This is a genomic window from Candidatus Omnitrophota bacterium (genome assembly GCA_018894435.1).
Lineage (GTDB): Bacteria > Omnitrophota > Gorgyraeia > JAHIPI01 > JAHIPI01 > JAHIPI01.
The window spans coordinates 1-43,306 of sequence record JAHIPI010000002.1 but is presented as its reverse complement, the minus strand read 5'-3'; the positions used below and the strand labels follow the sequence as shown (position 1 = coordinate 43,306).

The 43,306-nt window shown below is 45.2% G+C and carries 43 protein-coding genes; 1 reads left to right on the top strand and 42 read right to left on the bottom strand.

Going from position 1 to position 43,306, the window contains the following annotated elements:
* The 24 genes from KKI13_00255 to KKI13_00140 form a co-directional block, all read right to left on the bottom strand.
* A partial coding sequence (locus KKI13_00255; GenBank protein ID MBU4487487.1) for a glycosyltransferase occupies positions 1 to 589 on the bottom strand: 589 nt, incomplete at its 3' end.
* Between the two features lie 16 nt (positions 590 to 605).
* Positions 606 to 1,724 (bottom strand): glycosyltransferase, encoded by a 1,119-nt coding sequence (locus tag KKI13_00250; protein ID MBU4487486.1) that lies wholly within the window; start codon positions 1,722 to 1,724, stop codon positions 606 to 608.
* A 1-nt stretch (position 1,725) separates the two neighbouring features.
* A complete protein-coding gene (locus KKI13_00245; protein MBU4487485.1) occupies positions 1,726 to 2,907 on the bottom strand; it encodes a glycosyltransferase family 4 protein in 1,182 nt (393 codons plus the stop codon).
* Between the two features lie 14 nt (positions 2,908 to 2,921).
* The gene (locus KKI13_00240; protein MBU4487484.1) at positions 2,922 to 4,028 is read right to left on the bottom strand and encodes a hypothetical protein; all 1,107 of its coding nucleotides are present in this window, start codon (positions 4,026 to 4,028) and stop codon (positions 2,922 to 2,924) included.
* A gap of 1 nt (position 4,029) precedes the next feature.
* Positions 4,030 to 5,247 carry a glycosyltransferase family 4 protein gene (locus KKI13_00235; GenBank protein MBU4487483.1) on the bottom strand — a complete coding sequence of 406 codons (1,218 nt, stop codon included), beginning with the start codon at positions 5,245 to 5,247 and terminating at the stop codon, positions 4,030 to 4,032.
* 1 nt (position 5,248) lies between these two features.
* Positions 5,249 to 6,232, bottom strand: coding sequence for an FkbM family methyltransferase (locus tag KKI13_00230; GenBank protein MBU4487482.1), 984 nt, complete (start codon positions 6,230 to 6,232; stop codon positions 5,249 to 5,251).
* Positions 6,225 to 7,064: an FkbM family methyltransferase gene (locus KKI13_00225; GenBank protein MBU4487481.1), complete on the bottom strand. Its 840-nt coding sequence runs from the start codon at positions 7,062 to 7,064 to the stop codon at positions 6,225 to 6,227. The genes KKI13_00230 and KKI13_00225 overlap by 8 nt, the downstream gene beginning before the upstream one ends.
* The gene (locus KKI13_00220) at positions 7,064 to 8,110 is read right to left on the bottom strand and encodes a radical SAM protein (GenBank protein MBU4487480.1); all 1,047 of its coding nucleotides are present in this window, start codon (positions 8,108 to 8,110) and stop codon (positions 7,064 to 7,066) included. Before KKI13_00220 ends, KKI13_00225 begins: the two co-directional genes overlap by 1 nt.
* Positions 8,085 to 9,824: a hypothetical protein gene (locus KKI13_00215; GenBank protein ID MBU4487479.1), complete on the bottom strand. Its 1,740-nt coding sequence runs from the start codon at positions 9,822 to 9,824 to the stop codon at positions 8,085 to 8,087. Before KKI13_00215 ends, KKI13_00220 begins: the two co-directional genes overlap by 26 nt.
* A 72-nt stretch (positions 9,825 to 9,896) precedes the next feature.
* Positions 9,897 to 11,003, bottom strand: a complete 1,107-nt coding sequence (locus KKI13_00210; protein ID MBU4487478.1) for a DegT/DnrJ/EryC1/StrS family aminotransferase — start codon at positions 11,001 to 11,003, stop codon at positions 9,897 to 9,899.
* A gap of 19 nt (positions 11,004 to 11,022) precedes the next feature.
* Complete coding sequence (locus KKI13_00205) at positions 11,023 to 11,244, bottom strand: hypothetical protein (protein MBU4487477.1); 222 nt, start codon at positions 11,242 to 11,244, stop codon at positions 11,023 to 11,025.
* Positions 11,245 to 11,959: 715 nt separating this feature from the next.
* Positions 11,960 to 12,748: a glycosyltransferase gene (locus KKI13_00200; GenBank protein MBU4487476.1), complete on the bottom strand. Its 789-nt coding sequence runs from the start codon at positions 12,746 to 12,748 to the stop codon at positions 11,960 to 11,962.
* Positions 12,749 to 12,756: 8 nt separating this feature from the next.
* On the bottom strand, positions 12,757 to 13,383 hold the full coding sequence (locus KKI13_00195) for a class I SAM-dependent methyltransferase (GenBank protein ID MBU4487475.1): 627 nt from the start codon (positions 13,381 to 13,383) through the stop codon (positions 12,757 to 12,759).
* A gap of 9 nt (positions 13,384 to 13,392) precedes the next feature.
* Complete coding sequence (locus KKI13_00190) at positions 13,393 to 14,331, bottom strand: SDR family oxidoreductase (GenBank protein ID MBU4487474.1); 939 nt, start codon at positions 14,329 to 14,331, stop codon at positions 13,393 to 13,395.
* A complete protein-coding gene (locus tag KKI13_00185) occupies positions 14,328 to 15,275 on the bottom strand; it encodes an SDR family oxidoreductase (protein ID MBU4487473.1) in 948 nt (315 codons plus the stop codon). Before KKI13_00185 ends, KKI13_00190 begins: the two co-directional genes overlap by 4 nt.
* Before the next feature lie 7 nt (positions 15,276 to 15,282).
* A complete protein-coding gene (locus KKI13_00180) occupies positions 15,283 to 16,590 on the bottom strand; it encodes a nucleotide sugar dehydrogenase (GenBank protein ID MBU4487472.1) in 1,308 nt (435 codons plus the stop codon).
* Positions 16,568 to 17,512: a dTDP-4-dehydrorhamnose reductase gene (gene rfbD / locus KKI13_00175; protein MBU4487471.1), complete on the bottom strand. Its 945-nt coding sequence runs from the start codon at positions 17,510 to 17,512 to the stop codon at positions 16,568 to 16,570. Before rfbD ends, KKI13_00180 begins: the two co-directional genes overlap by 23 nt.
* A 61-nt stretch (positions 17,513 to 17,573) precedes the next feature.
* Complete coding sequence (gene rfbB / locus KKI13_00170; GenBank protein ID MBU4487470.1) at positions 17,574 to 18,557, bottom strand: dTDP-glucose 4,6-dehydratase; 984 nt, start codon at positions 18,555 to 18,557, stop codon at positions 17,574 to 17,576.
* Positions 18,558 to 18,559: 2 nt separating this feature from the next.
* Entirely contained in the window at positions 18,560 to 19,291 is a 732-nt protein-coding gene (locus KKI13_00165; GenBank protein ID MBU4487469.1) for an NTP transferase domain-containing protein, read from the bottom strand.
* Positions 19,292 to 19,738, bottom strand: a complete 447-nt coding sequence (locus KKI13_00160; protein ID MBU4487468.1) for a dTDP-4-dehydrorhamnose 3,5-epimerase family protein — start codon at positions 19,736 to 19,738, stop codon at positions 19,292 to 19,294.
* Positions 19,738 to 21,030, bottom strand: a complete 1,293-nt coding sequence (locus KKI13_00155; protein MBU4487467.1) for a UDP-glucose/GDP-mannose dehydrogenase family protein — start codon at positions 21,028 to 21,030, stop codon at positions 19,738 to 19,740. Before KKI13_00155 ends, KKI13_00160 begins: the two co-directional genes overlap by 1 nt.
* A gap of 28 nt (positions 21,031 to 21,058) precedes the next feature.
* On the bottom strand, positions 21,059 to 22,078 hold the full coding sequence (locus tag KKI13_00150) for a glycosyltransferase family 2 protein (protein MBU4487466.1): 1,020 nt from the start codon (positions 22,076 to 22,078) through the stop codon (positions 21,059 to 21,061).
* Between the two features lie 2 nt (positions 22,079 to 22,080).
* The gene (locus KKI13_00145; protein ID MBU4487465.1) at positions 22,081 to 23,172 is read right to left on the bottom strand and encodes a DegT/DnrJ/EryC1/StrS family aminotransferase; all 1,092 of its coding nucleotides are present in this window, start codon (positions 23,170 to 23,172) and stop codon (positions 22,081 to 22,083) included.
* Positions 23,169 to 23,930, bottom strand: a complete 762-nt coding sequence (locus tag KKI13_00140) for a glycosyltransferase family 2 protein (GenBank protein MBU4487464.1) — start codon at positions 23,928 to 23,930, stop codon at positions 23,169 to 23,171. The genes KKI13_00145 and KKI13_00140 overlap by 4 nt, the downstream gene beginning before the upstream one ends.
* A gap of 76 nt (positions 23,931 to 24,006) precedes the next feature.
* Here KKI13_00140 and KKI13_00135 point away from each other — a divergent pair, with 76 nt between their 5' ends.
* Positions 24,007 to 25,170, top strand: coding sequence for a glycosyltransferase family 39 protein (locus tag KKI13_00135; protein ID MBU4487463.1), 1,164 nt, complete (start codon positions 24,007 to 24,009; stop codon positions 25,168 to 25,170).
* Positions 25,171 to 25,183: 13 nt separating this feature from the next.
* Here the strand turns inward: KKI13_00135 and lptD are convergent, their stop codons facing one another.
* The 18 genes from lptD to KKI13_00045 form a co-directional block, all read right to left on the bottom strand.
* Positions 25,184 to 27,418 (bottom strand): LPS assembly protein LptD, encoded by a 2,235-nt coding sequence (lptD, locus tag KKI13_00130; GenBank protein ID MBU4487462.1) that lies wholly within the window; start codon positions 27,416 to 27,418, stop codon positions 25,184 to 25,186.
* 4 nt (positions 27,419 to 27,422) lie between these two features.
* Positions 27,423 to 28,382: an ROK family protein gene (locus KKI13_00125; GenBank protein ID MBU4487461.1), complete on the bottom strand. Its 960-nt coding sequence runs from the start codon at positions 28,380 to 28,382 to the stop codon at positions 27,423 to 27,425.
* A 21-nt stretch (positions 28,383 to 28,403) separates the two neighbouring features.
* Positions 28,404 to 29,507: a sn-glycerol-3-phosphate ABC transporter ATP-binding protein UgpC gene (gene ugpC / locus KKI13_00120; protein MBU4487460.1), complete on the bottom strand. Its 1,104-nt coding sequence runs from the start codon at positions 29,505 to 29,507 to the stop codon at positions 28,404 to 28,406.
* A 103-nt stretch (positions 29,508 to 29,610) separates the two neighbouring features.
* Positions 29,611 to 30,456 (bottom strand): acetyl-CoA carboxylase, carboxyltransferase subunit beta, encoded by an 846-nt coding sequence (gene accD / locus KKI13_00115; GenBank protein ID MBU4487459.1) that lies wholly within the window; start codon positions 30,454 to 30,456, stop codon positions 29,611 to 29,613.
* 17 nt (positions 30,457 to 30,473) lie between these two features.
* Entirely contained in the window at positions 30,474 to 31,118 is a 645-nt protein-coding gene (locus tag KKI13_00110) for a corrinoid protein (GenBank protein MBU4487458.1), read from the bottom strand.
* Positions 31,119 to 31,206: 88 nt separating this feature from the next.
* Complete coding sequence (locus KKI13_00105) at positions 31,207 to 32,499, bottom strand: DUF1015 domain-containing protein (protein ID MBU4487457.1); 1,293 nt, start codon at positions 32,497 to 32,499, stop codon at positions 31,207 to 31,209.
* A complete protein-coding gene (locus tag KKI13_00100; GenBank protein MBU4487456.1) occupies positions 32,492 to 32,890 on the bottom strand; it encodes a VanZ family protein in 399 nt (132 codons plus the stop codon). Before KKI13_00100 ends, KKI13_00105 begins: the two co-directional genes overlap by 8 nt.
* A complete protein-coding gene (locus KKI13_00095) occupies positions 32,890 to 33,165 on the bottom strand; it encodes a zinc ribbon domain-containing protein (GenBank protein MBU4487455.1) in 276 nt (91 codons plus the stop codon). The genes KKI13_00100 and KKI13_00095 overlap by 1 nt, the downstream gene beginning before the upstream one ends.
* 1 nt (position 33,166) lies before the next feature.
* A complete protein-coding gene (dnaJ, locus tag KKI13_00090) occupies positions 33,167 to 34,276 on the bottom strand; it encodes a molecular chaperone DnaJ (protein ID MBU4487454.1) in 1,110 nt (369 codons plus the stop codon).
* A 40-nt stretch (positions 34,277 to 34,316) separates the two neighbouring features.
* The gene (dnaK, locus tag KKI13_00085) at positions 34,317 to 36,227 is read right to left on the bottom strand and encodes a molecular chaperone DnaK (protein MBU4487453.1); all 1,911 of its coding nucleotides are present in this window, start codon (positions 36,225 to 36,227) and stop codon (positions 34,317 to 34,319) included.
* Between the two features lie 4 nt (positions 36,228 to 36,231).
* The gene (locus KKI13_00080; protein MBU4487452.1) at positions 36,232 to 36,750 is read right to left on the bottom strand and encodes a nucleotide exchange factor GrpE; all 519 of its coding nucleotides are present in this window, start codon (positions 36,748 to 36,750) and stop codon (positions 36,232 to 36,234) included.
* 12 nt (positions 36,751 to 36,762) lie between these two features.
* Complete coding sequence (locus KKI13_00075; protein ID MBU4487451.1) at positions 36,763 to 37,506, bottom strand: hypothetical protein; 744 nt, start codon at positions 37,504 to 37,506, stop codon at positions 36,763 to 36,765.
* A 78-nt stretch (positions 37,507 to 37,584) separates the two neighbouring features.
* A complete protein-coding gene (gene hflX, locus KKI13_00070) occupies positions 37,585 to 38,841 on the bottom strand; it encodes a GTPase HflX (GenBank protein ID MBU4487450.1) in 1,257 nt (418 codons plus the stop codon).
* Positions 38,826 to 39,695 carry a tRNA (adenosine(37)-N6)-dimethylallyltransferase MiaA gene (gene miaA, locus KKI13_00065; protein MBU4487449.1) on the bottom strand — a complete coding sequence of 290 codons (870 nt, stop codon included), beginning with the start codon at positions 39,693 to 39,695 and terminating at the stop codon, positions 38,826 to 38,828. The genes hflX and miaA overlap by 16 nt, the downstream gene beginning before the upstream one ends.
* Positions 39,696 to 39,761: 66 nt before the next feature.
* Entirely contained in the window at positions 39,762 to 40,907 is a 1,146-nt protein-coding gene (locus KKI13_00060; GenBank protein MBU4487448.1) for an MFS transporter, read from the bottom strand.
* Positions 40,907 to 41,716, bottom strand: a complete 810-nt coding sequence (locus KKI13_00055) for an SPOR domain-containing protein (GenBank protein ID MBU4487447.1) — start codon at positions 41,714 to 41,716, stop codon at positions 40,907 to 40,909. Before KKI13_00055 ends, KKI13_00060 begins: the two co-directional genes overlap by 1 nt.
* 69 nt (positions 41,717 to 41,785) lie before the next feature.
* Positions 41,786 to 42,976: a tRNA (N6-isopentenyl adenosine(37)-C2)-methylthiotransferase MiaB gene (gene miaB / locus KKI13_00050; protein MBU4487446.1), complete on the bottom strand. Its 1,191-nt coding sequence runs from the start codon at positions 42,974 to 42,976 to the stop codon at positions 41,786 to 41,788.
* The gene (locus KKI13_00045) at positions 42,898 to 43,287 is read right to left on the bottom strand and encodes a hypothetical protein (protein ID MBU4487445.1); all 390 of its coding nucleotides are present in this window, start codon (positions 43,285 to 43,287) and stop codon (positions 42,898 to 42,900) included. The genes miaB and KKI13_00045 overlap by 79 nt, the downstream gene beginning before the upstream one ends.
* Between the last annotated feature and the right edge of the window lie 19 nt (positions 43,288 to 43,306).

The window sequence follows — 43,306 nt, the reverse complement described above, 5'->3', positions numbered from 1 at the left end:
GTGCTGTGCAATCTTTATCGGTTATGAATTTGTCCAGATCAAATCCCAAAGGAATAAGTGCGATTTTACCATCATCACTGATAGATAAATAGTCCTTTATCTCCTTTTTCTGCCTTTCGCTTACAGTTATTATCTTATCGGTAAAACGTGCCAATATCTTTTCTATGCCTATAAAAAACCTTGTCTTTTGCTCGCTGAAGTAGCTGTGAAATACATGGCCGTGGAAAGTATGTATTATTACGGGCGCTCCGGCCGCCTTTGCCGCAATCCTGCCCACGGTCCCGGCCTTTGCCATATGCGTATGGACAATATGCGGCTTTTCCTTTTTTATGATACTATAGATCCTGCAGAAGCTTACCAGGTCATTCCAGATGCTCAGCTCCCTCCCTATTGCCGGTATCATGACCGGTTTGACGCTGCTTTCGGCGGCGATATAGCTCATATCGCCTTCCGCTTCGGATAACGACCCTGTAATAAGAACGCAATCAAAGTTCTCTTTGGCCAGTTCCGAGTTAAGGAGTACTGCCTGCCTTGCCGGCCCGCCTATATTCAATCTTGTTATTATTCTCAATACTTTTATTTTTGCCACGTTATCTCATTTTCTGTCATTGCGAGCGGAGCGAAGCAATCTCTTTATAAAGCTTCTCAGTTTCAGCTACAGTTCTTTTTATATCAAAGTTTTCTTTAATGTAACTTTTAGCGTTTTCACCCAGCCGCTTCCGTAATACCTCATTTTTCATTATCCGCTCTATCGCCTCCGCCAAGGCCTTTCCGTCTTTAGGTTCTACTAAAATACCATTTTTATTATCGCACACTACTTCCGGTATCCCGCCAACTCTAGTCGCTATTACTGGCAACCCCGCTGCCATAGCTTCGAGAAGCGCGTTCGGCATTCCCTCCCACAAAGATGCCATCACGAAAGCATCTGCCATACTTAAAAAATTCGATACGTCTTCCCTTTCGCCGGCGAACATCACTTTACCGGAAACGCCCTTATGCGTGATTTCTGCCTCCAGCGCTTTTTTATAATCTCCTCCGCCGACGATAACCAGTTTCACATCCTTGCCCTTTTCCTGCAATACCTTAACCGCATCAAAAATAAACGAATACCCTTTTACGGGCCTGAGATTACCGACTGACAGGATTAGAAATTCTCCGGGGGCTATGCCCTCTTTGCCTCTAAGTTCATCTTTCCTGCCGCTCTTATTACTATTATCAAGTTCAAGTCCGTTATATATGATTCTTACCTTAGCTTCTTTTGTCGTCCGTTTGTTTATATGTTCCTGCGCCACTTTTTTAGATACTGCCGTAACGGCATCCACAAGGCCGTCAGTAGTCCTTAGCAATATCTCGCGGAAGCCGCTTCCTACGTCAACGCTTCTCAAAGAAGAGACTATGGCCGGCACCCCGGATATCCTGCCGCATATCCGACCGGCAAGATCAGCATGAAAGAGATAATTATGCAAAATAGCCGGTTTTTCCTTTTTGAGAATGGCACATAGCTTTATAAGGCCTAAAGGGAAGTTGTACCATTTTACATCAAGATTTATAACCCACACCCCGATATCTTCTATCCCTTTTGCCACTTTGCCTTTTGACTTAAGTGAAATGACAAAATGGTCATATAGCTTTCTATCAGAATTGCGCAGGACCTTAAGAAGCATAAGCTCCGCTCCGCCTATATCAAGATCCGTTATTAAGTGTGCGATTTTTATTCTTTTCATATCAGTTAGCAAGTGTTTTATATAATTCAGTATAACGGCCTACTACCAAATTCCAGTCATATCCCTTTGACGCTGAAAGCGCATTTTCCGAAAGCTTCTTTTTGAGCGTCTCATCGGAAACCACTTTCATGATCGATTCGGCTATGCCCGCGGCATCTTTTGCTTTGCTTTTCAAGCCGTTTATGCCGTGGTCTATCATTTCGTTGACTCCCGGAGCATCCGTAGTCACGATCGCAAGACCTGCCGCCATGGCTTCTATCAAGACCTTGGCGAATAATTCTATGTATGTCGGAAAAACGAATATATCGGCCGCTTTGTAATAACCAACCAATTCCTCGCTCGGTATCTCAAGTCCACCTGTCGGCGAAATCTTTGCCTTGACTTCTTTAACAATAAAATAGCCGCCTAAACCTTCCTTCTGGGCTTCTTCTTTTATTTCGCTGCAGTTTTTACCGATCAAAAGCCATTTAAAATTCGCATATCTTTGGCTCAGTATCAGGGCTACCGGCAAAATTTGATCAAAACCTTTTTTAGGATGATTGCGGCCCACGGTCAAAAGCAATTTCTGTCCATCGCCTATACCTAATGCCTTCCTGACTTCGTCTCTCGTTCTGGTGTTCTGAAACTGCGCGCAATCTACGCCGTTAGGTATGACGTTTATCTTCTCTGCGGGCACCCCTAACGACAAAAAGTCCTCTTTCATGGATCTGCTTGCGGCTATTAGGGCGCTGAATTCTTTGTATTTCTCCCTCACAACTTTATCCACACCCCTTCTTAATCTGTAGCCATATCTAAGTGATGGATAGACCTGTATGTCTTCGCCAACGCAGCGCAAGATGCATGGGATCTTATTTCTATTGAAAAAATCGACCGCCGCAGCACCAAGCGGGTACCCTATAGTCACCTGCCAGAGGTCAAAACCGTATTTCTTCTGAAGGCTGGATAGCTTTCTTTCGACATATAGTTTCCCGAGTGAAAAATTAGCCAATAAGAACCTCGTGAGCATCGGATTTAATCTTTCAACCCTATATTTAAAAAGGTTATCGAATTTTTTGCCGCGCGATGGCGTAATGATCGCCACGTAATGGCCCTGTTTCGTAAGCTCCGTAGCCATGTTGTGCGTAAAGGCCTCAGCGCCGCCTATTTTGGGTAGATAACTTGATATTAAATATCCTATCTTCATAAAATCTCTTGTGTCTATTTCAGAATGTCCATCACTTTATCACAAAACTCCAACCTGCCGTCGCCGTATAGATAATATTCGTAAGTCCGCTGGGACTCTTTGCTTATCCTTATTATCCTATCCTCGTCTTTCAGAAGTGTTCTCAATTTATACTCAAAATCCGAAAGGTCCCAGGCAAAACTCACGTATGTCTTCTCGTCCTTATATAAAGGCGGCCATGTCTCAAGATGCGACATGTCCTGTTTATAAAGTAGCGCGCCGTTTATGATGACCTCAAAGTCGCGGCAGCTTATCTCGCCAAGTCCGAAAGGGCTAACGCCTATCTTAGAATTTTTTATTTCCCTAAGATATTCCTTCCTTGATATTTTTGCCGTATTTGTTTTGAAGTTTTTATCCAGTGCCTTTGTTATTAGCTCTCGCTGATACCGAACGGTATCCCGCTTATGCGCCAATCCGATCCTGCCAAGAACATCGTTGCTGCGCCTCTTATCCGGTTTGACAAATTTGACGCGATAAGGCATTTCAAATGGCAAATGGCATTTGATCTTTGCGAGTAAGCCGCCATATGTATAATTATAGCTGCCCCATTCATTCATGGCGCTGCTCCACGAAAGGTACAGCTTGGCTGCATATTCCTTTTTGAGTGTTGTGGCTGTTGCCTCCGTCAGATCTGCCTGCCCTCCGGCCGCTCGATCATCTTCTATCCCAAATCTTTCATGGTAATAGTCAGTAAAAATTCTGTGCCCGTAAAAAGCTTTTTCGTATAATGATCTATTCCGCAAAAGCTGTCCTTTGTAATATCTGTCTACGAACGGCATAATATTAAACTGCGTAGTCCCGGTGCTATCGGTCGTGTCAAACCAGATTACTCTACCGATATTCTTTTTAAATAAAGACATCGTATCGTATAGCTCGTTCTGCTGGCGGGGGTACCATTCCCTGAAAAACTTGCTATTTATAAAAAGGCAGTCGCAGCTATAAATCTTCTTGCTGACCGTTTCATAAAAAGAGAACTCTATGCCGTGCGAGCTGAAGAAACGTCTGTTAGCCAAAAAGGGATACAGAAAAGCAATAGAATTGGGCGACGCATAAGTAGTCAATATGTGAACTTTTCGTTTCATGTTATCCGGCTAACTCCTTTAATAAACTGAAATAGTGTTCGTCTAAGACTCGTGCCGAGCATTGGGACAGAATCTCTTGGCGCTTTTTGCTCAATATGCCGGGAGTTATAGCAAGTGCCCTTTGTATCTTTTCGGCAAATTCCCCGGCATTTAAGCTGGAAATATACCCGTTCTTGCCGTCTTCTATCCAGGAATCCGTCACGCCCTTTATACGGTTAGCCACTACTGGCAGGCCGCATGCCATCGCTTCCAGCATGGGGGTCCCGAGCGCTTCGGTGGTGGTGGGAAAAAGATATATATCGGACATCTTTAAATATTTATCCACATTTTCTATAAACTCGGACTTTAATTCCACTCTGGATTCAAGGCCGTATTTTCTTATCTTTTCTTTTATTTTTCCGAGACAATTCTTGTCCCGTTCAAAAAGCGGCCCGCTGTCAACCACCGGACCAGCCAACACAAGTTTAAACTTCTCGGGCAATTCTCTCAGGACATCCAGAAGTAAGATCTGGTTTTTGCTCGGCCTGAATTTTGCCACGTAAACCAAAAGTATATCATCCGGCCCGAAATGCGTATATTTCTTGCGGAAAGCAGCCTTATTTTTTTCATCTACGAAGAATCTTGATTCATCTACCGGATTGGGCCTGCACCATATGCTATCTTTATAGCCGTAGCTTTCGCACATATTTTTCAGCATATCCGATATGCAGACGATGGGCGTTTTTCCCGGAAACCTGCCGCCCAATATGGCGCGCAAAAAGAATGGCTCGTAGTGGTGCGGGGTATCCACCTCATTACAAAGTTCTACTATAAACGGCTTTTTGAATGCCTTCGCAAACGTTACCGTAGCCGCCGTTACCCAATTCTTCCCGAATATATGAATAAGGTCGAATCTTTTACTATTAGACGCAAGGTATTTCCATGTAAGCACGGCTTCTGAAAGATAATCACACCCGAGTTTCAGCTTATTCGTAAAAGTAATTGCCCCCCTCTTCTCATCCGTAGCCAGTGGGAAAGGCTTTCGGGCTATCCTGGTCACCCGGACGCCGTCTATATCATATATGGCGGACTTATTATAAGTGACTGAGCTTGTCAGCACCTCAAAGGCTATCGGAAACTTTTCCGCTAGCCTCTTATAGGTAGTACGCGCCCTTATGCCTGAACCTGCATATTCAGGCGGATACTTACTACTGACAACAAGGACATTTATAGGTTTCATCTCAATCCTTCTTCAGGAGGACTGCCCTGACGCCGCCGGTATTGCATATAAAATTGACCGCATCATCCGGAGAAATCTTCTCGTAGATGCCTCGGTTCACCCTATCGGTATCGATTACTAGCTTCGGTTTATATCCTCTTTCTTTGATTTCTTTAACATTAGGCGCGCTTTCGTCGGTCGAGGTTATGGCTGCCGGAATATATCCGAGGCCAAACAACGCCTTCAACCTGCTTTCAATATCATGGCCACTTGGGTCGTATTTCGCAAAATGGGTCTCGAATAAGATATCGGGATAGATTTTAAAATCCCGCACTGCACGCAAGATGCCCTCGAGTACCTCGACTTCGTGGCCTTCTATATCCATCCTTATGAACTTCACATCTCTGTTTTGATTAAGTACGGCGTATACGTCCACGGTTCTGACATCTATAAACTTTTCTTCAGCAGATCTCTTGGCGCCTCCCTTGTAATGAACGGGATTAAGCGTATGAAGATTGGACTTCGATGATAAATAGAAACGGCTCGTCCCCGACCTATTCGAAAGAGCGGCATTGTTGACTTCGACTTTATCGGTCAGGCCATTGGCCGCGATGTTTCTGTTTAATAAAAGACAATTATCGCTTGATGGTTCATAAGCGATTATCCTGCCGGAAGGTCCGATAATACCTGCCTCCAGAAGAACATAATAACCTATGTTAGCGCCTATATCTAGAACCGTTGAACCCCTTTTTATATTATCTTTGACAAGATGCATCTGGTCTTTCTCGCGGCTGCCGTAGACAAAAAGTGCCTTGGATATGCCTTTATCTTTGAGGTCGACATACATAGGATAGCCGTTTACCACAAGCTTTTTGTATCTTTTTGTCCATCCAAACATGATCCCGTATAAGTACCATACAAGCGTCCTCGCATATATCCTGAAAGTACGAATTAGGCCGTAATGTTTAGCTAAATCCAGATTTTTACGTAAAATGCCCCTAGCCATTGTCAATACTCCCTGTTTTCTTAGATAATATATATTCGCCAAAATCGAGTTCCGATACTTTTTCGCCGTTGCAATTATGGGCAGTATATTGCAGGCTATTTATCAACTCTAAAACTTCAGCGGCAGAAGAGCCGAATAGGCCAAGCTGCTTAGGATGGACGCTTAAAAATATCACGGGCGAATACCTTTTTATTGCTTCATAAGCTCCTTTTAATACACAGTATTCCGCACCTTCAACGTCTATCTTAATGACCTGCGGTTCAATATTATTCCAGCGAACAAAATCGTCCAGCGTCACCTGCTCTCTGTACACTCTTTTGTATAACCAGACATTCTTTTTGGGATGGAGCGAATTCATGGGGTCCGTCTTCTTATTCTCGTAAAACAGCTGCTCTTTTTTACTCTCTTCACCTACCAAATACGGAGCTATAATCGCATTACTAACATTGTTATACTTGAAGTGGCGCATGAGATACTTTCTGTTCGCGGCTCCCGGCTCAAAGGCATAGACCCGGCCGTCCTGCCGGATGGCTTTTGCCGCAGGTATCGTGTAAAGGCCTATATGCGCGCCCACATCGAATACAATCTTTTTGTCTCTGCAGCAGTCGATCCACTTTCTAAATCCCGCATTATGCTTATCGCCGAAACCATCGTAGCCGCGTAACGCAAAAATATAGTCCAATCTATACTTACCTGCCCCGCCTATATTCACATCGACGCCTTTCCTTGTAAAGGGGAATATAAAAATCTGATAAACCCCTCTTACTAAGGACTTCAGCAAAAAATTTCTTCTTATAAAATCGGCCAGTTTTGAATTTGCTAAAGGTCCCATTAATGCCCCCTCCTTATGCACTTTGCCAAAGACCATATCGCAATCCTAGACTTTTTGAGGAAATTACTAAGAGGCGCGTAGTTGGAGCAATTTCTGCAAATGGCCGGCATGTTGCCCTTCTTCCAGTTCTCTCTCAATTTCCTTAATTTATCGCCTTGCCAGAGGCCTATTAAGTCATTATCGCTTATATTCCCTATCACCATTTCGTAGTCAAAGTCCCTGCAGACGCAGAAATTGACATCGCCATTGGCAAGCACGTTTATCCTGCGGTATAATTCGGCGCATGGCTCAGACCTATCCTTTTTACTTTCCCGAAACTTTGTATCCTTCGGCAGGTCTTTTTCTTCTATGACGCCGCCCCAATTATCGTAGCCCCGGTCATTCGGCAATTTGGTTATCTTCTTTTTGTCGATCATTTTTGAGACCTTATTATAATCGGCAGAATTATATAAGTCGAAATTTTTATCGAATCTCAGAGCCAGGATTATATTAACAGGATTCGCGAGCTTCTTATTCGTCTCTAGTAATTTCATAAGGTTCTTAAACACGATGTCGTATTTGTCGGCCCCGAAAAGCCTGGCATACATTTCCTTGGAACCTATAGCAGTGGATACTGATATGCGGCTAATTCCGGAAAGCAGTAATTCCGTTATATCAAATTGGTCAAGATTAATAAGATTAGTATAAAAGAATATATTTCCTATGTTAGGGTAGTTCCGCGCTATTTTGACCTTCTCTATTATCGTCTTATCCATGAGCGGCTCGCCTATCGTCGGGGTAAGGGCCATCCCGCCGCCGCCTAAAAAGCTGTATTCCTCCACCGCCTTTTTATAAAGCTCGAGAGGCATGACCTTCTTCGCCGTTTTCGAAAACCTGTACGCGCAGAAAGGGCATGCGGCATTGCACAGATTCGTCGGCTCCACTCCGAAATTTAAGAATCTCTTTTCTAGAACTGATTCCAAAAAACGAAGTTCTTTCTTCGTGACCGGTATCAGCTTATCAGCCGTCTTTAGGACCGCTTTATTGATTTTTCGCGCAAACGACATATGCCATGTCCTTTTTACTGCTATTTTTTATAAAAGTATCTATTGTGACCAGAGTCAATATGAGATCAGAATGGTCGGCCTTGCCTGCAAGGTGTCTCCCCAGATAGCGCTTTATCGCATCCATGTCGAAGAATCCTAACGTATTGAGTGCTTCTGAGTCTGTCAGCGCCCTTACTATCGCCATTATCTTTCCACTTTGTTTTATTATATCCGCTTTAACGGGCCATGACCTATCGGCCTGACTCGGCGGCAAGGATGCCGATAAGCCTAATTGCCTTAATATCTTATTGGCGGAAAGTTTGGCCGTTAGCATAAGATCAGAATCATAAATATTAAAGTTCGTATTCGCGCTCTTTATCCTGTAGAAATCTTCGCTCAATAACTTTATCGCGTCGGTAAATATCTTCTTATTAAGGCGGCTTTCCGGAGGAAGTGATAGATAAAAATCGAATAATTCGTTGTCAAAGGCAGCCGTCCTTTCTTCGACAGCGGTTCGCATACTGCACAGATTAAGAAATGTGTAATGTCTGGAGAGATTATGCATGACGAGATATTCCCACAGATCATGCGGATCGTTAGCGCAGTCGTTCCCCCCTTCGACGACCTTTGCCGCTGATGCCACAAGTGAGCCACGCATCCTCTCTTTTTCTTTATGAGTCACAAGCGATAGGGGATCTACCGACTTAAGGCGATAACTTATTTTAGAAAGGAATTTGCTCGTTACGTCCTTCTCAATGGGTATCCTCTTTTTTAAATATGTCTTCTTGTTTAAGATCTTAACGGTCTCGTAAGGTAAATACTTACCCTGAAACATATAATCAAATCCGTGGCCATGAAAAAGTACATCGGCCTTGGCCCTAAATTCTTCATCAAAATCCAAAAAGTGGGCGTGTATATACATATTCATCCCGCCACCCAGAAATACAGCTTCTTCCAATATACTTGCGTAATGACCCTCTTTTCTTTTTATAAACGAGTGGGGATATTTCTTTGCGTCTGCCAACGCCTTTGCCACAAGATATTCGTTATTCTTATACGGCCCCAGCGTAATGCACTCCACTCTCTTGTCTAAAGCTGCCAAGACCAGTCTTGAATCAAGGCCGCCGCTCAATAGTAAACCGTACCGCTTGCCGTCGCTGGTCCTTCTTAAAATGGCCTTGCGAGTCAAATCGGCCAGCATCCGGCTAGTCTCAGTAGGCGTTCCCTTGCGTTTCTGGAAATCCGGCCGCCAGTATCTGACGACATCCAAACTGCCGGTTTGCATGCTAAAAGTTAGGATGGAAGCCGAATTCAAATATTTTGTTCTGGAGTCATAAGTTTTATCCCCAAGAAGTCTTTGTAAATATATAAACTCGTAAAAGGCTTCCTGATTTATTGCAAAGTCGCGCTTTTTGCATAACTCGCGCCAGATATCCGCATAATTTACGGAAGCGACAAATTCTGTTTCATCAAAAAAGTAATAAACGGGTATTGACGCAAATCTGTCGCTTGCTATACTAAAGATACCCGTCGCTCTGTCATATAATATAAAAAGGAAAGAACCATCGATTTCGGAGACAAAAGACCTGTCCATGCCCCGTTTTAATATTTCGCCGGCGATTATGCCGCTATCCATCCTCTCGCGATATATGGGTGAGCCGAGTATTATGAGCGTCTTACTCTCTGCCTCGCACATAAAAGGCTTCGGATGGAGATTTTCCTCTTCGACAGCCAATCTCCACTCTCCCGTATTTCGATCTTTTGAAAGCCTAATTTTAAATCTATATATACTCATGTTTTACCTGAATTAAGGCCTGATAAATGCCCTGATCTTCTCTATGATATAGTCCTGGTCTTTTTCGCGCAGTTCCGGGAAAAGCGGCAGCGCTAGCGTCTCAAGTCCGGCCTTTTCTGCCTCGGGAAAATCGCCGTTTTTGCATCCAAGGCCTTTATAGCATTCCTGTAGATGGAGCGGAAGGCCGTAGTAGACTCGTGCCTCTACGCCGTTTTTATTCAGGAACTCGACAAGGCCGTCCCTTCTTCTTGCTTCAACTCCTATTACATATAAATGATAAACGTGCTTTCCGTCTTTTTGGATGCGAGGAACGGCAACCAGATCTTTCAGTGCCTTATCATACTTTTCCGCCACCCTCCTGCGCTTCTCGTTCCATTCATCAAGTTTAGTAAGCTTAATGGAAAGAATGGCGGCCTGAAGATTGTCGAGTCTGCTGTTAAAGCCGATTATCGAATGGCGATATTTGGCTACTGTGCCGTGGACCCTTAATATCCGTATCTTATCCGCAATATCCTGGCTATTGGTAGTGACCATGCCGCCGTCTCCGAAAGCGCCCAAGTTTTTGCCGGGGAAAAAGCTCAAGCATCCGGCATCGCCGAAGCTCGCTACTCTACGGCCTTTATAAATTGCGCCTATCGCCTGCGCGGTATCTTCTATCACTTTTAGCTTATATCTGCCGGCTACTTTTGATATAGAATCCATATCGCAAGGATTGCCAAAAAGATGTACAGGAACGAGCGCCTTTGTATTTTTGGTAACGGCTTTTTCTATCTTTGCAGGATCTATATTGCAAGTCAACGGCTCTATATCAACGAATACCGGTCTTGCGCCGACACGTGATATCGCCTCCGCTGTAGCAACAAATGTAAAAGGCGTAGTTATAACTTCGTCGCCTTCTTTTATGCCGAGCGCGGTGAGAGCGAGAATAAGGGCGTCTGTTCCTGAATTTACTCCTACAGCGTATTTCGTCTGGCAATATGCGGCTATTTCCTTTTCAAATTCTTCCGTTTCTTTGCCGAGTATAAAACTGCTCGTTTCGGCAATTCTGCGCATAACGCGGTCTATATCGGTCTTGAGCTCCTCATATTGAAGGCTCAAATTCATAATTGGTATCTTCATGCTTGTCCTCTCTATTAAATTATTTACCGTTTAGCATTATACTTCTGTGCTTATTTAGCTTGCGGCGGATATAACCTTTCTTCTCCAGAGAAGAAAGCCTGTCAAGCGCGACTTTGTAAGAAGTTATGCCGCAGGCTTCCTGTATTTCGCGGACATAAGGGCTCATATTATGCTTGCCATAATAGTCCCTTATGTAGTTATATACCGTAGACTGTCTCTCGGTAAGCGCGTATTGTTTCATATTTTGCCACCCTCCATTACTATGATTATAGTATTATATTGTCAATGACGTTCTTGCTGTGGGGTATACATAAGTAGGTAGACAAGTATTGGAAATATTACCATATTTGAGCGGGAAAGGCAAGGAAATATGTATTATATGGAATATTGACATTTCCACTGGACGAATAAAAGGAATCCGGTATTTTTCTCCGCTCGGGGTCGATTTCTTTACGGCGAAGGTCTTTCGTAACTCGGTGGCTCAGAACTCGCCCCGATGGGCTCTCCATCGGGGCTCAGACAGCTTCGCCATTCCGACATTGTCCCCCTCTCGGGGGACGTCGGGATTCCCTCGTTACTCAAGCTGCTTCGCCTAAAATCGACACTCGCTCCGAAAAACACCGGCTTCCTTTTCTAAAGCAGCGTTAGTGCCATAATAATGGTGATACCTCTCCGAGCGAATAAAATTTTAGCCTCGAGCCAGACAAAAATCGGTTTATAAAAGGGCGCTTGCTGTTCGCCGAAGGCGATTTCGCCGACCTGGCAATGATACGTAGGAGGCGAAATGAGGCGGCACGGCAGTGCCAGCCGAGTTCAAGCGCCCCCGATTTTTGGCGCCAGCGAGAGGCGTTAAGAAATTTTACCTGAGCTCGGAGAGTATCACTATTATTATGAAGACAACCACAAAGTTGAGCAGCACTTGAGAGGGAACTCGGAAAATGTCAAAATGGCGGGTTTTACAGCACCAGGGCGTGGCGGCGAACGTCGCAGGGGAGCATCCCTTTCCACTTCTTCTGGAATATGGCGCTATTTTTGTTATATAACTTGAGGTCGTTCGGGACAAGGTTTTTATAGAAATCGGAGCGCCGCGTGGTTCCGCCGTTCCCTACGTGAAACGCCAGAACATTAACGGCGACATTTCTGTATCCTGCCTTTATGCTGGCAAGCGAAAAGTCCATGTCATAGAAATGCATCATGCCGTATACTTCGTCCAACACTCCCGTCTTTTCGATCAGGCTTTTTGTAAAGACGAAACATAGCCCGTCTATTACGGCAACGTCGGCCACGGTCTCCTTCATCGGTGGGTTGAGCCCTATGCTTAAGAGATTATGCTTAAGTGTATCTTCGTCGCAGCCAGCGTCTTTGCGTATATACTGACGCCCGGCCAGGCAGACTATGCCTATTTTGGGATCCTTTTCCATTATAGATATTATCTTTCCGAGCCAACCGGGCTCAAATATTACCGCATCATTATGCATCTGGCATATGTATTCGTATTTGGCGGCCCGAATTCCCTGGTTTATTGCCAGTATTGGCCCGAGATTGGTGTCGTTCGGAATATATTTCAGGTCAATCTCATTTGCAAGTTCTGCGCAATACTCCTTTGTCCCGTCGGTAGATCCGTTGTCCACTATGACCAATTCATAAGGCGTATCGGTATTTTTGCGTATATAATCAACCGAGATCCGCGTAAAACCTAAAAGATTACAAACCGGTATGACTATGCTGGTTCCTTTTTCTGTCATATAAATCCTCAGGCCTTTCCTGTTATTATATATTGTTCCGTCAATAAGTGTATGGCGCGCTTTCCGAAGATCTTTCCAAGAAATTTCTTAACGCGCGACGCCCTTATATATCTCTTCTCATCCGAAATCGCATATCCCGCGTCAGAAAACATCTTCCTCATCCCTTCAATGGTAAAGAACCTCAGATGCGTCCTGTCCAGTATGCCCGAATCCTTATAATCCCACCTGTCATTAAGAAGCCCTTGTACAACGCTGTAATGCGAGATATTGGGCATGCTCGCTATGCACAGTCCGTCTTTTTTTAGATATCTCTTATGCTCTTTTAACACCTTCCACGGGTCCTTAAGGTGTTCCAGTATTTCGCCGTAAACAATGCAATCGAAATGACCGTCTTTAAACGGAAGTTTAACGCTCTCGACATCACCCGCTATAAGCACGTCCAGATTCTTTCGCGCCATTTCTAGAGCAGCCTCTTCGGCCTCAAATCCCACTACTTCGACAGGGCCCCTTATTTCCTTAATGCGCTTGCCCATGAGCCCGAAACCGCAGCCCACGTCAAGTATACGCTTTGCCTCCATAGGTATCAGCGCGATAATATCTTCTCTCTCACTTCCGTAGTAACCGTCGTTATCCATATCTTTTTGCTACATATAAGTCGCTTTAAACCACTCTATGGTCTTCGCAAGCCCTTCTTCCAATTTTATGGTCGGGTTCCAACTTAAAAGCATCCTTGCCAGTGTTATTTCCGGCTGGCGGGTCTTGGGGTCATCTATGGGAAGAGATTCAAATATTATTTTGCTTTTTGACTTCGTTAAATCTATTATGACATCCGCGAGCTTCAGTATTGTCATCTCCTCGGGACTTCCAATGTTTACCGGAGTATTGACGCTTGAATTCATAAGCCGGTATACCCCTTCTACAAGATCAGAGATATAGCAGAAGCTGCGGGTCTGTTTTCCGTCGCCGAATACAGTTATAGGCTTATTATTCAGTGCTTCTTCTATAAATGCCGGTATGGCGCGGCCGTCCACTTTCCTCATCCTCGGCCCGTAGGTATTAAATATCCGGACTATCTTAGTGTCTAGGCGGTGTGTTCTGTGATATGCCATGGTTATGGCTTCGGCAAAGCGCTTACTTTCGTCATATACTCCGCGCGGGCCGACATTGTTGACATTGCCCCAATAGCTTTCGGGTTGGGGATGCACTGCCGGGTCGCCGTAGATTTCGCTTGTCGATGCAAGGAGAAATTTTGCCCCCTTCTCTTTTGCGACGCCCAGCGCATTATGCGTGCCCAAAGAACCCACTTTTAACGTTTGAATAGGAAGTTTCAGATAATCCACGGGGCTTGCGGGAGAAGCAAAATGCAATACGTAATCGATATTGCCTTTTATATCTATATATTTTGTGACATCGTGCTCTATAAATTCAAAATGTTTATTCTTAGAAAGATGCGATATGTTTCCCATAACGCCTGTTATGAGATTATCCATACAAATTATTTCAAAATCGCGCTCCAGCAAAAAAGTTGAAAGGTGCGATCCTATGAATCCTGCTCCACCCGTTAAAAGCACTCTCTTTTTCATCGCTTTTTCCCCGTATCCTCTCTGAACCAATTCAGCGTCCTTTTAAGCCCCTCTTCAAACTGGACTTTAGGCGTAAGCTTCAAAATACGTTTCATCTTTGTAATGTCGGCTATCGTCTTTCTGACGTCGCCCATCCGCGCCTTTACATATTCCGGCTTGGTCTTTTTCCCCAAAAACTTATCAAGGTATTTTATGATATCTAAAACTGAATACGATTTATTGCACGCCACATTAAATATTTCACCCGCCGCATTTTTTGCCTTGCAAGCGGCCAAATTGGCAAGAACGACATTTTCAACGTAAGTAAAATCTCTCGATTGCTTGCCGCTGCCTTCAATTATGGGCGCTTTATTGGAAAGCATATGCGATATAAAAGCGGGGATTACAGCCGAATATTTGGACTCGGGGTTCTGCCGGGGCCCAAACACATTAAAGTATCTTAGCGAAACAACTTCAAGGTTGAATGTCTTTGTAAATGTGTAGCCGTAATATTCGCCTGTCAGCTTTGAAACCGCATAAGGTGAAATAGGCCGTGGAATAAAATTTTCCTTTTCAGGGAAAATTTTACAATCGCCGTAAACGGAACTACTGGAGGCATAAACGACCCTCTTTACGCCGGCTTCTTTCGCTGCTATAAAGATATTTAAGGTGCCGTTTACGTTTATGTCATTAGTAAGGACGGGGTTATCGACGGATTTTGGCACGCTCCTGAGGGCTGCCTGGTGCAGCACATAATCGATGCCCTTAACAGACTTTCTGACGGCATTTATATCCCTTATATCGCCTTCTATAAGTTCTATGTTCTTTAAAAATGGCGCAAGATTCTCTCTCTTGCCCGTTATAAAATTATCCAGAACCCTGACCTTGTGATTTCTTTTCGCCAATTCTTCTACTATATTTGAACCTATGAATCCGGCGCCGCCGGTTACAAGATATTTTTCCATTTTACCCCTAAAGTACCAATATATTTTTTTCCTTTATGCCTCTTGCCGCAAAGGCATTTCTTGTGTCAAATACAAGTTTTGCGTTATGCTGTATCTTTTTGTAATCAAAGCTTGTGTGGTCTGTAGCGAGTACGACACAATCTTGTTTTCTAATAAATCCGCCTTGTAGTGGCGCTGACTTAAACGGTTTTGAATCCAGCATGATACGCGAGGCGTGCGGATCCGAATACGTGACGATAGCGCCTTTTTCCAAAAAGATCTTCATTATTTCGAGAGACGGCGATTCCCTCAAATCATCCACATCTTTTTTGTAGGCAACGCCCAAAACCAGCACTTTACTCCCCATGACCGCTTTTCCTCGATCGTTAAGCGCGTTCATAACGCACTGCACGACATACCGTGGCATATCTGAGTTCACATGATCCGCCAGCTCTATAAACTTAGCGTCAAAACCGTAAAGCTTTGCCTTCCACGAAAGATAGAGGGGATCAATATTAATACAATGGCCGCCGATACCGGGCCCGGGATAAAAAGGCATAAAGCCGAAAGGTTTTGTCTTTGCCGCATTTATAACCTCCCACACATTTATATGCATCCTTTCGCACATCCGGGCGAGTTCGTTGACCAGGCCTATGTTAACGCTTCTGAATGTATTCTCAAGAAGTTTTGTCATCTCCGCTACTTTGCTGGAAGAGACAGGTATCACCTCGTCCACTATCTGATTATAAAGGAGCTTTGCGGCTTGAGTTGAATCCCTTGTCACGCCGCCGACTACTTTAGGGATATTGTTTGTGGTGTATATTCGATTGCTGGGATCTACTCTTTCCGGAGAAAACGCCAAAAGAAAATCGCGGTCAATTTTATAATTTTTCTCTTTAAATTTAGGCAGCAATATTTCCTCGGTCGTCCCGGGATAAGTTGTGCTCTCCAATATGTAAAGTTGATTTTTGCGCCTATTTTTGATTATCCCCGCGATAGCCGAGACTATAAACGATACGTCGGGTTCTCTGGTCTTTCCGAGAGGTGTGGGCACGCATATCACTACGGCGTCCAGCTTTTTTACCACCTTATAATCGTCGGTAGCATTTAAAAGCCCGCTCGACACAAGCCTCTCAACCTTTTCCGAGGGCACGTCTATTATATAAGACTCTCCTTTTTTTATAGAACTCACCTTCTTTGGGCCGGTGTCTATCCCGAAGACCTCGAATCCTTCTTCGGCAAAGGCCACCGCGAGAGGCAGCCCGACATAACCCAATCCCACAATACCTATTTTTGCCGTCTTATTTTCTATTTTATTTTTTAAAATTTTGTACATGGTCTTTTGCCTCTTTCTTTAAATCTACCAAAAGATACTCTTCTAAAGCGGCCTCCCAGCTTCTGGGGGTCTTGCCTGCAAACGCGGCATATTTATCTATGTCCAATATCGACACCTTGGGCCTTGTTGCGGGCCTGTCAAGCTCTAACGAGGTGATCGGCGTTATCTTTGCATCTTGCTTTCTTCCGAGCCGTAAAATCTCCTCGGCATATTTATACCACGAGCAGCTGCCGCTATTTGAAAAATGGTACACTCCTCCGGCAGTATGGCCTTCGGTAGGCACAGCCATCAACTTAATAAGGGCATTGCATAGATCCAGCGTATAAGTGGGCGAGCCAAATTGGTCCACGACGATTTTGAGTTCTTCCTTTCTCTCTGCTTTGTCCAGTACAATATCTACAAAATTTTTCCCGTATTTTCCGAAAAGCCAGCTGGTCCTCACTATAAAGTACTTATCAAGCTCTTTTCTTATAAAGGTCTCGCCTTTTAACTTGGATAATCCGTAGGTATTTACGGGGTGCGGCATATCGTCTTCCTTGTAGGGGCTCGTCTTATCTCCGTCAAAAACAAAATCGCTGCTTATATAAATAAGGATACTGTTTACTTCTTTTGCGCCCAGTGCCACATTGTGAGTACCCTCGGCATTTATCTTCATCGTCTTTTCCTGGTCAAGCTCGCAGCCGTCGACATCGGTCCAGGCCGCTGTGTGGATTATAACCTCCGGCTTCGCCTCTTTTATCATACGGATAGTAGTGGGCCCGTCGGTTATATCGCATTTTGAAAATCTCTTTCCGTCATGCCGAAAATTTTTCTTCTCTTCAAGATCAGTGCGGTAGACATCGTAGAGATCACCTATGAAAGAGACCATATCCATGCCCAACATTCCGTTAGAACCCGTAACAAGAACTCTTTTTTTGTCCATAATCATGGTCAATGTATTGTCATTGCTTCGGCACTTCGTGCCTCGCAATGACGGTTATAACTCACGACCCGCACTTGACTTCAGCGCGTTTCTTCTTAAGCGGCTCCCACCATTTCCTGTTATCCGTATACCAGTCTATGGTGCTCTTTAACGCGTCTTCAAAATCATGTTTAGGCTGCCACCCAAGGCCCTTTATTTTGGCGCTTTCGAGCGAATATCTCCTGTCGTGGCCGGGGCGGTCTTCCACAAATTCTATCAAGTCGTGCGGTTTTTTAAGATAATCCAGTATCTTATGCGTCAGGTCTATGTTGCATATTTCGGCGCTGCCCGAGACGTTATAAACCTCCCCTACTGTGCCCTTATGAAGCACTACATCGATCGCCTCGCAGTTATCCATTACGTACAACCAGTCTCTCACATTCATGCCGTCGCCGTAAACAGGAAGTTTTTTGTTGTCCAACGCGTTGGTTATAAAAAGCGGTATTATCTTTTCCGGATATTGATACGGCCCGAAATTATTGGAACTTCGGGTTACCACTACGGGAAGTACGTATGTAGAATAAAACGAAAGCGCCAGGAGATCCGCCCCTGCCTTGCTTGCCGAATATGGGCTTCGAGGGTTGAGGTTGCTGTGCTCGGTAAAACTGCCTCGCTCTATGCTGCCGTATACTTCGTCGGTACCTATCTGGACAAATTTGGAGACGCCCAGTTCTCTCGCGCATTTTAAAAGTGTCAAAGTGCCGTGGACATTAGTCTTCACGAAGCGGTTAGGGTCTTTAATAGACCGGTCCACGTGGCTTTCTGCGGCAAAGTTTACTACTGCATCGCACTCTTTTATGGCTTCGTTCACTGTCCCCGCGTCGGCGATATCGCCTTTTATCGATTTATAACGCGGGTTATCCTTTATATCGGCTAAATTCTCAATATTCCCGCAATAAGTAAGCTTATCAAGGTTTGTGATATGGTAATCCGGATATTTCTTCAGCATATGCCTTATAAAATTGGAGCCGATAAAACCGGCGCCGCCGGTAACAAGGATCTTCATACTCAATTACCCCTTCTCTTCTCTTTTTTCGCAACAAGATCATTTGCTTTAAGCAGCGAGTCAAACGTGCCGGAATCGGTCCACCAGCCGTCTAATATATCGTAATGAAGCTCGCCCAGTTTGAGGTACGCGTTATTCACATCAGTGATCTCAAGCTCATTCCTCTTTGACGGCTTAAGGTGTTTTGTTATCTCGAAGACCTTGGAATCGTACATATATATCCCCGCCACTACATACTTTGACTTTGGATTTTTCGGCTTTTCTTTAATGGATACTATCTTTTTATCCTTTATTTGGGCCACGCCGAACCGCCACGGGTCATCCACTTTCTTGATAAGTATCCTGGCGCCGTATTCCTGCTTTGCGAAATTGTCCACGTATTTCTTTATGGACTTCTCTACTATATTATCTCCGAGTATGACCACAATTTTCTCGCCGTCGGCAAAATGTTCCGCCAGTTTAAGGGCATCGGCGATTCCGCCTTCCCCTTCCTGGTAAGTGTAATTTATATGCTTTAACCCGAAATGATGGCCGTTGCCCAAAAGCCTTAAAAATTCCCCGGCGTGATTTCCTCCGGTCACAAGCAGTATATCCTTTATGCCGGCCTCCACAAGAGTCTCTATGGGATAATAGATCATCGGTTTTGAGTATATGGGAAGAAGGTGCTTATTTGTTATCTTAGTAAGGGGCTTGAGACGCGTCCCCAATCCACCTGCCAATATCACGCCTTTCATTTATTTCCTCCAATCGTACGGAATATCATTATCGTACGCATCCGTCCTGTATTCATCCGGATCCTTGTGATTATACGGCTCTGTCACCATATTTATAACCAACGCTTCTCCGCTGCCTACGCATTTAAAACCATGATACACCGAAGGCGGGATCTGGACCAACATGGGGTCATCAAGGCTTATTACGAATTCATTCACTTCCTTGTAAGTCTTCGAATCGGGCCTCGCGTCGTAGAGCGCAAGCTTCATTTTCCCGTTTACACAGGTAAAATTGTCCGTCTGAATTTTATGGTGATGCCACGCCTTTACTACGCCGGGATAGGCCGTCGTTATATAAACCTGGCCGAACTTCTGAAAGATGTCCTCGTCGGCCCTCAATATTTCCATAAGCCGGCCTCTATCATCCACATTCACCTTAAGTTTTTTTACCTTTACGCCGTCTATCATCATAATCGCCCCACTCCTACATATTTGAAGCCCAATCTTTTAACCATATCGGGATTGTATATGTTCCTGCCGTCTATTATAACCGGTTTATTCATCAGCTTCTTGACTTTCGCAAGGTCCATCTCTTTAAACTCATTCCAATCTGTAATTATGACGAGCGCGTCAGCGCCTTTTACGGTACTGTAGGCGTCATTGCAAAAGATTACGCCATTGATAAGCTTTTTGGCATTCTCCATTGCCTTGGGGTCAAATGCCCTTATCTTCGCCCCGTCTTTCTTCAGCATATTTATTATATCAATGGAAGGCGCGCACCTCATATCGTCTGTGTCGGGCTTAAAAGAGAGGCCCAGTATGCTGATGGTTTTAGCCTTCAGGGTACCTAATGCGCGTTTTATCTTTTTCGCGAAAAGTATCTTTTGCTCTTCATTGACTCTTTTTACCTCTCGCAATATACCAAAATCATATCCCAGTTTTTCGGATATACTGATAAACGCGTCGAGGTCCTTTGGAAAGCAGGAACCGCCGAAACCGGCGCCGGCATTAAGAAATTTCTCGCCTATACGTTTGTCCATGCCCATGCCGCGCGCAACATCCAATATGTTGGCTCCGCTCTTCTCGCATATATTACTGCACGAATTTATAAAGGATATTTTAGTCGCTAAAAATGAATTGGAGGCGTGCTTTATCAGCTCGGCGCTCTCTATATCCGTCACAACCATCGGCGCTTTAAGTGCTGAGTATAAATCGGTAAGCGTGCGTTTTGCCTTTTCGGTCCTGACGCCAAGGACAATTCTATCGGGATGCATAAAATCATCTATTGCCTGGCCTTCCCTTAAAAATTCAGGGTTTGAGGCGACATCAAATTTTATCTTTTTCTTATTGTTGGCTGTAATGATCTCTTCTATTCTCTTTCCTGTATGGACGGGAACGGTGCTCTTTTCCACAATAAGCCTGTAAGCGCTCATGCAAGCGGCGATTTTCCGCGAAACGTCTTCTATGTGCGAGAGGTCCGCGTCGCCGTTTTCTTTAGGCGGAGTGCCTACGGCTATAAATATTATCTCTGTCTTTTTTACAAGCGCGGCTATATCTGTAGTAAAAGTAAGCCGGCCTTCCCTCAGGCCGTCTTTTACAATGCCTTCCAATTTCGGTTCGTAAATGGGTATAATGCCCTTCTTTAAGGATTTTATCTTTTCTTCGCTTATATCCATGCATACGACGTCGTTGCCTAAATCGGCGAAGCAAGCCGCCGTAACAAGTCCTACATATCCCGCGCCTACCACTCCTATCTTCATATCACCTTTCCGTACTTGCCCCGCAGCATTACAATGCGGGGTAAACTACTTCTGCCCCATGCAGATTCTTAAGCGATCTCAATGTCTCAGCAATTGGGAGGGAGTCGCTATATATAGCGTCGAACTTCTTCTTTCTCTTTAGTATCCTGAAAATGCAATTTGTCCTGAAAAACGGCTTATTTAGGTAGAACAACTTTATATACGCATGGACCGGTAAGTTTATATTTGCGCCTTTTTGCATAAAGACCCATATCCAGTTTCTCTCCTGCGCGTTCCGATAAGCGTTTTTATCGAGGCCGAGGGTCTTTTCGCTTCCCGTAAGTATATAAAGAAACCTTTTGGATTTGCCAAATTCGTCGTAAAATAGCTTCTGGTTCTTCTGGAAAAGTTCGTCGAAAAATCCGGTCCGCTTAAAAGAGGAGTGTTCCAGATGAACAACATAAGCGCCTTGCGCTATCGCTATTTTGTACCCGCGCCTTATGGCCCTTACAGAATATTCCGTATCCTCAAAATACCCGGGGCCGTAACCTTCAGACCAAACGCCTATATCGTTTATGACTTTTCTCTTTATAAGAAAACAAAATCCTATCGCGGCCGCCGTCTCCAGATACTTCCCGTTTCCCTTTTGATATGCTTCGGCCGCGACATCATCCCATGACCTGCCAAGCGGCTTTTTAGCGCCGTAATTGCTTAAGGGATTAACGACCGCGATCTTTTCATCCGACTCTGCTATCTTGACCATTTCCGAAAGCCAATGGTCCGTCACTATAGTGTCATTATCTAATATGCATACATATTCGGCATCGGAGGAGCGGATACCCTGATTGGCGCCTTTGGAATTACCAAGGTTTTCTTCATTACGGATAAGCCGAACTTCTACGTCTTTTCTTTTAGCCAGATCCTCCAAGTAGGCCTTTGTCTCTTCGTTGCTGGCATTGTCCACTATTATAAGCCGGTAAGGAAAATCCGTGTGGCGTATGACGCTATTTACGCACTGCTGGGTAAGCTCCTTCATGTTCCAGACCGGTATGACTATATCGCAGCGCATCTCTACCAGCCCTTCTTTATCGTCTTTACCACTTTATCTACATCATCGTCGGTAAGCCCCTGATGAAGGGGTATTGATACGTATTTCGGCTCCACTTCATTCATGGCCGGAAGATCTAATCGCTTGCCGCCGAAAATAGGATAGACGTCACATCTTACGTGAACCATATGTGTCTCTATGTCGCTTGCTTTCAGCATTTTTGTAAAATCGTCGCGGCGTTCCACTAAAGTTGTAAAGAGCCAGTTGCCGCTTTCTCTGTCGGGCTTCTTTTCAAGCAATGTCAGGCCTTTCACATCTTTTAGTGCCTCGCGATAACGTTTTACTATCTCCCGCCTTCTCGAATTTACCTTCTCAAGGTCATCCAGCTGTATGGAAAGCATCGTAGCGGTAACGTCATTCATATGGTACTTAAACCCCGCTTCCTCCACTTTAAATTTCCAGTATATGTCGCCCTTGAAGTCCCTGTCTATGCCGTACCAGCGTAGTAGTTTTCCGCGCTTGTAGTGAGCATCGTCTTTGCAGGTCAAAATACCGCCGTCCACCGTTGTGATCTGCTTTATCGCCTGAAAAGAGAAACACGTAAAATCGCTTACCGCCCCTATGTATTTCGCCTTATACTTTGCGCCCAAAGCATGTGCGGCATCCTCTATGACCGGGACTTTCGCTTCTTTCGCTATAGCCAATATCTCGTCCATATCGCACGGCTCACCGCCCCAATGCACCACCATAATGGCTTTTGTCTTCGAGGTAAGTTTCTTTTTTATGTCTTTAGGATCGATATTAAGCGATGACTTTTGTATATCCGCGAAAACGGGTCTGGCCTTTTCGTAGAGTATCGGCATATTCGTCGCCGAGCAGGTCATGGGGGTTGTTATCACTTCGTCGCCTTCTCCCAGATCGGAAAGAATAAGCGCAAGGTGCAGGGCCGAAGTGCATGAATTCAAAGTCAGGGCGCCGAATGTATCGAACATCTTTTCAAACTTCTCCTCCACCTTATCAACGTGAGGCCCTTGCCCTATCCAACTCGTCTTAAGTATCTCGGTAAGAGCGGGCGCGACTTTCTCGGAAACATAGGGTTTAAACATCGTTATCATATTTTTATCTTCTTTCCATGGGGATTAAATATGCTGAACTTCGCGAGCTTCATCTTCTGTAGTATAAATTTCACCCCGATCAGTAATATTCCAATACCGTATACGACGGAGCGGCCAAACGATATGGATGATGCCTCTTTGTTATAATTCGTCGGACAAGTGACTTCGCCTATCCGGTATCCGAAATATGCCGCCTGCATCAACATTTCGTTATCGAAAATAAAATCGTCTGAATTTTCCAATAGCGGCAGATCGAGCAGTATTTCTCTCGTAAACGCCCTGTAGCCCGTGTGGTATTCGGAAAGCTTCTGGCCGGTTATTAAATTATCAAAAAATGTCAACGCGCGGTTTGATATATATTTATACAGCGGCATACCGCCTTTTAGCGCCATCCCGCCCAATATGCGCGAACCAAGCGCTACGTCAAACATACCCGATGTCAATAGCCCCGCCAGGGTCGGTATCAATTTTGGCGGATACTGATAATCGGGGTGAAGCATAATGACGATATCCGCCCCGCTTTTTAACGCCTCTCTGTAACAGGTCTTCTGATTACCGCCGTAGCCTTTATTGATATCGTGTATATAAGTCGCTATACCTAATTCTTTTGCCTTAAGAACCGTGGAATCACAGCTCCTATCGTCAACCAAAAGGACCTCATCAACTACCTCTTTAGGGATCTCCTTATAGGTCTTATCCAAGGTCCTTTCCGCATTATATGCGGGCATAACGACTACGATCTTCTTATCAGCAAACATACAAGCGGTTATTATACACTTTTTCCTTGTTTTTGTATAGTGGAAAATATATAATCTACCCTAAAAGAGGCAAAACATGCTTTCAGCGCTTAATAGGGATAATAAGATCTTAATATTGGTAATAACAGTATCCTTAGGCATAAAGCTAGCCTTATTAGGCTATGGCATAGCTAATGTCCCGTCTTTTATATCAATGCCGGATACCCCTACCTATCTCGAACCCGGAGTAAATTTGGTTGAAACAGGGACTTTTGCCACCTTCGAAAAATACGGGTGGGTAAAATATGAGGTGAGAAGGACACCGGGCTACCCTCTTTTTCTAGGATTTTTAAACCAAACGCTAAAAATACCGTTCAATGGTATAGTAGTCGTCCAGATCCTCCTTACTACTTTCGCCGGATACATAGTCTATAAAGCGGCTTATGAGCTGGATACTAAGATCGCGCTTCTTTCCGCATTCATATTCCTTTTTGACCTACCCGTTACCATATCGAGCTTAATGCTCTTAAGCGAATCGCTTTATGCCGTCTTTATGGCTATATTTATTTATTTTTTCCTAAAATTCCTTAAAGGACAAAAAATACATTTGCTTGCGGTATCGGCGGTAATACTTGCCGCGGCCACTTATATAAGGCCGATAAGCTACTATCTGGGTATTTGCATTGCCATAGGAGTAATACTTGCGTTTTTCCGCGGCGCGCCTAAACGGGCCTTATGGTACGGCTTTATATTCCTTTTTATTTTCTACGCATTAGTAGGGGCATGGAATTGTAGAAATTATTTTAAAGTGGGGAGAGCGGATTTCACTACCATAGACAATATAGACCTGCGGGATATGGGCCTTCTGCACAGATATACGCGGCAAAGTGAAGCGGTGCGTTCCGAAACCGGGCCCCTTCTATTTTATATAAAAAATACCACTAAATCATTTACAAACTTTATGACGAGGCCGGGAACACTGAAATATCTTAGAAACATACCCCTTAAAGTCGCTTCAAAAATATTCGGCTATCCGTGGATAATAGCATTAATAATAGGATTATTTTTTGCCCGATATAACAATCTTCCGAAGGTATTTCTACTTCTTACAATCATATACTTTATCGTCGTCTCGGTGGTAGGCGTGGGCCTCTGCAACGGCTCAAGGTTCAGGGTCCCCATCATGCCCCTAATCTCCATCCTCGCCGCCAGCGGATGGATAGCTATATATTCAAAGATTAAAAAATGGGGGCAGCGGTAGCTGTCCCCATTTTTTAGTGCTGCATAGCTTCGCCAGGCGCAGGGCCCTTGTAGGTCGTACGGAACAGGAACGGCATATCCGGGAAGGCCTTAAGCCTGAAAACAACCCAAAAAGTATAATCCTTTTGATCTTTTACGCGGCAGGTAACTTCCCCTGTCCAGCAGTGCAGGTCTTTGTATATCGTATATTCCTGCTGCTGGAACTTCTTATCATGTAATTCATACCGTTCGTATATGCGGAATTTCCAGTCTTTGTTTATCCTGTAAGTAAGCTGGCTCGTGATTTGCGTATTATCTTCATTCGAAAACGCGTCCCATTCATAGCGGTACCCCAAACCAAAATCAATGTCCTCTCCTTTATTAAAATAAAAATCCGCATTAACAGTACTGAATCTGTGTTCACTCTTATCTATAGTCGCATCGGCCTTTAGAAACATCCAGTCATAAGGCCTTATTTCAAGATCAAAGTTTATATCCATGAGTTCATTTTCGTTCCCAATATCATCCTTTATCATATACTTAGTGTCGGCTATAAACGTCACGAGGTCCACTGTATTTTTGTTGCCTCCATCCGCGTTTCTTTTCGTCTGAAGCTTGGTCTCCAGTATAAGCTTAACGCCGTTCTCTCCGTAAAGGGCATCTATGCTGTCAAACTGGTACAAATCATCGGGACCGTAGTTAGGCGTATTTGTATATTCATACCTGGCCGATGGCATTACGAGGTGCCTTATGTCGTGTATATCAAGGCCAAGCCAATTTGTCTCCATATCGTATATCTTATAAAACCTTGCGTATAATTCGGCCCCGCTAGTAAACATATTTCTTACTATATTTTTTTCGTCCAGCGGATTTTCCGAATAATAGGTCTCCCTTATGCCCACAAAAGGATTCAAGTTTAAAAACCCTAAAACCCGGAACGGATAAGAGAGTTCATTATATGAGTCGATTCTCGTGGCTTGGTAATCATTGTTCGACGCCGATCCGGGCAAGTCATCCGCGAAGTTCTTATTAAGCCTGGCGACACTGGAGGAGTCCTGATAATAGAGATTCATAAAATTGAACAATTTAAGTTTCGCTATCTTCATCTTAGCTTCGGGTAATTTTTCCGTAACTGTGAAGAATCTGTTAATTCTCTTATCCGCCAAAATTTCAAAAGAATAATTATCCTTGGCGCCTACATATGACAGGTATGTAGGCGGCTCTTCATCCACCTCGTATTCTTCCTTATAGAAAAAGTCCTTTATCAGGTCCTTGTCGCTCAATTTGTGGTACTCGGCAGTCATTAAGCTGTTTTGGTCCACTTGCCAGCGATGGCGCCATTGCGCGCGCCATCGGTCTTTTTTGGCGGCATCCGGCGGTTCGCGGTCATGCGTATAATAAAATCTCGCATAACCGGTTCCGAATTTGTCCAGCTTATAGCTATAATCGGCGCCTTCCCCAAGGCCTCTTTTGGACCTGTAATCCAGGTTGATATGCCCTTTGGAATCCGGATGGAAAAAATACCTCCAGGAGGTCAATGCGTAAGCGCCCCATTCCTTATCATAACCCGGGACAATATCCATTTGAGGCATATTGTCTTTGAGAGGGTGGTTATAATACGGAATGTACATCACGGGGACGTTGCCAAGCAAAAAGAAGGCATTCCACATGGTAACCCTTTCTCCCAGGTAGACCTTTATGGTCTTTGCTTCTATGCGGTAATGCGGCTCTGCGAGGTCGCAGGTGGTAACGTAGCTGCGGTTAAGCTGATATAATTTATCTCCTGTTTTTTGTATAAGCTTCGCTTCTCCGTACCACGGCGGCATTTTCATCGCGCCATTAATTAATTCGCCCTTTTGGGTGGCAAAGTTATAAACAACTTTATCGGATGTAAAAGTGTTTCCTTCCTGGTAAAGCGTTACGTTGCCTTCGGCAACACCTTCTTTTTCATCTACGTTTATCACAATGCTGTCGCAGGTAAGCTTTATGCCTTTGTAGGTTATGGAAACATTTCCGGTTCCGCTGACAGTCTTTTCTGCGTAGTCATACTGGACCTTGTCTCCATTTACGACTATCGGAGTGGCTCTCTCCTCGCTTGCCGTTTCTTCGGCGGTAGGCTGTATGCTCGATATGGACTTCTGGAGTTCCTGGATGGTCTTTTGGCCGGTTTTTTCATTATCATAAAGGGGTCGCGTCGACGGCTCTATGGCATAAAGCCCTGCGGGGATAGATATGAAAATTATGAGGGCAAATAAACACTTTTTAAACATTACGCTAAAGGTTCCTTTTCACAATCTCGGCGGCGCCTATTACACCGGCATCATTCCCAAGTTTTGCTTTAACTATTCTAACGGCCTTCGCCTGTATTTTCATGCTCTTCTTATCCACAGCGGATCTTATGGAATCAAACAATATCTTTCCGGCCCCCGCAATCCCTCCGCCTATTATTATGATCTCGGGATTCAGAAGATTGACTGTGCCCGCCAGCGCGTTTCCTATATGAGTGCCCATCTCCCGCCACGCCGCTTTGGCAATACTATCGCCTTTCAAAGCCGCTTTTTGAAGAAGCTCGGGAGTCACTGAAAATAAATTTCCTTCAGCCATCTTCATGGCGAGGCTGTCCGGTGAGCGTTCCAGTTTTTTGCGCACGTTATTAAGAAAATATTCCCTGCCGACATATGCTTCAAGGCAGCCAAAACTGCCGCAATTACAAGCGGGTCCATTTTCGTTTAGCGGCACGTGCCCTATTTCCCCGGCGACCAGAGACGCGCCCCTGTATAAACTGCCGTTTATTATTACGGCGCCCCCTACGCCCGTACCGAGCGTAAGGCATACCGCGTCTTTATATCCTTTGCCGGCGCCGTATTTCATCTCCGCCAGCGCCATGACCTTGACATCATTATCCACAAAAACCGGAATGCGGAGCTTCCTCTCCAGTATGCTTTTCAGCTTAACATCTTTCCAGCGGGGTATATTTGTCAAAGAAAAAACCAGGCCTCTTTTGAAATCTACCAAGCCTGGTAATCCGATTCCCAGCCCCAAAAGTTCGGTCTTTTTTATGCTTTTATCTTTTAGGATAACTGAAGATTCTTTCGCGACTCCGTCCAGTAATCTGTCGCTCCCGTAACTTTTGGTGAGAAAATCTTTTTTGTGAAGGATGTGCCCGCCGAAATCAAGAAGCGCGACTTTGGTGTTCGTACCGCCGATATCCACCCCTATGATATATCGTTTCATTATAATAATAGAATGATTTAATTATACAATCGTTTTTTCGGTATCTTTGTCAAAGAAATGCACTTTAGTCATATCGAAGACTACATCCAGCTTCTTGCCCATCTCCGGAGTGCTTCGACTGCCTACTCTTGCGATAAAGGAGTGCTTTTGTGTATTGATATAAAGATAAACTTCCGATCCCATCGTCTCTACGACATCTACTACAACGCTTACGGTATCCTCCGGCTGGGCCTTGGTTACAAACAGCTTGTCGTATATATCTTCGGGCCTTATGCCGAATATTATGTCTTTCCCCGCATAAGGCGAAAGGACATCTCGCATCTGGTCCACTATGCCAACTTGAAAATTGCCTTCGTCAAAAAACAGCCGCCCGTTCTTTTTATTTATTGTGCCATTGACAAAATTCATAGGCGGGCTTCCTATAAAACCGGCAACAAATTTGTCCACCGGAGTGTCATATATACTCATGGGCTTATCGCATTGATGTATTATGCCGTCTCTCATCACCGCCACCCTGTCGCCCAATGTCATCGCTTCTACCTGGTCATGCGTAACATATATCATTGTGGTCTTAAGGCGGTTGTGCAATTTATGTATTTCGGTCCTCATCTGCACCCGAAATTTTGCGTCCAGATTGGAAAGCGGTTCGTCAAAAAGAAATACGAGGGGTTTTCTCACTATCGCGCGCCCGACGGCAACGCGCTGCTTCTGGCCGCCTGATAATTCTTTGGGTTTTCTCTTCAAAAGGTTGTCTATACCCAAAATAGCCGCGGCTTCTTTCACGCGGTTGTCTATCTCGCTTACGGGGATCTTTCTCAATTTCAGGCCAAACGCCATATTATTATAGACGTTCATGTGCGGATAGAGCGCATAGTTCTGAAATACCATCGCTATGTCCCTGTCTTTGGCGGGGACATCGTTGACCAGCTTGTCGCCTATATATATATCGCCTTTCGTAACGTCTTCCAGGCCCGCTATCATCCTTAAAACAGTCGACTTACCGCATCCGGAAGGGCCTACAAGTACGAGAAATTCCTTGCTTTCTACACCCAAAGAGATCTTTCTTACCGCTTCTACGTCTTCACCGTATATCTTTGTGACATTTTTTAGGCTTACTTGTGACATTTTTCAGCTTTCAGCTTTCAGCTTTCAGCTTTCAGCTGCTGATGGCTGATAGCTGATGACTGATAGCTTTTTGTACATATTATAAATTATACCGGCATCATTTTCAAGATAAATAATCCATAAGACCTGATATGGTGCTTCTCAGGTCTTTGCGATGCACAACCATATCTATCAAACCGTGCTCAAGCATAAATTCTGATTGCTGAAAACCGTGGGGCAATCTCTGCCTTATGGTCTGCTCTATTACCCTTGGGCCGGTAAATCCTATAAGAGCCTTCGGCTCTGCCATTATCACATCGCCCAAGGACGCAAAGCTCGCCATTACGCCCGCCATAGTGGGATTTGTAAGTAATGAAATGAATAGGAGTCCGGCTTTATTATGCTTGCTTACCGCAGCGCTTGTCTTTACCATCTGCATAAGGGAAAACATGCCCTCATACATCCTTGCGCCCCCTCCGGATCCGGAACATATGACTACGGGAAGTTTTTCGCGCGTCGCTTTCTCTATGGCCCTCGTTATCTTTTCGCCGACTACGGAACCCATACTACCCATTATGAATCGGGAATCAGTAACCGCCAGGACGAGTTTCTTTTCCTCTATCTTACCTTCGCCGCAAACAACCGCATCTTTCAGCCCCGTCGCTTTTTTATCATGTTCCAGCTTATCTTTATATTTTTTTGGGCCTTTGAAATTGAGCGGGTCTTTCGACTGGATATTCTTGTCGATCTCCTTGAAGGTATTCTTGTCGAGCAGCATATCTATTCTTTCGTAGGCGCCTACTTTGAAATGATAATTGCATTTGGGGCATACCTTAAGGTTCTCCTCAAGTTTCTTGTTGTATGCTATCTCTCCGCATTCACCGCACTTAGTCCACAGCCCCTCGGGAATATCCTGCCTCTTCTTGGCTACTTTTACAATCGTATATCTGGGCTTTCCGAATAATGCCATATTGTCTCCATTATACCTTATTCGTCTCGGGCGCGTAAACCGATAAGTTCTCTTGCCTTGTCAACGGCGGAAGAAGCGTCCTTTGCGTAGCCGTCAGCCCCTATAGATCCGGCAAAATCTTCCGTCACAGGGGCCCCTCCTACCATTGTCTTTACTTTGCCCATAAGACCCTCTTTTTTAAGCTCGCTGATCACAGCTTTCATTGAGCCCATAGAGGTTGTCAATAGTGACGACATCGCTATTATGTTGACGTCTTTATTCTTTGCCGTATCAATGAATTTTTCCGCCGGAACATCTATGCCCAGATCCAGCACTTCAAACCCCGCGCCCCTGAACATCATAGCCACGAGATTTTTCCCTATATCGTGAAGATCGCCTTTTACCGTCCCTATGCCTATCTTCCCCACCGGCTTTATGCCGCTTTTCGAAAAGTGCGGTTCAAGCATGTTGAGCCCCGCGTGCATGGCCTTGGCAGAAATAAGGACTTCGGGGATAAATATTTCGTTATTTTTGAATCTCTTTCCTATCTCGTCCATCCCTTTTATAAGCGTATCAAGGATGTCCCTGATCGGAATATTTGCGCTTATGGCGGCGCCGGTCAGTTCCGCCACCTTCTTGACCTCGCCGTTCCTTAACGCTTCTTTGATAGAATCTAAATGCATAGTTGCCTTGACGCGGGACACGTTCCTCGTAACCTGACAAATCTAACCAGGTTAGAATTGCCAGATTACGGCTTCCATGGCTATTTCGCTAAAATCTATTCATTACAAGCCCGCTTAAAGGCTTCGGATAAAAGTACGTAGATTTATGCGGCATCCTGTCACCTTTTTTGGCTATATCTCGGACCTCGGACATCTTTGTCGGCAGCTGGAAGAAAGCTATTTCGCATTCGCCTTTCGCGACCTGCTGTATAGCATAATCCTCGTCTCTGGTGTACGTTATATTCTCATCGTTAGATGAAAATTTTTCGATATGAAATATATGGGCAAACACCAGAAAATGGAGAACGGTCACGTTGAGGCGCCTCCATTCGCGGGATTTCCTCTCCTTTATTACCTCATTCAGCATGGATTCGTCTTTCAGCTTCAACACGCGGAATCTGCCGTCCTTAAAGAAAACACCGAACGCGTAATCGGAACCGGCCGTTTCAAGGGCATTGAACATCTCGTCTTTAGTATTTACATTTTCTATATAAAAATACCTCTTCAACTTCGATTCTGCCTCTCTCCATTTTATATTGCCCAGGCTCTTTACTACGCGATATGTGGAAAAAATCGTAAGATTATCATCGGTCAGGCTGGAAAAATAGACCATGATGTTTTCAAATTCTTTCGCTCTTTTTGGCCCAAGCTTGCGGCGCATCTCATCCCTAAATGCCAGCGAAACTTCGTATCTGTGGTGGCCATCGGCTATGAAGACCTGTTTCTTGTCCAGCCTATGCTCTATCTTTTTTATTATTGCGCTTTGCGCAAGGGTCCAAACCCTATTCTCTATTCCTTCGAATTGGACGGTTATGATAGGCGCGTGCTTTTTGCAATATGCCCTTAAGGTATTGGTAACGACATTGGCGTCATCTTCAAATATGCAAAAGATGGGCTCCGTATTGGCCTTTACGGCGCGGATAAGATTAAGTCTGTCTTCTTTCGGCTTGGAGAACGTATATTCGTGCGGAAGGACGAGGCTTGTTTTAGGGTCTTCTATCCTCATAAGCGAAATAAAACCAATGCGGCTTTTGGGTTTTCCCTTATGAAGATACTTTTGCTCACATACATATATGGCGGGCGACTTATCTTTTTTGAGCGCGCCGATCTCGAGCCATTGATCGATAAAATTAGCGGCGCGTGTATATTTATTATATGATTTATTGTCGGTGGTAAGCTCTTTTCCCAATATGATCCTGACGATATTGTACTGATCTGCCTTGTAAAGCTCATCGCGCATCGAAGAGGATATAACATCATAGGGAGGGGATATCACCGTTTCAAAGTGTTTTATCTTTTCTTTGTTATATAATACGCCCCTAAAAGGTGAGATCTTAGCCATTTATTATTGCCTTATACCTTTTTCTGAATGATATAAATGCCAAAGCGCCTAAGAAACTGCCTATAGCATCGGCCGTTAAGTCCAAAAGGCTTGCCGTCCTTTCCGGAGTAAACTGCTGATGAAATTCGTCGGTCAGCCCGTAAAAAGTACCAATGATAAAAGTTATAAATATCAGCCTGCCGTATGAAATATCCGGCATGGAGGCGCCAAGAGCCCTTGCCAAAAGAATCCCCAGCACGGCATATTCCAGCGCATGAAGTATCTTATCGAGACCGTATATTTCAAAGCCTACCTCAAAAGGGCTCTCCAGCGAGGAACCCCAGAAAATCAAGACAGCGTATATTATAACAGGAAACCAAAATTTTAAAAAATACTTTTTTTGGTTTGCCATTATTTGCCGCCGCCACTATTTGCCCCGCACGAGCCGCAGGATGGACTGTCTTTGGTGGCATTGGGGCACGATTTGGGCGCGGCATTATCTTTTTTGGATTTGTAATCGTTCGCGTAAAACCCGGAGCCCTTAAATATGATGCCGCCGCCCGTTCCCATCAATCTTTTGACAGCGGACGAACATTCGGGGCATTTTTTAAGAGGCTTATCGGACATCTGTTGAAATATCTCAAAACGATGCCCGCATTTTTTGCATTCGTATTCATATGTCGGCATGCTATTTTCCTGATATCTTCGCGAATTCCTCTATCAGCCTTCGCTGTTCGGACGTAAGGCGTTTGGGAATTTCAATATTGACTCTCACCAATTCATCTCCCGAACGCTTTGTGTGGACATCCGGAATACCCTTATCTTTAATCCTGAATATTTTGCCGCTTTGCGTGCCGGGCGGTATCTTCATCATTACGTGGCCGTCAAGCGTAGGCACCTCTGTTTCCCCTCCCAATATCGCTTTAGGCAAGTTTATTGTTATCTCCATAAATAGATCGGTATGGTGCCTTTCGAAAACCGGATGCTGGCGCATCTCTATAATAACGTATAGATCGCCCCTACCCGCAGCGCCTTCTTCTCCCTCGCCCCTGACTCTCAAATGCGAGCCGGTATCAACTCCGGGAGGTATCTTGACTTTTATTTTATGGACCTGCTTGACCCTGCCTTCTCCGCGGCAACCGGGGCAAGGCGTCTGTATAACGTTTCCTTCGCCGCGGCATCGAGGACACGTCTGTCTTAGCTGAAAGAAGCCGTTTGATGTCACCACCTGACCTGATCCCCTGCATTGGGAACAGGCGGTCTTTTTTGTGCCCGATTTCACTCCGGTACCGGAGCAGGCGGGGCAGACATCATATCGCGGTACGGTTATGGTCTTCTCCGTACCCGAAGCCGCTTCTTCAAGAGTTATCTCGACGGTGATTTCCAAATCACGCCCTCTGCGCACTCTTTGGCCGCGGCTGCTTCTTCCCCCGGATATATTAAACCCCAAATCGCTGAAAATATCTTCAAAGATACTGCCGCTGAAACCGGCGTTGCCTAAATCCTGAAATACGCTGTTAAAGTCGGCGCCCCTGAAGATATCCTCATAAGCGTATTTTTGGTCTATGCCGGCGTGTCCGTGCTGATCATATAGGGCCCTCTTTTGGGCATCCGACAATACGGCATACGCCTCTGAGATCTCCTTAAACTTTTCTTCGGCTGCCTTCTTCTCGTCAGAAGGAACTCGATCGGGATGATGGCTCATGGCCAGCTGGCGATATGCCTTCTTTATCTCATCAAGTGTGGCGCTCTTTTTTGCGCCCAATATTTCGTAATAATCGCGTTTGGTGCTTGGCATAATTTTTCTACGTTATTGGTCCAGCTGCAATGGTTGTTGGTTATTCTTCTTTGTATTCCGCGTCGATGATGTCATCATCTTTCTTTTTCCCGCCGGATGCCGGGCCGCCTTCGGCTCCCGCCGGGCCGTCTTCCGCCTGCTTTTGCGAACTGCCGGCGCCGGAGGCCTGCTCGGGCCCGCCCTGCTCTTTCTGTTTGGCAGACGCCTGTTTATATATCTCCTCGGCAAGTTTATGGGACGCCTTGGTCAGATCCTCCATGGAGGTCTTTATCCTTGAAATATTTTTATCTTTTACCGCGCTCTTAAGGTCATTTAGTTTCGCTTCTATATCAGCGCGCTCCTCTGGGCTTACTTTGTCGCCGTAATCTTTAAGGGACTTTTCAGTACTGTACGTCAGAGTGTCTGCCTGGTTTATTATCTCAACTTCTTCTTTTCTCTTCGCGTCTTCGGCGGCAAACTGTTCCGCGTTCTTGACCATCTTATCTATCTCTTCCTTGGAAAGTTTCTTCGGCGCCGTGATGCGTATTGACTGCTCTTTACCGGTACCCAGGTCCTTTGCCGATACGTGGACTATGCCATCTCTATCTATATCAAATTTTACTTCGATCTGCGGCACGCCGCGAGGCGCGCTAGGTATCCCGACAAGATCGAATCTGCCTAATTCCACGTTGCCGTCCGCCATCTGCCGCTCGCCCTGTAAAACTCTAATCGTAACCGCGGTCTGATTGTCCGCTGCGGTGGAAAAGATCTGGCTTTTTTGTGTGGGGATAGAGGCGTTTCTTTCTATCAATTTAGTGTTTACCCCGCCCAAAGTCTCTATGCCCAAAGAAAGCGGCGTGACATCCAAAAGAAGCACATCCTTCACATCGCCTTTAATGATCGCCGCCTGAATAGCCGCGCCAAGCGCCACGCACTCCATTGGGTCGACACCGCGTTCGATCTTTTTACCTATATAATCTTCAACAAATTTTTGGATGATAGGCATCCTCGTCGGGCCGCCCACCATGATAATACGGTCTATGTCCTTAGGCGATAATTTCGCGTCGGAAATCGCCTGCTCCATAGGATGCTTGCATCGCTCTATTATAGGTAAAATCAGGTCTTCCAATTTCGCCCGGGTGATCGCCATGGTCAGATGTTTGGGGCCGGTCGAATCGGCCGTAATAAACGGCAGATTAATATCGGTAGTAAGCGTCGATGACAATTCCACCTTCGCCTTTTCAGCGCCTTCGCGCAGTCTCTGGACGGCCATCTTATCATTCGTGATGTCTATGCCGGTTTCGCGCTTAAATTGTCCGGCAATATATTCAAGCAGGACCTTATCCATATCCGTGCCGCCTAATTGAGTGTCGCCCGATGTCGATTGCACATGAAATACGCCCTGGTCCATTTCCATTATAGTGACATCCAATGTCCCGCCGCCCAGATCGAAGACCATGATCTTCTGCGCTTTTTGAGCCTTCTCAAGGCCATAGGCAAGACAAGCGGCTGTCGGCTCGTTGATTATTCTTAAAACTTTCAAACCCGCGATCTCGCCCGCGTCTTTCGTAGCCGTCCTTTGATTGTCGTCAAAATACGCAGGGCATGTTATGACTACTTCCTCGATTTTATCTCCGAGATATGCCTCCGCGTCCTGTTTTATCTTTTGCAGGATGAAGGCCGATATCTGCTGCGGCGTATATTCCTTGCCATAGACTTTAAACTTGAAATCGGTGCCCATCTTCCGCTTGGCTGCCTGAATGGTTCCCTCGGCATTTATAGCCGCCTGCCGGCGCGCCGGCTCGCCCACTAAACGCTGTCCGTCTTTCGTAAACGCGACATATGACGGAAATGCCTTACCGGAAGCAACACCCGCGCCCTCGGCAGAGGGAATAATAACAGGCTTGCCGCCCTCCATATACGCTGCCGCGGAATTTGATGTGCCTAAGTCTATTCCTATTATCTTAGCCATAGTCTTATCCTTTCTTTTTAGCAATCTTTACCAGTGCCGGCCTCAAAAGTACACCATTCAATCTGTAACCCGGCTTCAGTTCTTCCACTATTACATCATCATTCCCCTCGCCGGTTTCGTCCACCTCCACTACTTCATGCTGATGAGGGTCAAATTTTTCCCCGACTGCTTTTATCTTTTCTACGCCTATATCCTTCAGAAAGCGCTGTATCTGAACCTGGATCATATCCACGCCTTCCTGCACTGCCTTGAAATCCTTTGCCTCTTTTATATGCCTTTCCGCTATCTCCAGATTATCCAATATAGGAAGAAACTCCAGCATAAAGGCAGTATTGGCATATTTTATTGAATCTGCCTTATCTTTTTCGAGGCGCTTCTTGGTATTTTCCAATTCTGCGCTTGCGCGCAAATATTTGTCGTAAAAGGCCTCTTTTTCTTCCGCCCGCTCTTTAAGCGACTCGTATTCCGCCTTAGAGATGTTCAGCGCTTCATCCTTTTCGCCCTGGTTCTCTTTGTCTTTCATCCCTTGACTCCCTTAATCATCTATTTCGTCGATCACCCTGGATACCATATCGGCCAAAAATCCTACCATCGGCACGACTTTTTCATAGACCATCCTTTTCGGCCCTATAACACCCAGCCTGCCCGATGCTTTCCCTCTTCTTTTATATCCCCTACTTACTACGGTGCAATCTTTGAAATTACTCAGCTTGTTCTCCTTGCCAATAGAAATTGCTAGTCTGCCGTCTTCGACATCATCGCATAAAAAATGGAGCATGCTGATCTTATCTTCCAGGCACCTAAATATGTTTTGAAGTTTCTTGAAATCCCTGAATTCGGGCTGTTCGAGAATATGGCTCGCTCCGTCAAAGTATACCCTTTCTGAGCAGAGCTCCACGGTTATGCCGACATACCTGGTGAGGTCCGATATAAGTCCGGATGTCCTCTCCATAACATCTTCCGTTGAATATATATCGCGGCGATACTTTTCTACTATACTATCTATTATGTTGCCACTAAGTTCCCTTATTTGCATCAGCGAATCTATATAATACCTGTAGCCTTCGTCCGTAGGCATCCTGCCTGCTGATGTATGTGGATGCGCAATATATCCCATCTCTTCGAGCTCAACCATTACATTGCGGATAGTCGCGCTTGAAAGCCCCAGCATCTCGGCTACTTTGGCAGAACCTACCGGAAGGGCCGACTGCACATGAGAATTCACCACTATTCTTAAGACATCTTCCTGCCTGTTATTCAATCTTTTTGCGCTATGCATGGCCGGTCCCTATTTTCAGGATTAGCACTCGGATAAATAGAGTGCTAATCTGGTATTTTAGCACTCTATTGTCTTTTGTCAAGTTATTTTGGCCCTTTTTTCAGGCGAAACCAGCGGAACTAGCCTTTTAGGGATTTTTGCCTCAATATATATGGCGTCATCCCTGAACTCCTCTTTAAGCACCTTGCCGTGCTCCCGTATCATGCTGTATTTCTTCATCTCGGCATGCGACAGCGTTATCTTTATTTCAGTGGTCAACTGCGATATTTCCCGCTCTATCCTTCCTATCAGGCCATCTATGCCATCATGCTTAAGGGCAGATATTAGGACAGGATGTTCGAATTGCTTTTCAATGCTGGATAAAATAATATTATCGGTTATCTTATCTTTTTTGTTCAAGACGTTTATGACGGGCTTGTCCCCTATTTCCAGGTCTTCCAGAACGCCCTTCACTGCCCGCACGCACTCTTGTATCTTAGGGTGGCTCGCGTCTATAACATGAAGCAGTATATCGGCATGGACAGTCTCTTCCAGGGTGGCTTTGAACGATTCCACCAAGTGGTGCGGAAGGTTGTGTATAAACCCGACGGTGTCCGAAAGAAGCACTCTTTGATTGTCCGGAAGGACGTACCTTCTGATGGTAGGGTCAAGCGTGCTGAATAATTTGTCTTTTACTGCGACACCGGCTTCAGTAAGAGCATTGAACAGAGTCGATTTGCCGGCATTTGTATAGCCAACCATGGCTATGCTTGATGCTAAAAAACGTTCTCTATTTTTTCTGCGCGCATCTCTTTGCGCCGTAATGTCATCCAGGTCTTTTTTGAGCTGGGCTATACTATCGCGTATGTTTCGCCTCTCCATCTCAAGTTTTTGTTCGCCCGGGCCTCTCGTCCCTATGCCGCCCCCGAGCCTTGAAAGCATTACGCCTTCGCCGACAAGGCGGGGCATCAGGTATACAAGCTGCGCCAACTCTACCTGAAGCTTGCCCTCTTTTGAATGAGCCCTTTGGGCAAATATATCAAGAATGAGCTGAGTCCTGTCTATCGTCTTTATTTCAAATACGTCCTCAAGATTTCGCTGCTGGGTGCCGCTCAGGTCATGATTAAATATTACAACATTCGCATTTTCGGCCTGCGCCAGTTGGAGTATCTCTTCCACCTTGCCTTTTCCGACGAGATACTTGGGTGAAAATTCGGAGCACCTGGCAAGCGCTTCGCCGGCTATGCGGACACCGCTCGAGACGACAAGCTCGCGAAGTTCGGCGGAAAGGTCCTCAATACTCCACTTACTGTCTTCTTTTTCATGCCTTACTGTAACTATTACAGCTTTTTCCATAAAGCGCCCTTTTCTCTCCTGAACCATGTTAATTGCCGCTTTGCGTAACGCCGCGTATTCATTTTGAGAAGTTCTTTTGTTTCCTCGAGCGTGGCTTCGCCTTTAAGATAAGCGCTTATTTCGCTGAATCCTAAAACCGCCTTCGCCGTTTTGCTGAGCCTGAATCGCCGCAACCTTTTGACTTCTTTCGTTACGCCGCAGCGAAACATCTTATCTACGCGCTTGTTTATTCTGTCGTATAATTTTTCGCGGTTTCTATTCAATATAAAGATCGATATCGCATAGTTATCTTTAAGTCCCTTGGTCTCTTTGTGATGAGCGGAAAACGGCTTGCCGGTCAGCTTATATACTTCAAGGGCCCTCACTACTCTGCGCGTGTCGTTCGGGTGTATCTTTGACGCGTAAAGCGGGTCTATCTTTTTCAATTTCGCGTAAAGTTTCGCGTTACCCTTATCTTCCGCTTCTTTGTATAATTTTCTGCGCAAGGCCTCGTTTTTCGGCGGAGCTATAAAGAGCCCCTCTATAAAGGCCCTTGCGTACAAGCCTGTTCCGCCCGCTATTACGGGCGTTCTTCTTCGGCGTATTATGTCGCCTGCGATCTTCTTGGCCGTTGCCACAAAATCTGCGGCGCTCCATTCTTTCGAAGGGCTCAAAACACCTACGAGGTGATGCGGAACCTGTCTTCGCAACTTTAAAGACGGATACTGGCTCAATATCCCCATGTTTTTATATACCTGCATGGAGTCCGAGGAGATGATCTCGCCTTTTATTTTTTTGGCAAGTTTTACGGCAAATTCGCTCTTCCCTACCCCCGTCGGCCCTAATATGAATATTATTTTTGGTTTTTTGCTCATTTTTGGCCTTGGCGCGGGACATGTTCATTCTAACCTGGCAAATCTAACCAGGTTAGAATTGCCAGATTAGTGTTTCAACGGCTGTTTGCGTACTATTGTTACCTCTACCAACATTGCAGCTGCCAGCACAACCGCTGCGACGATGTACGGCGCGCGTATGCCGAATTCGGCCGCGAAAAATCCTCCGGCAAGCGGCCCAAATAAAGCGCCTGTACCGATTACTGCCTCGTGAAGGCCGCTCTTTTTGCCTTTATCCTTTGAACCGTGCAGGCTGTAAAAGATGCTTGAAAAGTAAGTTACACCCGCTGATAACCCCAAAAACACCGCCGCAATCGCGAAGTAAACGGTGCGGGATGAAAAAGCAAATACCCACAAAGACAGAAACGCGAAAAATTGAAAAAGGATCATCGGCCCCAGCCTATAATGCCATCTGTGAGTTTTGCCGAGAATGAAAAACATGGCTGTCTGGGCAAATGTTATGATAAAAATAAGAGTCCCGACAATGGCAGTAGAAAACCCCAGCTCCGTACCCAGCTTCGGAAAAAGGTTGCGCATAACTCCTAGATTAAACCAGCTTACAAAATTGGCGATCCAGGCCGCGTACACAAAAGGCGTATAATTTGCCGGTTTGTCCGCCCATATTTCCACAGCTATATTTCCGCCGGCGTCTTTTTTTATCGCGGGCGTAAGCGGCTGCCTATAGAGAAAGACCGTGGCAGCTAGAATAGAAATAACACCGATTAAAAAGGGTATCTTTTGGCCAAGCGCAAACAAAAAACCGGCGGATAAAAAACCCAGCATAAGGCCGGCGCTCCACGAAATATTAAAAATGGTAAGCGATCTCATGAGGTCGCGCTTACCTAGTCCTTGAGAAAGCCATGACTGCAGTATTGGCCAAAATGCCGCCATGGATAAACTTCCGAAGGCATAAGCTATAAGTATCTGGTTTGTCGTTTTTAAAAAGGGGACGGTTGAATAGACAAGCACGAAGAGGCCGCAGCCGAAGAGAATTATCTTTTTGCGGTTAAATCTATCGGACATCCTGCCGATTATCACGACTCCCGATGAATAAACCAGCGCCCCGACAGCGCCCAATATTCCCAGTAAAAGCGAAGAGGCGGCAAACCTGTAAATAAGAAAGAGCGGCAACGCCAGAAGTGCCGCTCCTACCGCGAAATCGGCCAAAAATGCCGCTATGTAAAAATTAACCATTACGGGCACACCTTCGTTGTGTAACCCTTATTTCGCAGGTTTCGCGCCACATCTTCGACATCTCCGATCCGCGAATATTTGCCCACTCTTACCCGGTAAAAATAAGTTCCTTCCACCGTCACGGTCTGAATAAACGCGTCAAAGCCCTTGGATTTAAGTTCAGCGCGCAACCTTTCCGCATTTTCGAGTTTATTAAACGAACCCACCTGCACACAGTAAGTCACAGAATCGGTACCTTCTCCTTTAAGAAGCTTTGCTTCAAGGCTATTGGGATAAAGCCGCATGAGTTTGTCATAATATTCTTTTGCTGTCGCGGCATTGTCCAGCTTTGAATAACACTTGCCGAGTGCATAATACACTATGTTCATGTTATCAAGATCGGGATACAATCTTGCCACTTTTTCGTAATAGTCTCTCGCCTGCCTGTATTCCTCGTCAAGATAATATGAATCGGCTATACCGATGGTCGCTTCCGCCTGAAATTTTTTGTCTTTCGTCTCTTCGGCCACTTTAAAAAAGCGGCTGCGCCCCTCATCAAGCCTGTTCAATTTGAGAAGCGCCCTGCCCATAAGACATTGTATCTTTTCGTCATTTTTGGGGCGGTAGTTAAGATATGAGCTCGCCATTCTCACGACCTCGTTATAATCGCCTTTTACAAAGGCCTCTTCAATGTTGGGCGCGCTGGTTCGGCTGCTCGCCTTTTCTTCGGCAGGGCCTCTGTCAAATACACTAGTCCCCGCGTATGCGGGTACGGCATATGCCGGCACTATCAGTATAAGCGCTAATAAAAATATGATTATCCTTTTCATATCCATTATTTTATCACAAGCTGCCATTTTCTTCAAGTTGCCTTTGGGGTCAGACCCTCATTATGTAAACTACGCCATCGGTAAGGGGTGGCTTTCCCGCTCCCCGCTCTTCATTTTTGAAATGATTTTCTGCTCGTCCAGAAGAACGGCGTGGCGCTTCTTTTTTACGTCCTCCGTAACATCGTCTTCTAATTCACACGATTCTGCGGGCGGCCGAGGGGAATATTTAAATATATAAGCGCTGTCAAATTTTATCTTCTTCATTATATTCAACGTATCTTTGAAGTCCTTGTCGCTCTCTCCGGGAAACCCGACGATTATATCGGTGGTGAGGTTGCAATCCGGCATATATTTGCGTAGTTTTTCGACCAGATCCAAATAATGCTCCGACGTATAGCCTCTTTTCATCGCCTTTAATATTGCGGCCGATCCCGACTGAAGCGGCAGATGGATATGCCTGTGCACCTTAGGCATATCGCGCATGGCGCGAAAAAGCTCTTCTTTTGTGTCCTTTGGATGGCAGGTAACGAATCTTATCCTTTTTACGCCGTCTATCTTTGCCACATCTTTAAGTAAATCCGTAAAATTATAGCCCGCTTCAATGTCCTTGGCATACGAATTTACATTCTGGCCCAGAAGAGTGATCTCCGATATGCCCGTTTTGGCGGCGAGGCGGATCTCATTTATTATCGCATCGGCAGGCCTGCTGCGCTGCCTGCCCCTGACATAAGGCACTATGCAGTAAGAACAGAAATTGTCGCATCCTTCGCTTATAGAAATATAAGCTCTGTTACTATCTTCATGATATACCGGGTTATCATGTTCCGGCCTTACTTTTCTTCCGATCCGAAGGGCTTTTTTTCGCCCCCCAAGCGCCTCTTCGATACAATCCGGAATTTCGTAAATGCTGGACGGACCGACCACCAGATCTACGTGCGGCAGGCGTTTAAATACTATCTCTTTATCTTTCTCGGCGGTACACCCCACAAATCCTAGCACAAGATGCGGTTTTCTCCTCTTGAGTTTCGCGAGCATGCCCATATTGCTGTATGCGCGTTGCTCCGCGTGATGCCTCACCGAGCACGTATTAATAAGTACGCAGTCCGCCTCATCCGCCGATTCCGCCTTCTTCCAGCCCCTGTCCATCATAAGGCCGTAAATGATCTCGGAATCCCTCTCGTTCATCTGGCAGCCGAAAGTCCGGATAAAGACTTTGGGGGCAAAAAATTCGTAACTCTTTTTAGATTCTTGGTTTGGCATTTTTGTTTTTCCTCAAAAAATAAAAAATTAAAGGGGGCAAAAAATTCAAAAGAAAAAATCTTTTTGTGGGCGATTTTGATGTTTTTAAAAAGCAGATTTAATATAAGTTTTTTAGTCTCTAAATCCACCTCTTTCTTGTTTGGATCATAGCCTTCCAGAAACTCCTCTACCCGGTTAAGATAGTCCTTTGAACGCTCCCTCTCAATCTCTCTAACCTCTTGTAAGGCAATGAGTTTCTTCAGTTCTTCTTCCTCTTGTCTTAGGTTCTCGTTTTTCAGTTTATATAGTTCCTCACTCAACAAATTTTCCAAATAGGCGTCGGTTAATTTT

Excerpts from the sequence above, each read along its gene's own strand:
- KKI13_00190 (MBU4487474.1), bottom strand. The coding sequence starts at position 14,331 with ATGAAAAAGAGAGTGCTTTTAACGGGTGGAGCAGGATTCATAGGATCG.
- KKI13_00140 (MBU4487464.1), bottom strand. The coding sequence starts at position 23,930 with ATGTTTGCTGATAAGAAGATCGTAGTCGTTATGCCCGCATATAATGCG.
- KKI13_00095 (MBU4487455.1), bottom strand. The coding sequence starts at position 33,165 with ATGCCGACATATGAATACGAATGCAAAAAATGCGGGCATCGTTTTGAG.
- dnaJ (MBU4487454.1), bottom strand. The coding sequence starts at position 34,276 with ATGCCAAGCACCAAACGCGATTATTACGAAATATTGGGCGCAAAAAAG.
- KKI13_00145 (MBU4487465.1), bottom strand. The coding sequence starts at position 23,172 with ATGATAACGATGTTTAAACCCTATGTTTCCGAGAAAGTCGCGCCCGCT.
- KKI13_00200 (MBU4487476.1), bottom strand. The coding sequence starts at position 12,748 with ATGACAGAAAAAGGAACCAGCATAGTCATACCGGTTTGTAATCTTTTA.
- KKI13_00210 (MBU4487478.1), bottom strand. The coding sequence starts at position 11,003 with ATGAAGATACCAATTATGAATTTGAGCCTTCAATATGAGGAGCTCAAG.
- accD (MBU4487459.1), bottom strand. The coding sequence starts at position 30,456 with ATGGCATTATTCGGAAAGCCCAGATATACGATTGTAAAAGTAGCCAAG.
- KKI13_00225 (MBU4487481.1), bottom strand. The coding sequence starts at position 7,064 with ATGGGACCTTTAGCAAATTCAAAACTGGCCGATTTTATAAGAAGAAAT.
- KKI13_00080 (MBU4487452.1), bottom strand. The coding sequence starts at position 36,750 with ATGAAAGACAAAGAGAACCAGGGCGAAAAGGATGAAGCGCTGAACATC.
- KKI13_00075 (MBU4487451.1), bottom strand. The coding sequence starts at position 37,506 with ATGCATAGCGCAAAAAGATTGAATAACAGGCAGGAAGATGTCTTAAGA.
- KKI13_00105 (MBU4487457.1), bottom strand. The coding sequence starts at position 32,499 with ATGGCTAAGATCTCACCTTTTAGGGGCGTATTATATAACAAAGAAAAG.
- KKI13_00195 (MBU4487475.1), bottom strand. The coding sequence starts at position 13,383 with ATGGATAACGACGGTTACTACGGAAGTGAGAGAGAAGATATTATCGCG.
- KKI13_00135 (MBU4487463.1), top strand. The coding sequence starts at position 24,007 with ATGCTTTCAGCGCTTAATAGGGATAATAAGATCTTAATATTGGTAATA.
- KKI13_00250 (MBU4487486.1), bottom strand. The coding sequence starts at position 1,724 with ATGAAAAGAATAAAAATCGCACACTTAATAACGGATCTTGATATAGGC.
- KKI13_00230 (MBU4487482.1), bottom strand. The coding sequence starts at position 6,232 with ATGGCTAGGGGCATTTTACGTAAAAATCTGGATTTAGCTAAACATTAC.
- KKI13_00160 (MBU4487468.1), bottom strand. The coding sequence starts at position 19,738 with ATGATAGACGGCGTAAAGGTAAAAAAACTTAAGGTGAATGTGGATGAT.
- KKI13_00205 (MBU4487477.1), bottom strand. The coding sequence starts at position 11,244 with ATGAAACAATACGCGCTTACCGAGAGACAGTCTACGGTATATAACTAC.
- lptD (MBU4487462.1), bottom strand. The coding sequence starts at position 27,418 with ATGTTTAAAAAGTGTTTATTTGCCCTCATAATTTTCATATCTATCCCC.
- KKI13_00150 (MBU4487466.1), bottom strand. The coding sequence starts at position 22,078 with ATGCGCTGCGATATAGTCATACCGGTCTGGAACATGAAGGAGCTTACC.
- KKI13_00220 (MBU4487480.1), bottom strand. The coding sequence starts at position 8,110 with ATGTCGTTTGCGCGAAAAATCAATAAAGCGGTCCTAAAGACGGCTGAT.
- KKI13_00185 (MBU4487473.1), bottom strand. The coding sequence starts at position 15,275 with ATGGAAAAATATCTTGTAACCGGCGGCGCCGGATTCATAGGTTCAAAT.
- KKI13_00100 (MBU4487456.1), bottom strand. The coding sequence starts at position 32,890 with ATGGCAAACCAAAAAAAGTATTTTTTAAAATTTTGGTTTCCTGTTATA.
- KKI13_00180 (MBU4487472.1), bottom strand. The coding sequence starts at position 16,590 with ATGTACAAAATTTTAAAAAATAAAATAGAAAATAAGACGGCAAAAATA.
- KKI13_00155 (MBU4487467.1), bottom strand. The coding sequence starts at position 21,030 with ATGAAGATAGGAGTGGTAGGCGCGGGATATGTAGGACTTGTTACGGCG.
- rfbD (MBU4487471.1), bottom strand. The coding sequence starts at position 17,512 with ATGGACAAAAAAAGAGTTCTTGTTACGGGTTCTAACGGAATGTTGGGC.
- KKI13_00125 (MBU4487461.1), bottom strand. The coding sequence starts at position 28,382 with ATGAAACGATATATCATAGGGGTGGATATCGGCGGTACGAACACCAAA.
- KKI13_00240 (MBU4487484.1), bottom strand. The coding sequence starts at position 4,028 with ATGAAACGAAAAGTTCACATATTGACTACTTATGCGTCGCCCAATTCT.
- KKI13_00165 (MBU4487469.1), bottom strand. The coding sequence starts at position 19,291 with ATGAAAGGCGTGATATTGGCAGGTGGATTGGGGACGCGTCTCAAGCCC.
- hflX (MBU4487450.1), bottom strand. The coding sequence starts at position 38,841 with ATGGAAAAAGCTGTAATAGTTACAGTAAGGCATGAAAAAGAAGACAGT.
- rfbB (MBU4487470.1), bottom strand. The coding sequence starts at position 18,557 with ATGAAGATCCTTGTTACCGGCGGCGCCGGTTTTATCGGCTCCAATTTT.
- KKI13_00055 (MBU4487447.1), bottom strand. The coding sequence starts at position 41,716 with ATGAAAAGGATAATCATATTTTTATTAGCGCTTATACTGATAGTGCCG.
- KKI13_00235 (MBU4487483.1), bottom strand. The coding sequence starts at position 5,247 with ATGAAACCTATAAATGTCCTTGTTGTCAGTAGTAAGTATCCGCCTGAA.
- miaB (MBU4487446.1), bottom strand. The coding sequence starts at position 42,976 with ATGCCAAACCAAGAATCTAAAAAGAGTTACGAATTTTTTGCCCCCAAA.
- dnaK (MBU4487453.1), bottom strand. The coding sequence starts at position 36,227 with ATGGCTAAGATAATAGGAATAGACTTAGGCACATCAAATTCCGCGGCA.
- ugpC (MBU4487460.1), bottom strand. The coding sequence starts at position 29,507 with ATGTCACAAGTAAGCCTAAAAAATGTCACAAAGATATACGGTGAAGAC.
- KKI13_00060 (MBU4487448.1), bottom strand. The coding sequence starts at position 40,907 with ATGGTTAATTTTTACATAGCGGCATTTTTGGCCGATTTCGCGGTAGGA.
- miaA (MBU4487449.1), bottom strand. The coding sequence starts at position 39,695 with ATGAGCAAAAAACCAAAAATAATATTCATATTAGGGCCGACGGGGGTA.
- KKI13_00110 (MBU4487458.1), bottom strand. The coding sequence starts at position 31,118 with ATGCATTTAGATTCTATCAAAGAAGCGTTAAGGAACGGCGAGGTCAAG.
- KKI13_00245 (MBU4487485.1), bottom strand. The coding sequence starts at position 2,907 with ATGAAGATAGGATATTTAATATCAAGTTATCTACCCAAAATAGGCGGC.